Below are 57,671 nucleotides of genomic sequence, written 5' to 3'. Positions count from 1 at the left end.
TGGCAGCGCATCGCTGGCTGCCATTTAGAAAGGCCCCTGAAGAAGGGGCCCCAATGCGTTTGCATTTGAGTTATGGGGCAAGCCCCGGATCGCGAAACGACTACTGAGTGATCAGCCAGCCGGTGCGGTCGCCATCGTTGACACGCATGAGCGTGAAGCTCTGACGCTTCGGAACGACGGTGTCGCCGTCTGCGTCCACCGTCGAATACGCGAACTCCGCCGGCGCCTCATGACGCCCAGCGCGGGTTGCTGCAGAGATGAGCCCGTCCAGCCGTGCGCCCTCCTCCAGGTACAGAGCGTGCGTGCGAATCGCCTTGCTGGGCCATCCGACATGACGCTCGTAGACCTGCGTTTCAATCGCAAACCGCGAGCCACCGAAGTGTTTTCCCGCGAAGGCTGTGACTTCGATAGCTGATCCGCCGCCGATTGCACCGGCCAGGCCGACGTTTCCCGCATGCGTTCGTACTGTGGGCTTCTGCGCCCGTTGAAGATCGCTGCGTGACATCACGTCATCCACCTCACCATGCCAGTGAACGACGTGGCCAAGAAGACGATTTGCATCATCAACAGGCCAAGTGCCCTGATCTGGACCGCGTACGCAATCAGGCAGATGTTGGACAACAGCAGGAAGTGCCAACCGTATGGCGACATGTCGATGTTCAGGCAGAGCAGGACCGCGCCGATCACACCGAATGCAGCTCCTGCCCATTCGGCCCTTTTTGACGAGCGTTTCGTTTGCACGGTGTACGCCGGCAGCGACGGAGCAATGAACCAGCGTTTCAGAGGAAGATACATTGCGCATTCCCTTCCTGAGTGTTCGCCGAGGCCTTCGGAGACTCCGCCGTTGGTTTGACCAGCCATGAATTCAGCTCGCTCAATTGCTGTTCATCCTTGGCGTCTTGGGCCGCCAGAACGGCTTTCGCCTGGTGCGCGACATGCTCACTTTTTTGCTTCTCGCTCTCGCGATGCCGCTTGAACCGATCCGCGACCTTCTTGACTTCCTTCGCCGCGTCATACCCCGGGATCGAGATGGTGATGCGCCGCTTGCGTTCGAGAATGGGGTCACGACTGTTTTGGATTCCAGCCATATAAAACTCCTAGTTTTGAGCCGCGTGGCTCGATTTGTTAGTTGCCCCAGGCCGATCCCCTCACGTGCGCGCGCGGACGCGTGCAAGTTGAGATTGACCGTTTTGGCCGGAATTGCTTGGGTGTGAAGTGACCGTGCCGCTGACAAGCACGCGCTGGGCGAGCTATCAGAGGTGCCCGGAGCCGGGCATTTGGTCATGCGGCGCCCCGAAGTTGGGCGCCTGCTACATGATGACCATGTAGCGAACGTCAGGCTGGTACTGGACCAGCAAAGGCGAGAATCGCCAATTGGTTGGAATATTAGCTTGCTGCAACTGTTGGGTCAATTGATCGCGACCACCCTACTCGAGCCATCCCGCCCACACAGGCTCAATAGCCCAATACTGCACCATTGCGCGGGATCTCACGCCGAGGCTGCGACCTACCATAGGCGGATGACGAATCCCCCGGACGACCTGCTCAAAGCCTCCTTCTTCGGTCCGTGGGTCCCCGCGCCGGGCCAGCCCGAGCGGGTGCGTCATCACTACATGTCACTGGCCCACTGGTACGAAAGCGTCAAGTTCATGCCGGCAAAGGCCGAGCTCAGGGATAGCGTCCTCTTTTGCCCCTCGGTGAAGGAAGCCCGCAAGTTTGCCAAGGCGCGTCAATCCGACTGGCGAAGTGATTGGAACCTGGTCCGTCATTCGGTCCTGATTGCCGGTCTCGGATTCCTCGCGATTGACCGGCCTGATCTAGGGTTAGAAATGATGGCCAAGGAGAAGCTCCTCGAGCAGCTCAGGGCCATGAAGCTGCCCGATCGCTTTGTAGGCGCCTGCGTCGACCGCTTCATGGAGTGGGCAGCCGGTCCCACGATCGCGTCCTTTGGTGCCAATACGGCCCCTGACAGCGTTGTCGGCCGCAAAATCAGCAAAACGGTGGCCAACAAGCCCAGTTGGACGCTTTTGTCTCTCTGCAATGGCAAAGCGGCATGGCGCCTACATGACTGGGCTTTGGCGCATTACGTGCCTGTGCGCTACCTGGGCCAGCCGCTCAGCCGTTTCAGCGCGGAGATGGTTGCGGAGCTGGTCCATGCTTGCGACCAGCTGGTGGTGTTCGAGGTGAAGGGGGGAAGACGAGCAGATGCCGTAATCAAGTTGGCGCGCGCCCAGAAGAAGCCCCTCACTTTGGAACTCTATGACGCCGAAGATCTCGCCGCAAGAAGCCTAACTCAGGATTAACTCCCGATCGGGAGACAATTCTTCGGAATCGAGTAGGGTGAGGGGTTACCCCCTCAGCCCTCTCACACCACCGTACGTGCGGTTCCGCATACGGCGGTTCCTGACTACTGGGTTTCCCCAGCGAGCTTCGTTTCGTTCATCGTGTCGCCTGTTGGCCAATAGACACCTGCCGCCACTTTCGGGACTTCCGGCCCCTCCAGTCTTGCCGCAGGCCCTACGTTGCCATAGGCTTATGTCCTGTTCGTACAGAGATCACGCGTGACTATCCACTCATGTCAAGTTCAGGCCTTCGCCATGGGCTCTTTCTGGTTTACCTCCTGTCCCACAACTACTATGCCCTCTGCTGACTTCTGCATGCGCTTCCCGACACCTCACGATCTCGGTAGCACAAGGCACGCATGCAGATCTCCCCAGGTATGACGCACTTACCTTCACGCTTATGCCTGTCGGATCTACGCCGTTGTGTTCCGTGCAAGTATTGGGCTTTGCAGATTACGGACTGCTTACCCCACAACGTCGCCTCATATCCGCTTCCTGTTCGTCAGGCCAGCGCTTTGCCATCCGGCTTCCTTCAGACTCGCAGTCGCCCGCGAAACCCTTGCCTTCGGCTAACTCTTCCCCTTACCGGGTGAGTAGAGGACTTTCACCTCCGAGTAAGTGCGCCCTGCTGGGCGCACCATAAAAAAAGCCCGCACGGATGTGCGGGCTTTTTCTTGACTTAGACAACTCAGCGGTAGCTGACCGTCTGTGCGTCCATGCTGATTTTGATCACCCGGAACACCCCGTTGGTGTTCGAGATGAGCACCTGCTGATTCGGCGACATTGCCTCGAAAGGCTCAGGCTGAATCACAGTCACAGTGCTGCTGAGGGCACCGGTGGTCGGGTTATACAACCCGATCACCAGTTCCTGGGCACGCGATGAAAACGCGGCGTTTGCCGCGCGTTCACCCACAAACCCGCCGATAGTCGCTCCCAGGACGCTGGCAAATGCCTTGCCCTGCCCGCTGAGTTGATTTCCCATCAGGCCGCCAAGGACACCACCAATCGCCGCACCACCAGTTCGCGTGATGCCTGAGGGCTGCACGAGCTTCATGCTGACCTGCAGGATCACACCCTTCATGGTCGGCGACATCACCTGCGCTTGCGAGCTGGCGTAGACGTTGCCGGACTGTGCTTTTGCCCCTGGCGCGAAACCGAGGACCACAGCAATAGCCGCAACGTAGAGAACAGCCAGAACACGATTGACCAGGCTCATATTTTTGAGGACTTGCATTTTCTTCTCCAGATCACTACTGTCCGGTCAAAACCCCAACAAAATCAACTGGTTAGCGTCGGGTGGTGGTTGTGTTTTGTAGTCATCGGTCTGCAAGGCGCATGAAATCAAGGTTTTCTCGAAAACCGACACCGACAAAATCTGTAGACAAGTGTAGAGAGAGGATTTGAGTTGCAGCTCCTTTTTGACAATGGCGATGAGCACGTAGGTGGCGATGGCGCACCAGACCTGAGTCTTCACGGCGTTCTCGCTGTTGCCCAGGAATCGCTTGATGCGCAGATGCTGCTTGATCCATTTGAAGAACAACTCCACCTGCCAACGGTTCTTGTACAACTGGGCGATAACAGGCGCTGGCAACGTCGTGTTGTTGGTCAGAAAGATCAACGACTTTCCCGTCGATGGTTCTTTGAATCGCACCCGGCGCAGTTGCTCGGGGTAGTCGCGGGCAACGTAGTGACCATTGAGTGCCACCAACTGATCGCACACCACGCCTGTAGTCTTGTCCACCGTGGACGAATACACGCGCCTGGCGTTGAAATTGGATTTGGCGCGGGTGACGAAGAAGGCTCCGCCCTGGTGCATCGTGTACAGACGGGCAAAGTCCAGATAGCCCCGATCCATGATGTAGAAAGCACCCGCTTCCAGCGGCAAGATATCCAGCACATTGACATCGGCCACCTTGCCGTCGCTGATGTGAATGAAGCTGGGGATGGAGCCACGCAAGTCCAGCAGCGTGTGCAACTTGATCGCCGCTTTGGTCGAACGAAACGGCGCCCAGTCAAACAGGCTCAGGCACAAGTCGACGGTGCTCGAATCCAGCGCATAGACATTGCCCGCGATGTTCACATCCAGTCCCAGAGGCTCGTCGGCATAGAGCTTGTTGGCCCGGCGAATCAGGACTGCAGCGAAATCAGCCCAGATACGCCAGTCGCGTCTTTCGTTGGCATCGGCCAGCGTGGAGCGACGCACCGCTTGGCGCAGGCCCATCGCGTACAGCTTGGCGGGGTTGGCACCCAACGTCGCCTCGATGTCGCGCAAGGACTCGCGCCAGGTCAGCTGCGCATAGGCCATGATGCGAAAGTGCTCGGTGCTGGGCAGCGCGGAGACTCGCGCATCGCCGGAGTAACGTGCAACGATGCGAGCGAAGCTGGTCCAGGGCACAAACTCCATCAACTGGGCGAAAAGCGTCTTGCCAAGATTCATGAGGAATCCCCAAAAAAGTCAATCTGGGGAAACTACTCACAAAAGTGGCTTCGAAATTCAAATCGGCACCAAATAAAACGGGCCGCTAACCCGCGTGGTTATTGGCTTCCTGCCGAAACCGAGCGGCGTTCACCGGACACTACTGTCTCCAGATAAAAATGCAGAAGCCCTCCCGTCAGGGCGGGCCCTGCGGGTTGAAATACCGAGCGAAGCTCGATACGCGGCGTCAAGTGACGCCAATGATTGGCAGCGAAAAGCTGCCCAAAATCTCCAGCCGTACGGCACGGAAGTGCCGAAGAGTTGGAAAAATCAATTCCCAAGTCAGGGAAAGGCCCTGCCTTACGGCAAGATCCCCCGAGTTGAGCTAACGACTAGTCGTTTTCTTGATCTCCAGCGCTCGAGTTCTGATCGAACATGAAGTCATCCTGATAGGCGAGCGAAACGTCCTGTCCAGGTGTTTCGGAATCACCGTCAAGGACGTCGACCGGGCCACCAGCATCTGGCGATCCGTTCGAGGGCCTCAAGAAGAAGCCAAGTCCCATCACGATGAGAAATGCCAGGACGTACATCATGGTGCCCTCCCAGCATGTGCCACATTCGCCTCAGACGAGCTGATCGAAGCCTCCAAGAGGGAGGTAGGTGATATCGAAACGTAAATGCCCATACAACCCCTTGCGGTTTCGTCGGGCACACCCGGAAGGGCTGACCCATCCGGTTTGTTGAAGGCGTGCACAAGGCACGCGAGATGCAAAAATTGCAAAGCAGCTACATTTCACCGCAAATTGCCTTTGGAATCAACAGTTGGTGGTCAGTCGACGTTCTCGAAGGAAATTGCGCGCCATAGGAGCCTCGCACGGGTCTTGGGTAGCGTCCCTAGTCCTCACTCAAGAGGCGAACTCGGGCAGATCCAACGAACATCATGTAAAGGCTTGAGGTGCTGCAGGAGCTTGCATCGCTTCCCGAGACGAGTATTTGGTATGTGCCAGCATCGAGATGTTCCAGGCAGAACCCTGACGGCGTCATATATCCCCCGCCGCCTCCCGCTTGCATGTTATCGGATGCACCACATACGCCCGCGCCCCCGGGGGAAATTAGGGTCACATTAAGTGAGACATATGAACCTGAATATCGGTACGCGTTTGCATCAACGTTAATGCCGTAATACCCGGGTGTGGTTACCGTCAAATATCCAGGTGCTGCATAACAGCCGGAAATTGATTGGTTGGCTGGCGTATATCCAGCAATTGCGTTGGAGCTGAAATTGCTCCCTGCTCTGGTCCAAACATTATTCTTACAAGAATAGACCTCTCCATTGGCAACTTTGGAAACCTGGCCGACTACCGGGCAAAACGTCCCCTTTACGATCGAGTCACTGAGTAGCAGCTTGCCGGCGCTCACGGTCCCGAGCGCTGAAAGGTTTCCACTGTCATCGACCGCCAAGGCGACCCATGAAGTGCCATTGCACGTGTAGACACGCGGTCCCGGGCCCACAGTAGAAGTCATGGCGACACGCGTCTGCCCCACAGAAGCGGCAGCGCAGCTGGGCAAGTCTGCGAAAGTCGCAACCGGATCATCCCAAAATGACGAGCCTTGCGCCTTCCACTGCCCGCTCTGGCAAGAAAGGACCCCGCCGGCAGCGCTCCTGGCCACGGCGCCCAAGCGGGTGCAGGCATCGCCGACAACTTGAATCGAGTTCAACACGAGGGGCGTGTTCATCTCATTGAGCTCTGGACGGCCAGGCACTGCATCGCGGGACAAAAACGCCGTTGAAGTAGCCCCATTTTCAAACCACAGTGCCATCACTGGAGTTCCCGCGGCTAGCCTGACGTTGCCGACAGTCCCGTCACAACGACGGCCAATATTATTGGTCCGGTCGTCAAAGGCTGCAGCTGGGACTTGCCATCCGCCGGAGGCGCCACGAATCACGGCTGGATCTGCATCGTAGACTGCCCCGCCGCTACCCCCGATCATCGAAGCAATTCCACCGAGGCTCAGATCATCTATCGATCGGCCGCCTTCGGAGACCACCAGAGCCTGCAGCCGGCCGGCTGTTGGCTCAAGGACGAGCACGCACATAGTCTGGCCGAAACTGTTCTGCGTGGCGAAATCGGAAGGGAGCGCGCCGGCCGCTACAAGGGTGGCTGCGTCAATCATGGCAGGTGCAGTGTCCGTGGCAACTGCCTGGACCGCTGCATAGTTGTCTTTGATGTATGACTGAGCCGCGTTGCCAAAGCTGCGAACCTGTCCAGCGGCAATTGATGCCTTTGCGTCCTCCGCATACAGATCAGACATCGCCACCAGCCCCGCCGTTGCGGCGGCGATGATCGCCAAGCTCGCGACGACCTCTACAAGGGCAATTCCTGCTTGACGAACCAGCCCGGACCTATTCCTTCCAGTTCGACTCGAAATACGGAAGGCAAACTTCGCAACAGTCACTACTGACATAAATACGCATTCGAATCTGACCCAGCGTAAACGGAAAACTGCCCACTTGGATATGCGCCAGTTCCGCTCGGACAACCACATGCCCCACCAGCTCGTGGGTTGCCAATGTAGCAGCCGACGTAAATGTTCGTGGAGAAGGCGCCGCCGAAAATTACACTCGCATGGCGTCCAATGCTGCGAATGTACACATCGGCAACGTTTGGGGTGCCTGGCTGCCATGAGTTACCGGCTTCATCGACGTACCAACGCCAATTGGTGTCATCGGCCCTAAAGAATCCCCCGTATGATGAGTGCATCATCAACGTCCCCGCGGCATCACCGCCCGCATTCCTGAAATTGACGCCCGCGTAGCTGTTCTTGTCCCCCTGCACCGTTATCGATCCGTAGGTCCCTTGACCTCCGGATCCAATAATCTTCGATGGGACCACGAGATTGCCTGAGTCATTAAAGGAAAGCGCTGCCCAGGATCCACCGATGCAAGAATAGGCACGGGGACCGCCGCCAACTGAAGGGACTTCCACCACTCTGGTATGGCCAACACTTCCAGCGTCGCAGGGCGGGAGGGACGCAAATGTACTTACAGGGTCCTTCCAAAACTCCGACCCACCACCTGCAGCTTTCCATTGGCCGAGCCTGCAGTTCATCACAGCGCCGGTAGAGTCGCGGGCAATGCTTCCAGGACGCGTACACGCGTCGTCAAGGGTGACCACGGAATTTAGAACGAGCGGTGTGTTTAGCTCATTGAGCTCAGGGCGACCGGGAACCGCATCCCGAGCGAGAAAGGCAGACGACGTGTCTCCATTTTCGAACCAAAGGGCCATTGCAGGCGTTCCGGGCGCGATCCGTACATTGCCAGCTGTGCCATCGCACCTGCGACTCACATTGTTCGCCAGGTCGTCAAAAGCGCTGGTCGTTAGCTCCCATCCACCCATAGCGCCCCGGATTGCTGCTGGAGCCGTTGAATACACAGCGCCACCACTGCCGCCAACAATTGCTGAAATCACGCCGAGGGTGAGATCGTCAATCGGCGTTCCGCCCTCAGAAACTACTAGCGCCTGCAGCTTGTTCGCAGTGGGCTCGAGCACGAGGGTACACATGGTCTGCGCGTAGGCATTTCTGCTGGAGAATTCTGCTGTAAGGTGCCCTGATGCAATGAGCGTTGATGCGTCGATCATCGCCGGAATAGTTGGTCCGGCAACTAGCTGGACTGCGGAATAGTTGTCCTTCACATAGGCGCGGGAAGCCTCGCCGAAGGTGCGGAGTTGGGTGGCTGCAATTGTTGCTTTTGTGTCCTGGGAGTACGAGTCTGCAACCATCGCCAAGCCGGCAAAAACACCGGCGAGAATGCCAAGACTTGCCACTACCTCGACAAGGGTCAACCCTTGCTGCGTTCGTCGGGATCCGCACCGCGCCCAGGCACCCCGTTTGTACCCGTGATCCGCAACGCTAAAGTCGTAAGGCCCCCTGAGCATCGAAATTCGACTCAGGTCGGAGGCCAGTTCGCAAAGCACTGAGCGCCTGCTTGACCGTTGTACGCCATGACGAACGTATACCACCCAACATTGAAAGTGTCGGTACCACTAGTGTGCTGGACCCCGAAGCCTGGCACCCATCCAGAGTCATACCCGAGAGGGGGAATATACATACGCGTGAACGGATCACCATTTCCGTCAACGTAAGCCCAGGCCTGACTTTGCCCAAATTGGTCAACACAAGTGATCTGCTTACCCTTCAGGGGCCCCAGAATTCCACGCACCCCAGTGTTTCCAGTGAGTATCTCGCTCGCCCACTTCCCAACTGAACGAACAAAAATGTCGTTCACGTAGGCCGATCCTGGAGCGGTCTTCGCCGCTGCGTTTGCACCGCCAGCTCCATCGAGCATAAACATGCTCCAATCGTTCGTGCTGACATTGATGCGTCCACTCGAATTCATGCCGGCATTGGTAGCAACTCCAGCCTGGTACGAGTTCCCCTGGTCGTCCACCGACAGTGCGGCCCAGGCTGCACCCGTGCAGGTGTAGGGCCTTGGACCAGATCCGACGCTTGGGTTACTAACAACTCGCGTGTGGCCAGCAGACAAGGCATTACAAGCTGGTAGCGCAGCGTAACTAGGAACTGGATCCTGCCAGTAGGTAGACTGGCTTTTCCAACGACCACCCTGGCATGAAAGGACCAGTCCGGACGTGTCTCTAGCAATAGCCCCGACCACGGTGCAAGCAGCATCCACCACCTGCACAGCATTCATGACCAGCGGGGTATTCATGTGATTGAGTTCCGGACGCCCAGGGACTGCGTCACGCGACAGAAACGCTGAAGAGGTATCGCCGTTCTCGAACCAAAGTGCCATAGCTGGCGTTCCAGGCGCCACACGAACATTGCCAATAGTCGAGTCGCATTTCCGACCGACGTTGTTGGCCAAATTGTCGAACGTGCTGGCGCTTATCTGCCAGCCCCCCACAGCGCCCCGAATCACTGATGGGTCGGAAGAGTAGACCCCTCCGCCGCTTCCTCCAATGACCGCAGCGATAGTTCCCAATGAAAGATCGTCAATCGGCAATCCACCCTCGCTAACGACCATTGCCTGAAGGCGATCAGGGACCGGCTGGAGGATCAACGCACACAGACTCTGGCCAAACCCATTAGTTGCCCCAAATCCGGCCGTCAGATTGCCGGCAGCAACTAAGGTTGGCACATCCAGCATGGCCGGCGTTGTCGGGGTCGCAACTCCCCGAACGGCAGAATAGTTGGCCTTAATGTAAGCGTTTGCGGCCTCACCAAAGGTGCGTGTTTGGCTGGCTGCAAGCGCAGACCGGGTTTCATCGCTGAACTGGTCGGTCATCATTGCCAGTCCGGCCAACGTAGCCGCAAGAACTGCAAGCCCGGCCATGACCTCAACAAGCGTTATGCCAGATTGCCTCCTGCTCATCGCACACCCTGCAGGTCAAACATCTTTATGAGCTTTGCTTGGGCAGAGCCCTGGCTTGCGACTGTCTTGAGCGCATCTGCCTTTGCGATTTTCCCTTCCTTGACCAAGCTATGCAGAGACATCGCAAGTGACTGCGACATTCCGCCAACCCTTTCGTCGAGGGCCGCGTTGATTTTTATCGGGCTGTTCAAGAACTCCGAGAAGCTCTGCTTGTGATTGAAAAGTAACTCCGTGGCCACTACTCCCTCACCTTGAGTGGTACCGGGCACCATGCACTGATGAATTACCCCAACCAGCGACGAAGCGAGTGATGCATATTTCGCAGATTCTTCACCCGGAAAGAACGAGACGAGCTTCTGAATCGCACCACTGACGCTACTCGCGTGCAGCGTTGCGATCACAAGATGGCCGGATTCGCCAGCCAGGATGGCGTTCTCGGCCGTATCCCTGTCGCGAATCTCCCCGATGATGATCACGTCAGGACGCTGCCTCATTGCGCCTCGAACACCTTCGTTGTAAGTTGGAATGTCGTGGCCGACCTCTCGCTGGGAGAAAACGGACTTCTTCCGCTTAAACACAAATTCAATGGGATCTTCAATCGTCTCGATGTGATAGTTCCGTGTCTCATTCAGCTGATCGACCAGCGCGGCCATGGTGGTGGTCTTTCCTGCCCCAGTCGCGCCGGAAAGGAGCACCAGCCCTTGTGGATTCTCGATCATCAGCTTTACCGAGTCCGGCAGCCCGGTATCTTTGAAGTGCATGGGGTCGACGGGGGTCCGACGAATCGCAAGCATCTTCTTCGCCCCTCTGAATGCGAGATACGCCGTAACCCGAAGCCGGAAATTCCCTACGACGTACGGCCGACTGAAACCTCCACGGTGAAGCAACTCAGCCCACTGCGCGTCCATTTGCCACAAAATGAACTCGATGTCTGCCTCCGAATAAGGCGCCCTGTCAAATTTCAACCATCCGTTTGCATTGCGAATCATCACGTCCTCGTCGGCCGTAACGAGCATGTCACTGAATGGCAAAGGACTTGAAACAACGTCGAGGATCTTCGGGAGCGTTTCTTCAGCCTGGCCTGCACGTGGCGCGTCATTCTTCAGCAGCGCAGCAGAAGTTGGCAGGCCGGCGTTGAATACGTCGTTTTCGGAGGGCGTGAAAGTCGAATCCATTATTTTCCCACTATCAAAATTGCACCGTCAGGGACCATTGCCGGGACTGGGATACCAGTTGCGAAGCCTTTAGCACTCACAACGAATCCGGAAGCGTTCCGCCCCACTGTGTACGATGAGAGAGTCTTTCGATACAACTCGTGTAGCAGTTTGGGTGTGTTTGAAGGACTCGATTCATAGACAAACAGCGTCCCGGATGAAACCGTGTTCGTCCAGCGCGGGTTTCGCTGATGCCCCCACAGCGGCGTGAGGGAAGCGTCAGGAACCGTGCCGGTGGCCGTCGGATTCGCATTGAGATAGTTGATCAGCGATTCACGATATGCCAGCGCAGATGTCGCGCCCACATCTGCGGACGCAAGCGACATCCGTGCTTCCTGCGCAGGTACATAGAGAGCGCTAAGAAGTGCAACCATGGCAACAAAGAACATGCTGACCACTAATGGCATGGCTAAGCAGTCGCTTTTCGCACGCCAAAGAACATTCTGTTCTTCTGCAGCGCCACAGTATTCTTCAGTGCTTCAAAATTGCGTTGGCGGATCGTCGCGCGAATACTTGTCTCGTCTTCGCCAATACAAAATAGGCTTTCAACAACGAGCTGCTTGCGCCTGTCGGTCCGCTCAAGGCGCTGATGTAACACACCGGCCAATCCTGACGCAAGCATGCCCAGAACGTCATCCGCTGAGTTGTTGTCCCCGGTTGCAAGTGCGAACACACGTTGAAGCGCCATGGCACAGTTGTCAGCGTGGGCAGTGCAGATCACAAGCCGGCCATTGATGGATGCCCGCAACGCTTCAATTGCAGTTTCCGAATCGCGTATCTCCCCGAGAAAGATGATGGACGGTGCCCAGCGAACCGCCTGGCGACAGGCATGCCCGAACTCGCCCGGCTGAACCCAGGTCTGGTAGCAAACGCCCAGGCCATGTTGGCCATGAAGCGGCATTTCTGGAGGTTCCTCAACTGTCACAGCCACACCGCCGAACTTACTGATGCGCGAATAGACAGTTGAAGACGCTGTCGTGGTCTTGCCCTGACCGAATGTCCCGCAGAACAGAATAAGCCCCGTCATTCCCGGCCGCATGAGGCTCTCTACAATTGGAACAGGCAAGCCGAGTTCCTCAAGAGGCGTTATCGTCTCGCTCAGTCGGCGCAGGACATACACGCGCTCGCTGATGGTATTCATCAGAGATGCCCGATAGCTGATGCCGGCGTGTCGGATCGGCCAGCCTTCCCTGTCAGGGTTGGCAACGAAATACTTTTCGCAGTCAGTTCTCAGGGCAGCAAGTTCCGGCAAGTCAGCCTCAGGAGGTGGCTCAGGATCTGTCGTCCCAGGCATTCCCGACATCCAGGAACTTGTTTCACCCAGGTACAGGTCAGTAAATGGAATTGAAAGGAGTGCCATAGGTCCCTTTTTCGGTCAGGTGGACTGGAAGATGATCGTGTTGTCGTCAGATGTAGAACACTGAGCTGACGCCGTGTCTGGCGAAATGGGAAACGTCGTTACCGGCGTAGCGGCACCGACCTGCACAGAGTTCCAGCCCTTGGTGCCTGCAAGGACATTCAGGCAAACATCAGTAGGAATTTTGGTAACTGAGATGGTGAACGCCGACACCGCTCCAGTCACTGAAACGGTTCCGCTAAGACCGTGGGTAATTACAGGCGGGGTGCCAGCTGTAACCAGCATCGTCGTCGGCACCTTCTTCGCGTGAACCAGCACCTGGTTCAAATTGGCGCTTCCGTATCCGCCCTGCCCGTAGTAGACAGACTTGGTCGCAGAACGAAGCGCGCTCAAATCAGACATCATCTGAGTTGAAGCCTGCTGCGACGTTGCAGAGTTGTATAGGGACAAAGCAACGCTAACGACGACGGCAAGAATGGAGAGCGAGACGATAGTCTCAATCAACGTCATACCGCCCTGTTTTGCTGATTTGCGATTCCGAATGAATGTCATAAAAATTCCTCTGGTTGGTTTAAAAAATCGAAATCAAATCGCACTGCGCTGCATGATTTGTGCAAGTTGCAGCATCATTCCCATGAGTCCGGCCACTAGGAAGAGAATGAAGCCGCCAACAACGAGCATGGTCACGATGAACACCACGCCCATGAGGCCCTGTATCCGTTCAACGGACTCGGTGATCCACTCGTTCCCTATAAGCCGAAGGGCTTCCTCGAATCCTGATTTAGTGGAATACACACGTATGTCAGCGTTGATCTCTCTGTCTGGGAATTCATAACCTGTTCGCTCAAGAGAATCTCCGAGGTTGCGACCAGATCTGAGGCCGGCAAGGGCGCCGTCCATCCGCACCCTTGCCCATGCGGAGGCGCCGTCCCCCAGTTGTTGAATAGCCACCTCAAGGCGCACGCCCGCTTGCACTAGCGCGGCGAGAGCGATCAGCCAGGCCGAACCCTGCATGACGCGATAGATGCTGTAAGGTGCAAAACGGTCGAGAGCGACCCGCACGGGAGAATTCCAATTGGGCAGCGAGTAGAAGAATGCGACAACTCCGGCGCAAAAGGAAAAAATGAGCGCTGGGAGCCATGCCCTCACGAAAACTGACAGGTCGATCATTACCCGCGCGACACCAGTCCAGGAGTCGCCCCGCGCGACCTTGGTGAAGGCTGGAATAATCTTGAAGCCGAAGTAATACAACATCACAAATGCGAGGATCAGGATGAAGGCCGGATATGCGATGCCTCCTATTACCGCTCCTTGAATTTGGGCCTTTGCTTTCGCAACGGTCACCACGGACGTCAGCGTTTCAGCCAGTGTTCCCGACTGCTCGCCCGCCATGATCAGCATGTATTCCTCCGTGCTCACCCAAGTGCGCACAGCATCCGAGAGTTTTGCACCGTTCTCAAGGGAGCGAATCCATTCACCTATCGCAATTGATTCCGCCGCTTTCGGCCGTCGCAACCCCCTGATTTCCTCAAGGCCGGCGATCATCGGGATTCCGTCCTTCAGAAGCTTTGCGAGCTTCCGCCAAACACGCTGACGAACCTTAGTTCTGAGCTTGAAGCGGAGTCGGACGTAGCCTGCATCAAAGTCCTCGAAGTTCATGCTTGCTCCAACAAGGCAGGATCCAGCTCAAGCCCCGCGTCGAGGAGTCCGACCACCAACTCCGCTTGGAACGGATCAATCAGGCCCGCGACAATCTTCTCCTTCGCTACATCGAGCATTGTTTTGCCTCCGGTCTCCTTCCAGTAGGTGTAGGCGCGGTCGCGGTCGCCCCGACGGATGTGCATCATCAGCTTCTGGTCGGGCACGATGATTTCAGGCACCACTGTCCGTCCGATCACGCCTGTGTTTTCGCAATGCTTGCAGCCCGGTCCTGCCACGTGAACGTCCTCACACGAACCGAGTCCCATTACCCTCCGCTGCTGAGCGTCGGAGTAGCGGTCCCAAACGTCCTGGATCGAAACCCGGCAATGGGGACAGATGACTTTCACAAGCCTCTGGCAAATTAGGCCTTTAACGATCGAAGGATCAGCCATCAAATTGGGTGGAATCCCGAGGCCTATCAAACGGTCAAAGATGGCGAACACGTTGTTCGCATGAACAGTTGTCCAGACCTGGTGCCCGGTCATCGCGGCCTCAAAGGCAAGCTTGGCCGATGGGGGGTCACGCACCTCTCCGATCATGATGACGTCAGGGTCAAGACGCATCGTCGATTTAATCGCGTTCTGGAAAGCTTCTGACCTCTCGTCGGACGAGGATACATTGGCCACCGGCGTTTGAACGATCCCCGGCATTGGATACTCGGGTGGATCTTCAACCGTGATGATGTGCTTTGCCCCCCTGCTTTCCTGTTGAATTGACAGGAGCACGCGTTGCAGGGTCGTCGACTTCCCCGAGCCGGTGGGGCCAGCGATGATGTTGATCCCCTCCGGCCGCGATTTCATGAATGCGATCAGCTCGCGCTGGTTCTCTGGGTATCCAAGCGCCGCGAGGTCCGTGGCTACGGTTTCGTCCTGGTACAACAAGCGGAGCACCATAAGCATGCCATCGACTTGCGGAGTTGTCGCGATACGTATTCCGTCGAGGCCCGCCGGCAGATTGTCACGCTCGGATATCCGTCCATCCTGCCGCTTGAGGACTTCGAATGTCGCCGCAGAAATGCCCGCCATCGACGTGTATATCGAGGAGCAGAGCAGCTGACCCATGGCCCCTGGGTGCTGTTCTAGCAACTCAAGATCATTGTTGACTCGTATGAAGATCTTTGTCGTTCCCTTGTTTTGCACACGAATGTGAATGTCGGAGGCTTTCCGTTCGGTGGCCCGGCGAAACAAGCTGACCGCGATAGCCTGCATCTCGCTGAGTCCCAAGTCGCGATTTGACTCGTCGTCCTTCTTGTCGAGCTTTCGCTGAATGTCATCCATCGAAACGTCGACCACCTCGAACTTCGCTACCTTAGCTCGCAAGAGCCTCACGTAGCTACAAACCGAGGCATGAAAGGTGTGTTGCTTCGAGACGTACAGGACCGCCGCGCGCTCGTCGAAGAACACTAGCTTTTCAAGGTCGGTTCCACTTGCTGGTGCGTTCATGGTTGACTCTCAGTTGTTTTCAAGCGCAGCGATTTAGCGAATACCGGGGATGTTTCCGCCGGCGTTGAACGGCATCGGGATGGAGCCTCCCCCTGGCATCCCAATGCTCCCCTCGCGAGTTGCCAACGGCGAGTTGCCAAATGCGAGGCGTTGGGGATTTGCGCCCTTCAGATCGGTAAGAACGACCTCGTTAAGAGCAATGGTTTGCACTCGGCGATCACCGATCACGTCTCCCGCGCGCACACGTTGCTCCAGGCCGCCTGGAAAGGCCAGCAAGGCTTCAAGCTTGCCTTTCAGCCCAGCGACTGAAATCACCGATGGCGTTCCAGTTGCGGTACCCAGAGGACTGAAATTGCCACCTTTGTTGCCTGCAATCTCCTTCTGCTTCGCTGCGATCTTCGCTTGCATCTCGAGCTCACTCAGCTGCGCCGCGAGAAGCGTCATGTTCTCGTTGATGGTCTGAATCTGTGCCGCCTTCGCGGCGCTCAGTGGCGAGAAGGGTATAGCTGAAGCCGCCGGTTGGGCTCTGCTCACTGCTTGTTCCGGGGCGCCTGGCTGCGCTTGTGCCGGCGACGGAGCTTGAGGCTGCGGTTGGGGTTGCGGTTGGGGTTGTGCAAATGCGAGCGCTGATGCAAACATGAGCGCGGCAAATGAAACCCGAGTCTTAGGACCTGACATATTGAACTCCTGAAAATTGAAACTGCATCACGCCTGCTTTGTAGGTAAAGCTCAGTTTTTGAAATCTGAGCCCCGGATAAGCCAGCACGGCCGCGGCCTGCACTGGATCCATATTGGTGGTCACCGTTACAGGCATCGCAGCCCAGGACGGAAGCGTTACCATCGCGGCAGGCGGAACCGCTTGCCCGGGAAGCGCCTGCGGCTGGACCGCCTCTTTTGGCGGATCAATTCGAACGGACATTCCGTAGCGGCTTGCTAAGTCGTAGTAGCGCAGCCTCACACCCTCTTGCGCAGGCAGTCTTTCCGCGAAGTCGTTTGAAGACGCGGCGGGTGCAGGTACGGTGATGCTTGCCGCCATTCCGTCAGCCAGAAACCTGGCATCTGGTCGAACTGCCAGAAGGTGACTTATCCAAGCGCGCTCATCCGCTTTGACCCACCGGACGACCAAGCTTCCGCTTTCACAGTCGATCGAAGACAACTGCCAGTTACCGGCGCTAACGCCGGTCTCCCTAAGCGCCTTCGAGCACGCATATGCAAAATCGACCCCATAGGGCATCGCGGGCCATGGTTTGGGAGGCTCTTTTGGGGCCATCCTCTGCCCACGCGCAACTTCTTCTTCCTGGATTCGGAGAGCCTCTGCAGCGGCAGCCTTCTTCTTTGAATACTCTTTCCATGCGTACGTCCCGCCTGCGGCCAAGGCAAGGACAAGTGCTGCTGGGATCAGGGCTTTCTTCCAGGCGATGGAAACCTCGGCCAACGCCCATTTTTTCCTTTGTGCCCAAAGGGCCTGCGGGTTGAAAAAGTACTCGAATTCATGTTCTTTTGAATTCGGGATGCTCCATTCGCCCGGACAGACAATCGTGTCCCAACCACCAAAAGAGACGTGTTGACCAAGAAGGACTCGAATAGCGTCCCGTTCGCCTACCCGGTCACCCTCCGCGAGAATCACCCCGTCCCGGACCTGCACGTACAGGAACGCGTCACCGGCGTCCCCTGGTACCCTGACAGCCGCAAGCAAACTGCGCCCAGCGCCTTTCGCCACAAGGACGTCAGCAATCACGGCCGCCGCAGCGAGCTGTCCGGCCTTAGCGCCATCTGATCGATTGGCGAAGCCAACGTGCACACTTTGGGTGCCACGGATCACTTTGAAATCTGCTTGCGCGGCCAGCGCCAGTGCAGTCAGCTCCTTGACACGCGCGGACCCTGTTTTCATCAACGGGTGCCACTGGAGGCCCGAGACTAGCTCCAGCCGCTTCTTACCCGAGCCAACCTGAATAATTCTCATATCGAAGTTCTGCTTGATTCGAGTTACTGCGAAATAATCGGCTGGATCAGCACGACAAGCAATGTCCGCTTGGTCGCGCCCTCACGGGAGCCGCCCAGCGCCACGTTATCGGGCGTGCCTACTCCACCGGAAACCGCCGAGAGGTTATCCTGGTCGTAACCCGCAACGACGAGAGTTTCTCCAGTCTGGATGCGCACGCGTTGAATGAAGTTGCTCGTGGAGATATCCGGCGCCTGAATGGAGCTGTTCCCCGAGGTGATCGTTGACAGCTTGAGGAGAGACGAAAGATCCAGCGAATACTGGAGCAAGAGTTCCTTGCTGTCGATGATGTGCGGCACGAGGGTCATCGAAAAGCCGGTCTGGATGCTTCCTGGCGTCAGCGCTGTCGTGGCACCAACATTCGCTGTCTGCGTGGTCGAGCTCGAAGCAAGATAGGAGACGCGGCGGCCAACATTTACAGGAGCGGCCTGATTGTTCAGCGTGATTAGCGTCGCCGAGGTCAACTCGCGTACTCGGCCTTGCGTCGACAAAGCTGAGAACATTGCGCTTGACCCGGCCCACCGGCTTGTCGAAGATGCCGGTGCCGAGAGAATCATGTTCCCGGCCCCAGCGGCAAATGGGAACGCAGTTTTCATCGCGAGGGAATACGGGTTCGAAGCAGAAGCAAGATTCGAATACACCGCGTCCCAGTTGACGCCGTAGTTGTCCCCTTCATTGAGCTCCACTGACAGGACGCGCACTTTGACCGTAACCTGACGGTTCAGAGCCTGGTTCTGGCCATTGATGAACTCGCTGACCCGGGCGAGCACTGTCGGTGTGTCGGTGACGGTAATTGTTCCGGTGGCTGGCGATGCGATCACGCGGCCGCCGGTGCCGAGCATCTGTTTGATGCCAGTTTCCAGTGCTGACCACACCGAGAGTCCGGCGAATGCCACTCCGGTGGAATTTGCAGACGCGCCGTTTTGGGTTGCGCCTGTTCCGGTGCTTGCCCCCGCGGAACCAGACGAGCCATTCGAGTTCGAAGAAGATTCCACCGTGCTGGACAGGCGGGTGTCTCCAGGGAGCGCTGCAATGCGAAACGTCTTCGAATCCATCAAGAACAGACGCAGGCTTGAAGAGTCAGCCTTCCAGAAGATGCCGTAATAGGCGGTCACCTTGTTCATGAACCCGGTAAGACTCCCGGAGTAGTTTGCAGAAAACGGAGAATTCACACCGATCTGGCCATTGTTCGCGGGCGACGACATGCTGCCAGCCCCACCGGATGGGTAGATCGCGGGAACAATACTTCCTCCAGGCATCCCCGTTGGCATGCCGCCCGGACCTTGGGGAGCACCCGGCATTCCAGGCATACCAACCGTGGCGGATGCGACTGGAACGTCTGGGGCGATTGAAACAGGGAAGCCAGTGAGTGAGGAGATGACGCTTGCGACCTCGTTCAGATTTTGAAAACGCTGGTTGATCTCGATCAGTGCGGCATCGGTCTGCTCGTTGGCGGCCCCTCTGTCTGCCTGCTCAATCTTCCGGAGGGCAACCCAGCTTTGCTCGGAGAACGTAATGTTTGAGAACTCCGGTGCCGGCGCTGGCCTTGTGATCAGCTGCAGCGCCTCCGCCTTGGATGCCTCGACGGCAGGCTTCACAGCTGCAATTTGGGGATTCAAGCTTGTCGCGCAGCCGGATACAGCCATCGCGATAGCGAGGAAAAGAGGAGTAAATTTCATTTTTGGGTCTCCGTAACGCGCACGATGTTGTTGCCGCGATAGAACGTCGCCTTCAGGTTCGCCCGATCGAGATTGGCGGAATCGATGACAATTCCGACCGCTTTGATGAAATCCGAGCTGATCAACACCTTGTTTACGGGGGTGAAGTCAGACGCCTCCCACACCAGTGACCAACCAGCAAGGGCGGCCATTTCATGCAGTTGTGCCGCAACTGATTTGGTCGGCAGGAGGTACATGGTGGGATTTGCGTCGACCGGCAGCGCTGCTGCGGACGCGAAAGGAAGGTCCGGTGTGGATTTGGCCGGTGCAGCACCCTTCGGGACATAGGGGGCATCAACAGTTTTGACTGGCTGGGCCATCGCCACCAGGCCGACCGTCAATAAAATTGCCGCCAACGCGGACTTGCTTTGAAAACTCATTTGCTGACTCCCGTAAAACGGATTACTCGGTTGCTGTAGACGGTGGCCTGTATGTCGTAGCCCTTGCCCTGCAGGCCTGAAACAACTTTTTCGAGGGCCTCCTTCATGGACGCCGACTGCATGAGAGCGTCACCATTGATCGCCGCATCCGAATGCGCCGGTGCGTCCCACACGACCTGATAGTTCGTAGACGCGGCCCAGCGCCGAATCGTGCCGGCCACGGTGAGATCGGACGCCCTGAAGTTGAATCCGTCTGCAGGAACGTCGACCTGCACGGGGACCTGCTGCGCCTGCGGTGCCGCCGCGACCGGGCCAGGCGCCTGTTGCGAGGACCGCTGGAGGATGGCCTGGGCCTGGTCGCGTGTAATGGCACCTGACCTGAACAGTTCGTCCACATTGGCCTTGACATAGGCATGCTTGTTGTCAGCAGCGGCCTCCGCCTTGGGCGTAGGTTGGGCAATGAGAGTTGGGCGCATCGTCTCAATCCGTACATCCGACGGCCAGAGGCGATTCTTTGCCCCGCCCTGGACGCCCGTTTTCAGGACGATCCGATCGGCAGGTACGCCCGCCTTCAACATCGCATCGCGCAGCGCCTGGGCTCTCGCCATGTCAAGGCCTTCTTTGTAGGATTCATCATCGCGGCCAACAATGGTGATCCGTGTCGCAAGCTTTAGCGACTTAGCCAATTGGCTGATCTCTCGCAGCGCTGCGGGACCAACTTTGGGTGAACCGACCGTGAACCAGAGCTGGTGTTCTGAGACTTGACTCTCCCCGCCCTTCCAGGTCACCGCATCGCCCTTCAACGGGGTGGCGTAGCTGTTCGCTTCAAGTGCGTTTGAGCCGAGAAACGCCTGCGCCTTGCCAAGGGATGCGACGAGCTGGACACTTCGGTCTTTGGGATAGCCCCCACCCGTATATTCAGCTTTCATCCCGTTCGGCGCGACGGCGCTAATCTGCGGTACGTCTGCGCGCCCGGCACCCGCATAGACGACTGTCGCTTGTGAGCGTCCAAGCTGCAGGGTGAACCGCCCGCCAATCTCCGCGACCCGAATATATGGCCCTTCCTGTGTCGGCACGAGCAGCCCGATCTGGCCATCCTTGTTCTGGAAGATCGCGGGAACCGCCTCGCCAGCGCGAAACTGGAAGTAGGTAGTTTTGCCATCGTCAAAAACCTGAACCGGAGTTGCCCTCATGGCCCCACTGGTCAGGTAGCTAAAGTCAAACTGCCCCACCCGCTCCGGAGCCGAGCCGATTGCCTGCGGCACTACGGCCAGGAGCGCGGATACCGCCGCGTTGAGCACAAAGAACTGATACCTCATTGCGTCCTACTCCTCATATACGGGCCACTGAATTCCATGTCCTGCTTCACTTCAATGTTGATTCGGGTCCCCTGATCCACTGTGATGGTCGGAGGGATGTTCTTTTGGCGCTCGAGGACTGTCTTGGCCACGTCCACCAGTACCTCCCCTGCAGGAGACTGAGGGGCCTGTCCGCCGTAGATGTTTACGTTGGAGGGCTGCGCTACTTTGTCTGCCGTCCAAGCGATGAATAGGCTGCTTGCGAACATTTGGAAGAAGTGGTTGTCAACGTCACCGGTGATCCCGGATGCGCCGGCGAGGTCTGAGCCCTGAGCTGCGGGAAGGTCAAATCCTTCGCCGTTCGGCATGATCAGTCGCTGAAATGCAAAGAGGACTCGCTCCTGCCCCATCTTGATTCCAGAGCTGTACCGCCCTACAACACCAGTTCCCTTCGGAATTAGCAGGTGCCCGTTTCCGAGGCTGTCATAGATGTCGACAGTGGTGTAGGCAGTGATCTCCCCGGGCAGATCGGAGTTGAGCTTCCGACCAAGCACCGCAGGGATAACCTTGCCCTGATGGAGAGTGAAACGTGAGGCCGTACGGTAGCTCTTGATCGCCTTGTTGGTCTTCTTCTCTTCATCGGCATACTCACTCAGCCACGCCTTATCGGAGGTCCCTGCCCCGGCTGTAGGCGAGCGGGTTTGGGCAGCCTTGAGCGCGGCAAGCTGGCCGGAGCTCATAGTCATCGCGGAACTCGGCGCACGAACCTGCGAGAGAGCCTCAAGGCCAGGCAATGCAATAGAAGTTGGCGCGCGGGGTTTCTCCTGCGGAGCGGGTGCACCTGTGGACGCGGTACTGAACAACCCATAACCTGAGGCACCGCCGCCAGCACTTTGCCCCTCGTTGTCAAAAACCATTGACTTTGAAGACCGCGAGCCGACCTCGGTCTCTACATCACGGTCCACAGCCGCGCTGCCGGCAACAGACGCACCCACACGGGGTTTTACGCCAGTCGCTGCAAATGCTCCTTCGGCGAGCGCTGCATCCGGGTTGTCTCTTCGCAAGTTTGGAGGAACAGGGCTGTTCGTTGGGTTTACCGGCACAGCGGTCCCGGCCGGCCCGTTCCTGCGGGCCTCTATCTCGGTGGCCTGCCGGGCCTTCCGTTCTTCCTCGTCGATTGCAGCCCGGCTACCGGAGTCAGAAGGTTGCGAGTCCGCTTTCTTCTCAGCCGTAGGCTGTTGCGATTGTTGTTTGGTCCCGCCACTGAGAAACAGCGCGCTCACGAAAGTGCCAATCAGCAGAAAAAGGACAATCGCGCCGAGGGTTCCCTTTCGGATGGGGATCCCAGGTTTTGGATCATTGGGATCAATGATCGACTTTGTGCTGCTTGACATCAGCCGCCCTCGCTCGAGCCGATGGAGGTGCCAAAGAATCCGGTCCTGGGCTTATATCTGGTAACACGGACTTCGGCTTTGCCCAACTTCAGGACAGCCACGTCGAGCAAACGCTGGGCAACCATGTAGTCGCCCTTGATGTGATAGTTCACAAGCGCATAGTCTTGCCCCTCGATTACCGCAAAGAGTGCAGGAAGCTCTTGCAGGTCAGCTGGCATCTTGAAATAGGTGAATCGCCCATCATCGAAAACCATCACAGGCCTGAACGCCGCACTTCCACTGGTCGAATAGCTGAAGCTGAGATTCTCGGGCTTGAGCCCGTCGAGTTTGATGGGATCAATGCCGGCGCTGATGCCGAGGGACGCTTCGCCGATGGATGAGGGCTGTGACGCTTGCCTCGCACCCTTCCCAGATGGCAATGGGGTCGCCTCGAGCTGAGCATCCGACTCCAACAGCATGGTGCCAGAGTAGAGCCACGACACACGCTGGTACCACTTCTTCCCATCGCCCGTGGACTTCAGAACGAATTGATACGTGCGTTTGTCAGTAATCACCGACATCGACGTCTCAAGATCTTCGTATTTCGGCTTGATGAACAGGTTCTTGCGATTCTTTGTCGGGGTCAGCTCCCATTGCGCCGTGTCGCCGGCTGCAACAGATTGGAGGGTTTCGTCGGGCGCAAACTGAATGTGCGTCACAGCCTTTGGCTTGGTCAGAACAAGGAATGTGTTGTCCTCGTCATATCCAAACTGGACAAGTCGCGAGTCTCCCGTGAGCGGCGTTGCAATAAGCTCAGCATGCGCCGAGGCGACTCCGAGGCACAAGATAGCTGTGGCCAACGCCACGAGTTGCCTGAATTTCATCGCGCAGCCCTTTCTTCGGCTTCATTGAAGAAAACCACATACATGCCGAGTGGATTGGCCAGTAAATCGGTTTGGTTCTTGGGGGGATCAAGCTGGTAATGCATCGTGAGGCGGAGACGCTTTTCTTTTGGCTCCGAGTCACGTCCGACCCGCTCAGTAGTGGTCAGGAATGCAAAGGCGATTCCCGTCTGGGAGGCATCAACAGAGGAGACCTTTACTTCGCGAATCAGCCCAGGCTCCCGCTGCAGGCGCTCAAAGACGCGCTCGCGTACCCGAAATTCAGTGAACTGGCCAATGGCCTTCTCGCGCGAGCGAACGTTCGCATATTTGAATAGCTCATTGGTTCGTAGTGGGTCCAGTGTGTAGACCGCCTCGATCCAGCGGGAGAGCTCAGCCTGCACAACAGCTATGTTCGGAGTTACCTTCTGCACCTCAATGGGCTTGTTCACCACCCCAGTTCGTGCGTCTACCTCAACCAGCCACGGCCTCACCTCCTTCAAGGGAAGCAGCACGGTCACTGCACCGACCGCCGTCACGGCGAGCAATAATGCGACGAGAGAGAGAATGAACATTCGGTTCGAGGACACCATGCTGCTGCCGTAGATCTCGGCGAACTTGTTCGCGCCGTCCTCAAATGCTGCCACTGGAGTGTTCGGGTGCGACTGGAGCGTTTTCGGTGTGCCGATGGCTATCACGTCGCGGTCCGGGGACGGCTTTCTCTGTAGCGCGGAAAAAATGCCCATTGAATTTGCCCTAAAGTACTGAGCAATGCTAAGGACTCAGGGACATTTCCTTTCCCGCTCAACGCTGCAGAAACGGTGCATTGAGCCAAAATCTCAAGTAGATTTGCCGGCCAGTCGCGCAGGGTAGTAGTTTCTACTTCCAGGGGTGACGCCACGACCGTGCCGGTCTACCGCTCGGGCGATTCGCTGATCCGCGGAGTGCAAAAAAAAGCCTGCAGCGAAGCAGGCAATTGATGGAGAGAGGGAGAGAGTGACCTAAAAAACTATTCGCCAGGCACCCTTAACTGTGGCCCAGGTTAGGAGAATCAATCCAAATGCACCCAGACAGATCAGCACTGGGTGCTCATAAGCATATTTAGTCACTGACACTTCTATTGCAAATAAGGGGTCCGAGTTCGTGAGATTCGACATCGCGACATGGATGGCCTCCCGCTCACCGAGGGACGTTTCACGTCCAAGCGCGTCCTCCATCAGCGCGTACCGCTGGCGTTTGGGCAAGTCCCCAATAGCCTCAAGCCAATTTGCCAAGGTATCCGCACCAGGCTCTTCGACTATGACCTCCTCTGCCGGCATGGCCCGGCCAGCAAAGGCGACGGCAGGATCAATTGCCGACCACGCGCTCATCAACGCGATTCTTTGCTCGTTCGGGAGCACCATGATCTGCTGCAGCTGATCGAGCATCGCTGCAGATCCATGGGTTGGGTTCGTTGGGTTATTGAGCATTGGCACTTTCAAGCATGTTGATCCGTTCAAGTGGGTAGGTTATTCGCCGTCGAGAGCCAAAACCGATGTCCCGGCCGTAGAAGTCCGCTGCTTGCCCGAGCTGGCAACTTGGGTTGACCCACAAGAATCAAGGGACCCTGGCGACTCCTTCTTTCCCTGAACCACTCCCCATGTTCGAAGCACATTCCAGACGAGTCCCGTATACCGCTTGTTAAAGCATGGAGTTGCAGAGTGATACGCCCCGATCGCGAACCAGGTGTTCCCATACGCAGTTATCTGCTTCTTCAAATGCCATGCCGCGACGTAACTTGCAATGCATCCGTCGAGCAAGTCGTCGGGGGCGATACCGTGTGACTTCAGCTCCTTAAAGTGCATCGAGTTGATCTGCGCCATGCCTACGTCGGTTGTCCCGTTTCGATTCTTGTTCATCGCTTTAGGGTTGAAGTTAGATTCAACCTTAAGAATCGCCCGCACGATCCACGAGTTCACACCATGGAAATCACCGGCCTGTGACACGCAATCATTCGGCTGAGCTGGTTGACTGATCGGAAAGGTCGCCGCCCGAGCCAGCTGAGCACCCGTCGGTGCGGTGCTAGCTAGGTCCATCGCCGAAGCGAGCGGCGCGCAGAAAATGACCTGCATCGCTGCAGCGCACGTAGTGAATAACTTTCCCAATTTCATCCTCGATCGCCTAAAACAGTTGTAATTGCGACTTCCACGTCGCTCCGACTAATAACGATCTGGTCCCCGTCAGTTTGGCTAATGGCGCTGTTGACGGCGTGCTGGCAGATTGCCTCAGCATTGGCAATACTCTGATCGCCCATAAGTTGAACCAGTTCTTCTACGCTGAGATCCGGAGTCATACCTACCTTGCGAAAGGCAAGCCATTGCGTGAGGTGTGCCGCCAGTTGCGCACCGCTGGGCCTGACAAATTCAACCTTCTCGGTGAACCGTCCACCGCGCAAGAGGGCAGGGTCAATCTGATCGGGGTTGTTAGTTGCCGCAACCCAGAGCACGTCACGTACCCGGTCGTTCACGCCCTCCATGAGGGTAAGCAGCTTGTTCGTTGCTTCCGTGTTCTGTGAGTATTCCCGCGACCGCAGAAGCTCATCGGCTTCGTCGATAAAGATGAGTGTCGGCCGCAGTTCCTTGGCCTTTGTGTAGAGCTTCTCCAGCGCCTTAGGGTCGCGGGCCAGGTCCGCGCCAGTAGCAATCAGGAAAGTCCAGCCAACCTCCTTCGCAAGAGCCTTGCACGCGGCCGTCTTTCCGGTGCCCGGGGGGCCAAAGAAGAGCACTCCAGTCGGAAGGGACCCGCCCAGCCGCTCCACGCGAACTGGATCAGCCAAGCGACTGGCGATCATTGCCAGGGCGTTCCTTGTGAAATCTGGGAACACCATCTCGCTCAAGCTTTTCACATTCTCAGGTTTCGCACCACGCTGCCCCTGAATCCGGCGCAGGGCATTCATGAAGTCATCAAAGGACAACTGCTCCGTGCGCCCACCGGCACCGGCCTTGTCCGCGAGGTACGAGGGCATTTCCTCCGTAACGGCGAGGATGCGTTTCACAGAAAAGCCATTCCAACGCAGCGCCACGCTGCGCAGCACCTCCGGTGAAACTTGCGCCGTTGGAGTATGAGCCTTGATTCCGCCCTTCAGCAGGCCCACCCGGGCGTCCTGATCCGGCGGTGAAACCTCAATTTTGAAGTCGAATCGGCCTTCCCGAATAGCGGCGCCGTCGAGCCGGTCCATGTAGTTCGTAGCGGCCACGATCACCACCCGGTGCCGGCGCACGTCAACCAGCAGCGTAAGAAGCGAGTTAACGACATCACTATCTTCCTTATTGTGGCCGGCCGAGTCGCCGCGGCTGGGGAGGAAGCTGTCGATTTCGTCGATGAACAACATGCATGGCTGATTTCGAATCGCCTGGTCGAATGCCGCCTTGATCCGCACGGTACGCTCCCCGACCCACTGGCTTGCCACATCAGAATGCGTGAGCGTAAGGAATGGCAGCTTCAGTTCACCCGCCAACGCCTCTGCGAGCACAGTCTTCCCATTGCCCGGGTCGCCACCGAGCAATATGCCGTTTCGAGGCTTCGCCCCTTCTGCCCGCGGAGCAGTGATTGCGTGCCCGGCTGCGAGGAGGCGCTTTTTGAGGTCTGTGTTCCCGTGGATATCCTTGAACGTGATTTTCGGCACGATCACACGCGCTACATCTGGCACGGCGACCTCACCTGCAGTATTTTGGGCACGAACCCTAGCTTGAGAAGGCTTGGCCTTGAATCCATAGAGAAATTCGCTCTTTACAAGCAACCACGAGGCTAGGCCCAGACCAATGACCGACGCAAAAGGCCAGTACCGTTCCTGCGGGCCGTGGTCGGCCAGGGCAAGCCAGATGGCAAACGTTGCTCCATAGAACTTGACGACCCAGGCGCTTGCTGCCGAAAGCCCGATGGAGGCGGTCAATGGAATTGCTACACCGGCTTCTCCACCAGACCCCATCAGGGCCGTGACGAAGCGGAGTAGATGGAAGGCCAGGAGAAATGCCACTGGGCCGGCGAGGAAAAGAAGTCCTTTCGTGGGAAGGACTTGGCCCTTGTCACCGAGACTCCAATCAAATGTCGTCAGGGTGCCTTGAAAGGCGTTAATGACCCAAGTAAGCCAAATTCCAACGAGGGGAAAGACGACAAGCAGCACCATCAAAGCGAAGGTGGCAAACATGCCAACCCGACCAGCCGACTCCTGAAGTGCGCCCATGAAGGAAAATTTGCTGTTTCTCATGATATTCCGTTTCTGTTCTACCAAAAGTATCACAGAAGGCTCGGCTGTCAATTGCCTCGACAGACGCGCTCACGGGCATCGCCGAAAGTCATCGCTGCGGGGGGGCCGGTTGCTCCTTGGATGGTGCGTTCGCCCTGTAAGACTTTTGATACGCCCGATTCTGGGAGTTGCTGTTGAAACGAGTAGCACCGGATGGCATTCCGCTTCTCGCGTCACTTGCCCCAAGTGACGATGCCCGCTGCGCACCGACGGTGCTGTTGTAGGCAGATGAGACACCAGATTTTGCAGCTTGCCCACCGGCGCCTCCAGCATAGTTCGCACCGCGGGCGCCGGCACTCTGCGTGAGGCCCTTGATCCCACTAAAACCGGCACCGCCAGCACTGCCCTGCAGGAGTCCAGTTGCGATAGAGGGCACCTGGGCCATGAACAGCGCAGCCATCACTGCCAGCAGCACCATGAATCCATAGAGCGTTACGTCGGCTGTCAGCGTGTCCATGGAAGCCGTTCCTGCAGAGTCTTTCGCGATCTTTGCCGCGACCTTGGCCAGCGCTTCAAACAGTTTCCCGGTAATCAGGAACATGAACGCTGCAACCAGCTTCATCATGCACGCGCCCAGTAGGAATCGCAGCCATGAATCGAAGACCCATGACATTGGCTTGAATATCAGAAAGGGGACCATGACCGGAGCGAGGCATACAACAAGTTCCACGCTGACCATTGCCATCGCTGCGGTCGCTAGAAAGACGCACCCGGCAAGCAGCACCAGGAAGATCGTCACCATTTTCATGATGTTGACAAAAATGAACGATCCGACCATGTACATGATCTTCCCGGAGAGCAGGTCAGCGGCTGACCCATCCGTGGCCGAACTCGTGTCAGCTATCAAATAGATGCTGTTGAAGATGAGCTTCGTAGAGTCGCCAAGAAGCGCGGTCAGGGTACTCACATCGGCCCCCGTGACTGACGAGGCAAGCGAGTCCATCTGGCTCACGATCTGTCGAGCGCCCCCATAGGCAGGGTCAATAATCGCGACGACAACGCCGGCGCCTACGAAAATTGGAACCCATTCGCCTATCAACTCTCCAATCCCCTTCCCCCCCGCCATAGTCTTGAACGCACCCCACAGCATGCCGATAAATACGCCCAGCCCGAGAAGTTTGTCACCGAAGGACTTCATCGAAGAATTCGATTTGAGCTTCTGCAACGCCTGATCTAGCGCAGTCGTTATCTCCTGAGCCATTTGTTGCCCAGAAATGCCTGCGGTTGGGACCGTCTGCGCCACAGCCTGAGCGGCTTCCAACTCCGCGCCCTCAGCGGGTGGGTTCTGTGCAGCCGTCAGGGTAGCGCCAACGGCCAACGTCACACAGAACAGAGCGAGCAAAAGGCGTTTCCTCTTGCAGGCCGCTCCGACGTTCCTGGCAAACTCAGCAGCTCGGAATGCCGCCCTGCCGACCAGCGAGGCAAACCAGAATCGGGCTGGGCTTTCGTAGATGGTATTCACCGCTGCATCATTTCAAGTTGCTGCGCCCGAATCGCCTTCTGTCGCTTCTGGACGAGGTCGAATTCATTCGTCGTCTTCAGCTTGTCGTTGGCAGCATCTACCTTGGCGTCCACGTCACTCTCGGCCCTGGCCATTATGGCGACCATACGGGCATTCTGTTGAACCAGCCGGTTCATCTGGTTGTTCAGGATCTTGATCGACTCGTGTTGCCCTGTTGCCGCCGAAATCGCGCTCCCCTGCTCCTGTACGAACTTGTAGTCCTCGTCGACTTGCTCCATCGTGGAACGAGCGGTCTGGATCCTCAGCTTTGCACGCTCGTTGCCAAGCCGCGCGTCATTTGCCGTCTTCAGTACGTAGTCCTTCCAGGACATGTTCATGAGTTTCGCAGCCATCTGGTTCGAGTCAAGGTTCTGCATCTGGCTCGAAAGACTTCCGGTCAGTCCATTGATGGACTGCTGGTAGCTGCGCAAGGAGTTGTATGCCTTGTTGGCGTCAGCGATGTTCCCCGCAAGGACCACCGGGTCAACTCCCATGGTATTGAGCAGCTGGTTTCGATACTGCTCAATTTGAACCATGTGGGACTGAACTGTAGTCATTGCGGTCTCGGCCGAGTCAACTGCTACTTTCACGAGTTCGCCGTTGTTCAGGAGCTGCGTGATCTCCGTGCCGCCGCCGAAGCCAGCAACGGTGCCGGTGTGAGCCGGCAGTGAAATGGACGCAATGCCCGCGAGAACCAGCAGATGGACGAGGGGGGTTTTCAATTTATGCAGCAACATGTAGTACCTCTTTCACAAATTTCAGTTCCCAATCAGGTGCGCCCCGAATGGATGCCTCGAGGACGGCCTGCCGCATAGCAGGCTGGGTCGTTGCCTCGTTGATAGCAATGAGCAGCGCAGGCATTTGTGTGCTGACCAGCCGGGTGACAGATGGCTTCACCAGCAAGTAGTCACGCTTCGGAATCGCATGCGCGAGAAGATTGAGCTGACTCTCATTGATGTCGAATACCTGGCTGTACAGAGCCGCCTGCTGGTGAACAGACGACTTGACTGCCGGCAGCAGGATCTGGCAAGGGATGTTGGTAACGAAACTTCCGATGTTCGGGAGCCGAGCAAGTTCGTCCAGCGCTTGAGTCGCGAACATCACAAATGCGCGCTTTTTGCGGAAGGTTCTCAACCAGTCTTCCATCTTGGCTGCAAACATCGGGTTCGCCAGCATGTACCAGGCTTCCTCGATATAAATGAGCGTAGGTGTGGTCCCGTCTAACCGGCTTTCGATGTTGTAGAACGCGTAGTCCATAAATGGACTCGCGAGCTGCGGAGTCTGCAAAATTCCGCCACACTCCATCCCCACCATGTTGGAGAGCTGGAAGTTGTCTTCGTCGTTGTCGAAGTACGGAGCGTAGGCCCCAGCGCCCGCATCATCGTCGTCGGTTCTGTCCACATAAGGCGCAAGCTTCGCGGCAAGTGTTTGATCCGCGCCGGCGATTAGCGCATACAAGGCTGAGAGACGCCAGCCGGACCGATGGGAGCGGCGCAGGCCTTGAATCGCCGTAAAAATCGCCTGTCCTTCAGTTGCCGAGACCTCACTTCCGCCGGCTGCAATGAGCACTTCGACCCACTGCCGCAATCTCATGTCGTCGTTCGCATCGAGCATCACTCGGACGGGGTTCATCCCGATCTTCCGGCCGCCCTTGCCTCCCAGATCAATATGCTTCCCGCCCAGAAGCACAGTGGCAATCATGAGCGAGTGGTCCTTGTCGAAGATGAACGTTTGCGATGGGGTGTACTTCTGAAACTGCGCAATCAGCAGGGTTAGAAGTGACGTTTTCCCCGAGCCAGCGCCGCCTACGATTGCTGTGTGGCCAAGGTCGGTCTCGTGCGGATTGAAGTCATAGGAGATTCCGTAGGGAGTGACGAACCGGCAGAGTGGAGGAACGTCATAGCCAAGCAGGCGCGAGAAGAATGGGTGCGTCTTTTCCCCTGTGGAAATTGTTCGAATTGGGGTCAGATCGGCCAGATTCGCCGTCGAGGCGAGTTTCCACCGCATGATGGCGTTGGCATTACCAGGCATCGATGTAAGGAGTGCGGAAATAAGCCCTTGGCGCTCCCGTATGATCGTGTACCCACTTGCGCGCAGATTGCTTGCCATCAGGTCGGCCGCATTCTCAGCCTCCTTCTGGCTGTTTCCCAGAGCCAGCACCGTCATGTTGTAGTAGCCGTAACTCACATTGGAGGCGGTTAGCTCGACCAGTGCCTCCTGTGCATCGTCAGCGAGCTGCAAATTTCCGGTGTTTACCTTGTCGGAAACGGTATCAAGAAGGCGCTCAGCTGCCCTTGTGAGAACAGACTTAACTTCGCTGCGGTAGAATATCTCCGCGTCCTGAATGGCCTTCTCCGCAATCGTCCGATCCATGAAGCGATAGCACTGTATGAGCACATACTCGCAGTCCACCCCCATGAGGCGGTCGACGTCCCCGCTGAACGCTTCCTGCGGCGTACCGGTGGTCGAAAGTGCTGCAACAAACGTGCTTTTGGTCGGCCCCTGGAACTCGACTTGATCTTGCCTTCTGATCAAGGTGTCTGTTGCAAGCGCTGTATTGAGGTAGGTCATGCCCTTGCTGACGCTCACCGGTCCCCGTGGCGAAGCAAGATTTGCCCGCGCGTAGAGCTCGCCAAGCATTTCGTCATCGCGCAAGCGCGAAAAGCCCAAGTTCAGCTCAACGATCCCCGAGAATGTATCAAGGATCTTCTCGAACTCTACAGTCATGTCGCTCAACTGGCCGCGAACCCGTGCGACCGCGCCCTTGTCGGTCAGCCGGCGCCGAATGAGGCCGGCAACCGCAGCGAGAAAATTCCCGTCATTCTCACTTACTTCACTCCGAATCGCCTCGAAAAAGGCCTCGGAGCGATTTGGGAAATTGAAGGAAAGGAACATGCATTGGGTCACAGCTGCATTCCGTTGCTTCGTGCATGCCTTCTCCCACTGCCGATCAATGGCCTGTGCAATCGGGTTCGTGAATTCACCGGAGGGATAGCCAGTGACAAAGCGGCGCTCCTGGATTGTCCAGAGCGTAATTCGGTCGTTTAGCGCCCGCAGTGCCGTTTGGAGCTGGGAGATTCTTTGGTCAACTTCGAAATCCTGCTTGCCCTCGACGTCCGCGCCCTCGTATGTGTATCCAGCGAGCAGAGACCCGTCCTGGCAAAGCACGAGCCCGGGAGCAACCTGCGTGAACCAGGGCAGGAGCTCTGCAAACGAGCGCGCCGCTTTACGCGGCTTTGTGAATAGATCTTCGAAGGAAACCATGTACGCCTTTTGACAAATTAGAGGGGAAGTCCCCTACCCCAACCCTTCGGCCGGGACTTAGCGTCTTCGAGCCGGGGTGTTGCGTCATAAACGTGCCCCTCGCGCAGGTAGCACATCAAGATCCCGATGAATTGATCATCACGCTTCGAGAGCCACCTTGCGATCAGATAGCCCAGGAAGACGATGGGAATGCCCCAGTAGCTTTTGGCTACGATGAGGAAAGTGCCGACGAGCGCGAGACCTGCAAAGCTGCTCTTCTCGACGCCCATGATCAAACGGGGACGGTGTAGAGACTGATGAAATGGTGACGAGCGGGATGCCATAGGACGTAGCCAGGCGCAACTTAGGACAAGCAGCTTGGAAGTTGAATAGTCCCGGTACTCAACAAGATCGAAACCAGGCCCTGGATGATGCCGAACACAATCGCCACGCTGATCATGCGGCCCCAGTCCATCTTGGTGATCAAGCCGATAACCAATGTGGCGATGCAGACGACGATAAATATCAGGATCGCAAGCGGTCCTTTCATCCACATGGCAACCTGACAGCCGACACCTTCAATAAACGGCATGCTCATTGACTGAGCCATCGCTTCAATGGGAACCGCGGACAAGAGGAAGGCTGCAGCCAGGGCAAATGCGAGAGCGACGGGCCGGTTTTGCTGCCCCATCGGCGCGTATGCCTTGAACATGCTGGCGAGGCGGCTGATTGATGCTTTCATTGGGATATCTCCAGGGTTTTCAAAAAGGGAAACTGTTAAAGGTGCTCAAGGGAGTAGTCGCCACTCGCACGGTCGAAACCGTGTAGGCGGCAAACCTCGGAGACGGCGCGCTTACTGCCCTCTCGTTTGATGTAGAACATCCACTGCAACGTGTCGGCGATTGCGACACGGATCGCCTCGTGTGGAATGCCCATGTCTGCCATCAGCACGAGGTTCTCCAGTCGGCCGAGCGCGCGACTGGCGCTGTTCGCATGGATGGTTGCCGCGGAGCCTGGATGGCCAGTGTTAGCGGCGTCCATCCAGTCATAAGCTTCGGGTCCGCGAAGTTCACCCACAATCACGCGCTTGGGGGCGTATCGCATTGCTGTTCGAACGGCGCGGCGGGCAGTCATGCCCTGCTCATCGTCACATTCGACCAGGACAGCGTTCGGGGAAGTAATCTTGAGTTCGTGTACTGTCTCAATGACGAAGAGCCGCTCCTCCTTTGGAACCATGCTCAATGCTGTGTTCATCAACGTCGTCTTCCCCGACCCGGTGCCGCCAACGATAAGAAAGTTCTCTTTTGCAGCAATGGCTTGCGCCATAAGGTCGGCGTACTTTTCGGAAATCACGCCTGACGCGACATATTCCTCAATCGAGAACACCCGTGCGGCATGCCGTCGAATGCACATTGACGGGCCGTTTACGGCGACAGGAGGGAGCAGCGCCTCAATTCGAAACCCGGGGAGCCTGGCCGACAAAACGCGTTGTTTCGACTTTTCCCCAACCTCTTTTTCCATCAACCCGGCGATCAGAGTAATTGCGGCCCGAATGTTTGGCGCGCTCAGCTTTACCCGGACCTTTGTGTCCTCCCCATGCTTGGAGATGAAGACGTCGTCGGGCCCGTTGATCATGATTTCATTGATCTCGCCATCGGCGAAGTACGGCCGTAGGACGTCCAATGTGTCCATCAACTGAGCGAGAACCCGCTGAGTATTCCCAACGCGAGCAACCTCGTTCAAGGATCTGTCGCCGGTGGGGTTCGCATTTTGCATGCACCCTATTCTGTTGATAGACAGGGAATTTCCGTCCCGCTCAACGCATGGAAACTGGCTTGTTGAGCGACCGCGTTATGAGAGCGCCCGGGCTACTTACAGGAAGGACGGCGAATAGGCGCCATGGTTATGAGCGCTCGCCATGCAGCAAGTAGTTATCGCCCTGACTCAATACGCCCGGCCGCCGGCCCGTCAGGTTTGCCCGAGATAGGCGATGACACTTGCCGTTGGAGCGGCAAGGCCAGTTGTCCGAGCCATTTGCCTCAGCGCCCGAAGAGCGGCTGCGTGTTTGATATCAGTACCGAAAGCGGGATGGCAACAATTAAGGCCCAAGCGGGGGCCAGGAGGGGGGAGATGCTGAACGGAACGACTAGGTATACCAGAGGTAAGACGAGCAAGGGGATGACCAGAAGGCTCGCGAGAGCAAAGGTCGCAGGCCTAAGTGCCCCGAACTCAGCACGCTTGATTTTTCTCTGCATAAATCCGTCGTAGACCGCAGCAAATAGAAGAGGAGCAAGGATCACAAACCAGACCATCACTATCGCAAACCGCATCGCCATGACATACGCCTGCAACATCAGTCCCTGCAGATAGCTGTTGTACATGGATGACATGGCTATGCCGACAGGTCCTGCCACCCGTCCCCCAAGGTCGCGGTCTTCCTTTGAATGCTTCAGTCCGTTTGCAGTCTGGGAGATCATCCCGAGGGGAGTTCCAGTGAAGATTCCGGAAGCAAACCCAACAACCCTGACTGCGACAGTTTCCCCCAATGCCTCCCTCGTCTGCTGTATCTCGGATTTTACGAACTGCTCCATACTGGAGCCGGAACGCATCACCGGCCCGAGAAGGAACCCCACGGCGATCACACCGAGCCAAAAGCCAATATGCTGGCTACTTTTGACGGCCATGGTTATCCTCGCGGCGCCAGGAGTTCAAGGTAACCAGCATCGACGGGATCATCGGTAAGCCGCGCGATTAGGTGGATTCTCAGACCGGCTACTTCTTCCACAGTCGGCTGTTCCGCAACCAGAACGGTCTCCAGCTCCTTCATGCCGTGGGCTAGAGCCCACGAGTGCAGCGGCTCAGAGAAGTACCGCCACCGAAGCAGCTGCCCATCCGTGTTCTCGCCATAGACCGCCAACCGGGCAACCTCTGCAACGCAATTGGCAAGCCAATAGAGATAAATTGCAACAACGCGGCCCTCATACGATTCGCCGCGGCGCACAGCAGCGTCGACCTTCGTAACTGCATTTTCAATCGCACATGCGAGCAGCGAGTCGCCTGCCAATGTTGGCCACATTGGGGTCAGCAGCACACCGAGGCGCTCTGTCGCCGCCCTGAGCTGCGGGTGGTGAGTCCAGAGCGAAAGCGCAACCGCTGCGTATGCTTTTCCGTCAATGGTTGCATCGAGCCACGCCCCCGGCGAGGTTTGCGAGAGGCCGCTGAGCGGCCAAATGCCCAAACTACCTTTACGCACCCCTCCACCAGGGCTAGCTTTCGAACGATCGAAATTGATCACCTGGCTCATTATCTTTTTACCTTCGCATCTTCTAGGATTACCGGTATCCGGCCTTTGATCAGTTCGCCACGGTTGAATATGCCGATGTAGTGCAAATCTGGTAGTGAGGGTAAAAGGCTCTTCGGAAAAATCTCCATGACAACGTCTTCAGCCTTGTCACTCTGGTTAGAAGAAAATTCGAGGCCCGCATCCTCAGTTTTGGACCCAATGCCGGAAGATGAACTGCGCACGGTAATCGCGGTTTCACCCAATTTGTCAATGATCAGCTTCATGGTGTCCGGATCCTGGGTTGCACCAACGATCATGTTGTTCATGTTGCCGATGAATCGCCTTGCACGGGCTTCGTTCCCACCGAATTTGTCAACGAGGTCTGAGAATGTTTGCCCGAGAGCCCAGATGAAGAAGCCAGCTCCCCGGCCTTTGTTCGCCTGCTGAATCAGCGGCGCGCATGCGGCATCGCCCCACTCGTCGACCACAACATGCACGCGCCGCGGTTCCTCTCCACGATCTGAGTCGAGCCCGTGGTTGTAGATCTCTGCAGCCACCGAGGACATCTCGGCAAGGAGCATTGTCGACATTGCCTTTCCGACCGATTCATCTGCTAGGGTATCGGTGCCCATATACAGAATGTGGTTCCCTTCAACGAGACGCTTGCCGTCCATGATTGGCCTTGTGTCGGCAACATCCTCATAGTCAGGGGATAGGAGACCCTTCAAGTCATCCGTCGTGAGCTTGGTCAGCAGGGGGGTGATACTGACGATCATTTTCCCGAACCATTCCTTATTGGCCTCAAGGATGGACACCAGCCCGCGGACTTCTTCGGGTTTGACGGGAATTCCGAGCTTCTGCGCGTCCTCTGCGGTTTCAGGAACGTCGGATTGGAAAACCTTGATCATCGCGCTCAAGGTCGGCGAGCTTGTTTCAACCGCATTTTTGCTTTGAGGCCGCTTTCCTGCCGCATTCGAGGCATTGATTTCCTTCTCGATTGCTTCAAGGAGCTGGGGGCATTCTTCATTGAAGAACTTCACAAGCACGGCTTCCGCCATCTTCTCGACCGATACCCGCGACTCCATTGCAATTTTGAGTGAGTAGAGGCTGACACGGCGTCCGACATACTTCATGCCGTTGGTGATCCGGTGCACGGCCATCCAGCAGAATTCCTTAAAATTGTCGGCCTCCTGGGCGTCCAAAACCATCGTTATGCGGGACGCAACTTGTGATACCTGATCCCAGTTCTTGATGAGGTCCAGGCGCACGGATTCTGAGGCGAACGCGGGATGAATCATCAGGAACCGCTCAGGGTGCCCAGCAAGCCGCGCGGCCTCGCGGCAGATTTCGCGAAGGTCTCGATCCCCTTTTGGATCAATCACGATGACAGTGTCACCTCGCATCGCAAGCTGGAATATCACCAGCGCAGCAAGGCGCGTCTTGATAGCACCGGTTGTCGCGATAATCGCGCAATGCCCTTTGAGCGATTCGAACGGAAGGAAGATGTCAACCTCCTTCATATCGAGCCCATGGATCCACGGCAATCCCTTTGCCTTATATGGGTTTTGCTTCAGCTTCGTCCACTTGATCCACCAAAGGGGCGGGTACACATCGACAAGATCCCTCTTCATGATTTCGTACGCGCGCTGGGTATGGCGCGGCTCCCATCGATATCCCCAGCCGAGCCAAAGGTTGTTGCCCATGTCCTTCATCGCCTTTTGAAGGGTGCTTGTTGGAATCACACGCACGTCCTTGCCGGCAAGGGCAAGCTTGTAGTTCAGCAGCCGTCTCGCGCCAACCATCCTCAACATCGCCATCACTGCGGCCAGCGCCGCAGAAGAGATTAACGTGACGGTGGTTGCGTTGATGATGAGGGCACATAGGGCCATCCAAACCGCGGCTACGAGCCACGCAATAGTGGAACGCGCCTCATAGATCGGCCGCAATAGTTGCTCGAATCTTTGTCCATTTGCCATCTAGAGTCCCAGCTTCTTGCACCCATAGCGCGAAATAACAATTGCCTCGCGCGGTTTCGACGAACCCTCGGGTATCGCGACCTTCATGATTTTGAGACCAGGCGTCGCTGGTGCGGTGTAGACCAGCCCGGCGACGGCGATCTCGTTTACCCAGTCCGGTATGTTGCGAATCATTGAGGACAAGAGTTCAAAGCTGATGGCGGCCCCGTTGTCCGTCATCCGCATCGTCGTACTGTCTTCGCCTCGCTCGCGCCAGGTCTTAATTACCTTTCCAAGAAGCTCGACCGAAAGCGGGGTCTTCATTTCCCTGCGGATCTCTTCTGGAACCAGGTCGCTGAACTTAATTTCCGGCGCCTCTTTTACCCTCAGCTGGTCGTCAGGCGCGCTGTCGGGCACCGACATTGCGTTAGCTGATGGACCTCGGCTTGCATCGCGGTTACCAGTTTTGGAGTCACTGGGCTCCGCCGTTACCGTTGGCGCAACCGCATCCTGGTGGCTCGTGCCATGGACCGAATTGCGCGCTTCGTCCTCCACACGCTTCGCTAGATGTGGTGCCGGGGCGCTTGATACGGCAGGCCCATGGTTAAAGATCTCCCCGGACTCCTGATCTACGAACTTGCCCTTCCCCGAGGGTGGTGGGGCAGCTTCGGCGCTAGCTGCAGGTGGCATTAGCGGCGGTGCTGCCTGCGCGACTCGGCGTTCCACCGCCGCAATTGGATCTGCCGCGAGTACCGCGACAAGAGTCTTTGGCGGCGACTTCTTGTAGTCGGCCGGGTCGTATGATTCCATCACCGCGAACGGGTTCTTCAGCTTAAACGCCGGGTGCAGATTGCCTTCTACGTCGACAACCTCGACCTGTCCGCTGTCATCGCCACGTGCGGTGTCAAATATGCCCGCCGCTTTGAGCAGCTCGGCCAGGACGGACGGGGAGGATGGCCAGCCCTCGTGACCATCAATTTTCCCCTGCTTGACAATTTCGTGGCCTGCTTGTGGCCACACCAGGTAGAGCCCGGTAGCGTCCACGATGAATGGAAGGCCGTTGGGCACCCATGTGCCGGCGTCTACCATTGCTCGCATCGCACCGACAAGATAGGGCGTGAGGTGGGTTCCGATGGTCAGGCGACCGTAGTTCTCTGGCATGCGGGCCTCTTCTCGAGTCCTCACCTTTTGCCACATCGTTGCAATGACATCGCGCGCAATCCTTGCAGACGTATCGGCTCCGCTGACAACTTCAAATAGGTCGCGGGTCAGGTGCGTCGAGCCATCCTCCAACCACGCGAGGTTGTCCGGACCGAGGATCTTGTGGAGAATTGATGCCGTGTACGGCGAAGGGCCGATTTGGATTTGGCCTTGCTCAGCCTTGTCCTCTGGCCAAGAGACATATATCCGGTCGGTGTCACTCGCGAGAGTCCACTTCACAAGGCTCTGATGATGCTTCTGCCATGCTTCGCCGCGTGCGTTGGTCACGATCATTCGACCTAAGGGCTTGCCAAGCGGATAGAGAAGCGCCGCGGCAAAGCAGAAGTATCGCCATCGTGGTTCCAGCTTGTGGCGCCGCTCGACACTTTCGGCACCCGTAAAGATTCGCCCATCGGAAGCCTGAAAGCTGAGAAAGGCCAGCTCGATTGAAGCGCAAAACAGCCCCCCTTCTCCGGAGAACAAGCCCGACGAAGTGGCAGGAAGCGCACTGATGTGTTCTGCGAGTCGCTCTAGGGGTTTGATAAACCTGTGGTCAAAGTGGGCTTCACTTGTGGCGGCGTGAAGTTTAAGGCGTCCCAGAATTTGCGAGTTTCCGTTGAGGAGGTATTCGGCATCACGGATTGGCAGTCCCGGATCGTCAGGGGGGTAGATATTTTTCACCCGCGACACAGGCAAGGTGGCCCGAGCAGGCTGACGGGCAGCGGCGGGAGCGGGTGATGGGCGTCTTAGGAAGGTCTTCTGAAACCAGCTCGAAATCATCTATTGATTGTGCTGGGAGCGCGATTTATAGTTCGCCGCTCTACGAGTCGCTTTTAGGCCATTGAGCCTAATGGGTGTTCAATCACTGCCTCACGTAGCACCTTCCCAATGCGGTCCGTCTCACTTACGATGCTGCACGCAGCGAATAACAGTTGTCAGCAGGCTTGCGGCCGAGGAGCTCCGCGAGTTTCCGCCGTGACGATTCGATGCTTTGCTGATGAATAGCGCAGACGGGGCAAGTCGGCCGCACGTTGGATGCCAATGTCCAGACGAACCGCGAAGAGCATTCTTGACATGTGTGCACGTCGACAACTCGATTTCTTACCCCGTCAATTAGCACTACGTAGGTTTCAAAGCTCACCCGAGCGTCATCGGGATTCTCGTACAAGGCCGATCTGTACTGAAGGTAGACCTCAATTCGTTTGTCGAGCGCTGCGCCCAAATTGGTCTCGGCCTGGGATGCTGCCCCGGGGCCATTGGCGCCATAGTGCAGATTGACCAAGTAGGCCGCGTCGTACTTGTCCACCAATTTGCTCAGGAAACCCTTGGCTGTGTAGGACTGCCCAATCCCCCTTGGCCTTGCTATGTCGCGCCCCATTGCAGCAACGCGCCTATCCACCGCATCCTTGAGCCGTTGCGGGCGCACGTCAGTGCCGGTAAGTGATTGAATCAGCTGCGTACGCTGTGTGAGTCGGATAAGGACTTCGAAACGCTCTTCCCATCGTGGATCGTCAAAAAGATTCAACCGGTTTCTTGCGGCCAGCGCGCGGCCCATTGCGATATCTTTGCTCATAGTTTGCTTATTGTTCGGCTCGTGACCGATCAGTGGGAAAGCGGGTGATTGCGGCGGGTAGTTGCCGCAAGCACAGTCCGTTCGCGCGAAGTCAGTTTCGACATCGCAGCGATGGTGAAAAATTCATCGGTAGAGGCTGGGATCAAGCCCACGGCCGGATCAGTAGCGACAGCGTAAAGCTCTCTTGGGCTGTGCCGTGAGAAAAAATTGGCCTGGGCCGAATTCAGGTCGTACAAAATGCGCCCCTGCGTATGCGAGGTTCGCAATGCGTCAAGCCGGGTGACAAGCGCCAAAGCGGCCTCTTCCAGGCACTCTGCCTCAAAGTTACTCGACGGGAGAGCCTTACGGAAAACACCATCAGACGACACGACTGGGAGTCGCAAGCTGAACAGTGGCATGCGGCAATCCGCCAGGTCGACCACTTGCTCTTTCGTAAGAACCGAGAGAATTCTGAAAAGCTCGCGCTGCCCTGGGAACCACCGATTCATTATTCGCGGATCGTCGATGGGATCGACGGTGGCAGCTTTCCAGCGCCGCATGAGCGCGAAGGTGTTTTCATCAAGAATGCTTCGCTCAACCGTAGGAAGATGCATCGTCTGCGGGTGAAGCGATGCTCCTGCGAAAGTTGAGTTACTTTTGGTCATAGTTGAAACTGGAACACACAAGCCGCGTGTATTCATTACGGCATCTTCACCCATATTTTTAACCCCTTCGCGTTGAAAAGAAACGAAAATTGCCAACAAATCTCCTTTTGAGCACCGCTTTGGGCTCCTTTTATGGGTAAATCGGCTGTAATCCGTTATAGAGTCAACCTTTTGTACGATGGCGGCGTTGGTTCGGAGTTGTAACGATCTATTCAATGAATTCTTCTTCTGAAACCTCCCCAGACGCTCTCGGGCGCCGGTTTGCCAGCAGACTGCAGGCAATCCTTGACCAAATGCGCTATCCGGCCACTCCCCTTGATCGAGCGCGAATGCTTTCGCAAAATCTCGCCATTGACGAGGGCCTGGCTTCAACCCTCCTCAACGGCCTGATGCTTCCCGACTGGGACCTGTTTCTGGGAATTTGCTCACTTACCAAATGTCAACCTGGATACTTCCTGGATGACTCTCTAAATCAATATCCGCCTGAAACACGCCTTGTCAAGCCACTTACCTCTGGGGAAAACATTGTTGTGCGCATGCCCCCAAGAAAGGGCAGGTCGTGGGGCCCTTCGTCAGCCGAATGGACATACCTCAGATCAAAAGATGCAATGGGTTTTGGAATTCAGACGGACGACTTCGTGGTTAATTTCAGTGGACCAGCCGACGCACAGCATGTGGCTGTCGACAATCTCTACCTGCTAGGGGTCCGGAACCGATATGAAGTTCGGACCTGCATCGAAGTCGCAAATGGGCGTGCCGTGATGGCAGGGCCGCGGGCCAGCACGGACTCGGCTGAATTCCTGATCCTGCCAATAACCAGCGCGTTAACCGTCGACAGCGATCGGATGAATTCTTCCGGAATTCACCATTTCGGGGAGATTGCCTCCCTCCTTCGCAGCCCGGACGGGATGTTGGCCACGCCTCACTGACCAGACCCGCCTCACTGCCGCAACTTGCCGTGCGCGCTGTGGTGGCCAGAGCAATCGGGATAGGGGGTGAGTCATTGTGACTCACTCCCCTCCCACACCACCCGGCATGCGGGTCCGCACCGGGCGGTTGGAATAGTTGAGGTCATGCAGACGGTTGCCCTACTGCACACCTGGTTTCACCGATTCGGGTTCGGCGAGATCGGTTCCCTCGCTGCCACGCCCTTGCAAGCTTCACCTGCTCCGGCATTGTGACGAGCTTCACTTTCGTGAACATCTGAGGCACTCCTATCTCGATAACCCAAGGGCTATACCTTCCATTCCTTCGGCCCTTCGCTTTCGGTCTACAGCCTCTGCGGCCTTGCCTACGGCTACTACGGCCTCTGCTGACTTCTCGCTCCGGTTTGCACCGTCGCCCTTTCAGGCATGAGGCGAGATCTCCCCAGGTAAGGGGCGCATTCCTTCATCACACAACCGCCACATTTACGCCGCCTGACCTTTGACCAAAAGAGCTTTGCGGTTTCTTGCCCGCTCGCCCTGGTCGGCAACCCCTTCTATGTGGTTCTTGTCCATCGGCTCGTGATTTATGTTCCACGCTTCCTTCCCACACTCGGTCGCCCTTGTGCAGTTGCGCTTCGCTTCGCTCGTCTTGGTCAACTTGCGGCGGGACTTGCACCCGCAGGAGTGCGCCCATGCTGGGCGCACAAAAAAAAACGCCCTGCAAATGAATGCAGGGCGCCATGAACGTAAAAACTCGGTTTGACAACGTGGGGCGCAAAGGCCCCACGTTTTCAGCTGCAGCTAAGCAGCAATTCGAGCACTCCAGAAATTGGCCATGTCATGGCCAACCTTCGCAGGTCGAACAATCATCGTCCTCAGATTCCGCGCGCGGCACCTTTCGGCCAGCTTGTCGGCATATTCGCTGCCCGCCCTCTTCCATTTCGTCCCACCGTTCTGCGTGGTACCTGACGGCTTCAACTCGTCCGAGTCCGCGAAGATGATCAAAGTGCGGACCTGCGCGCTCAGATCGCCTGGCACTTCAAACGCGGCTAAGGCTGGTCCATTGAGACACGGCCAGATGGGAATGTTCTTCAGCATCGCCGAAGCCCAGCCCGTTTCAATGCCCTCGCAGACGCCAAGCGTGTCCCCGCGCATCTCCATCATCCGAACGGCAAAGGAATTTACGCCTACGCCAAGATCGGTCTTCTTGGCCACTGGCACATCCGCCTTTTGACCATCTGCAGTCAGATAAGTCTTGTGCAGTTGAACGAGCTCACCACTCGGCCCTTGAGCGTAGGCCAGCATCGCTGGATACTCGCCCAACAACACCGGTCGATCATCGACTGCCTTCCCGGGCATCCAATACTGCAGCGCTGGATGGAATCGCAGGCACTTTGGCATGAAATCCATGCCTCGCACGCGGTTCTGCATGTACTTGGCCACAGGATCGCCCTGGGTGACCTCGCGCGCCTCGTTCCAGAACTTGAGCATCCTGGCGCGATTACGCTGGATCCGCTCAGGGGTCATTGCATTTGACATTGCGAGCCGCTGAAGCCTTGGAATCGGCGCAACCGAGGGATTGCACCCAAAGTAGTCCCGAACGTCGTCAGCCGCTTCACGAAAGGTTGTAAAGCCCATGTGTCGCATCAACATCGCGAAACCTGACGCGTACTTCCGGCCAGTACATCCTGCGCTGCAGACCCACACACCACCGTATTTCTTTTGAGTCCAACGGTACCGATCCTTGCCCCCGCAAAAGGGGCATGGTCCATTCCGTCCTGAGAAGAAGGCGCTGTCCATGCCTCTCGCGGTAAGAATGTCCGGCCATCGGCCGAACGCGAGATCTTCTGCCTTATCGCTCATGATCCCTCCGATAAAAAAGAGGACCGAGCTTCCCTGTTGGGACGCATGGCCCTACAGGGTTAAAGATAAATGCAGCCTCGAGAGACTGCGATGTTCGCGAAATAGCGAAAACAGTGCGATTGTCCATCAATTCCCATCCTCAGTCCAACGATCACGACCCCCCAAAAAACTACCCCCTTCCCTGCTGGACGCTGGCTTTTTACAGGGGCCTTGTTGGGCCCCTGTAAAAAACCCCCACCTTTGCGCGGCAAAGGTAGGGACTTCAGTTTCAAGCTGTCAGTCTTTCGGCCATTCGGCCGCTGAACAACTTTTCCAGTCCATCGGGCAACTCGGAAGTTGACCCGATGTGGATCGAGTACGGCAGTAGCCGCTCGATCTGGCAATGTGCTCCCATGCCGATTCCCATGAATTCGACACCCTGAGCCTGCGCCTGCGCAATCAACACCTGGACCTCCTCGAAGCTGCTGGGGTTTCCGTCGGTCACGAGAATCACCAGGTGCTTTTCGGTCCGCTGCTTGAGCAAACGTGGAAGTACCTCGCGAAGCGCAGCCGCGAGCGGCGTGCCGCCAGCGGCATTGATCTGCCCCAACCGCTTTACAGCTTGTCTGGTTGACTCACCAAATGACTGCAGTGTCATCGTCGCGTCAACAAACGCGTCGTAGCCGGGGAACATCTCAATTGACGTTCTCACCTTTGAGATTCGTTCCAATGCCTGTGCGCACGCCACGCTCACCTCTGCGGCAGCCACGATCTCATGCTCCATCGAGGCCGATCGGTCTAGCAGAACCGTCACGGCCGCATCGATCCCTGATGCAGGCCTGCGGATGCGGAACACGTTGGTATCGCCCAATCGCTTGAGACGCCACACACGGTCCCCTGCCACCTGCCCACCGGTTTGCCCGTATTTCGACGGGCGCCGGCGCTTGTCCTGCAGCTCTTTTGTGAAGACGCGAACCAGCTTACTCAGGACACCTGATAAGCGAACACCCAGATCCAGGTGGACCTCTGCGCCGCTGCCGTTCCCAGTTCCCGCAGCCGAACCCGCCAGCCCCAAAGATTCTTCCGCCTCCTGTGCAGCAACTGCCAGTTCAATGGCTGCGAGCACCGCTTCCAGTGGTTCGCCGCTGGCTTCCGCGTCACCCATCAGGATTCTGAGGTGCGCTGTAAGCTCTTCGTCCGCCTCCGTTGGCTCTGCCGCAACTTCAAGCTGCCCATCAACGTCCGGTTGCCCAAACTGGTCAATGTATGCCTGCTTGAGCAGCGTCCCCAGGTCAAGGCCGTTGATAGACGCGAGATCCAACGGCTTGGTGGAATCCTCCAGCGCATGCGCAGAATTTCCCGCCTCACCGTCCTCAATCGGCACTGGCAAGTCATTCCCACCAGGTACACCGGACCCGAAAGGGTCCTGGCCTCCGCCCTCCTTTGCCGGCTGTGGTTGGTCTGCTTGTCCCTGGTCTCGTGGTTGCCCGGTGGACGCCCCTGTAGCCGGCCCATCGCCGCCACCATCAGTTTTTTGACCGTCTGGAGCGGCATTGCCGGGAGACGACTCCGCATCCCCGTGCTTCGCGTTCGCCTCTTGGGTCTCTTCCGCTGTTGGTTCTCCTGCCCCCTCACCCGATGCTTTATCGGTCGTTTGGGAGCCAGCTTGCCCATCCTGCGGACCCTCGGCCGATTCTGGTTCCGCGCCCTCGGACGATTGAGCTCCTTCACCGCTGGCAGCGTCATCGCCCTCCGCGCCGTCAAGCTCACCGCCGTCGTTTTCATCCGGACCATCAGGGCTGCCTTGTGCCGCGCCATCATTTGGCTCAGCGGACTCCTTTCCGTCGCTCCCCTGCGCCGCGGCATTGTCAGGGACATCGGCCTCCGGCTTCTGTGCCTCGCCGGCCTTACTCTGCTGCTCTTCCTCGGACGCTTCGCCATCGGGTGGCGGGGTAGCCGAATCCTTCTCGCCATCGTTAGGCACCTCCGGAACCGCTGGTTCTTCGGGCGCCTCGCTTTGCGCGGGTTCGTTCAATGCACTCAATAGCGCATGCGAGAGCGCGACAACATCGGCACTGTTCTCGCAGCTGGAAAGCTTTGATACAGCCGCCTGCACTGCGTCGCGCATTTTCGACGTGAGAGCGGGCTCAAACTTCGCTAGGAATTGGGGACCCAACTCCCGAATTGAGTCATGGGCGGCCATCGCAAGATAGCCCCTGGTAAGCGTCGTCACCGCAAGAATCATCGACAGGTGCTCTTCTTTCGAAGCGTCGAGCTTTGCGAAAATGGATTGATACGTCGCATCAAGTCCTCGGTTCAGGATCAGAGATGCGCCCCTGAACTCCTTCATTTGCTCCGCCTCAATTCGCGGATCTTCAAGCGTGTTGAAAATCGTCTTTATTTCCGCGCTGACACCATCCAATGCGGAGAAATCCGTATGGCTATCATGCCCTGCTTCGTGCACGGCCTGCCGTGTTAGCAGTGCAATTTCATCAGCCTCGCCCGTTTTTGGACGCGGGAGGCTAATGACTCCGTTCTCACCGCAAGAAGCCGGCTGGCCCCATACGATGACGGCCTTTCGACCGACGATCAACGAGAGGAAACCGGCTATGGTCTTCATCGCCGTTGCAATCTTCATTTGTACCAAGTTGGTCATTGTGTATTCCAAGCTCCCCTGACGCCAGAGCGCCAGGGGGTGGTTTATCGGATCAGAACAAGCCGATGAACATCGGCTGCTCTGCTTCAGCGCCCGTACGTTCCAGCTGGTTCCCGTGGGACGCCGGCTGGGCAGGTTCGCTGTGCGGTTGATCCAGGAACCCGGCGTCAACGCCGGTCCCTGAATTTGAAGTCTCCACCGCGATAGCTGCCGGAGATTCAAAGGTTGCGGCAGGAGCGCCGCCGAAAGTGAGCAATTGCTCGAACGCCTCGGCCGGTGATTCAGACTCGAACGCGAGCCTGGCGATGCGCATTGCCTTCCCAGGGTTGGCAAGGGTTTGACTGATTGTCCAAACATGCATCAAGTTCACCCCGTCAATCGGCCCGTCGGTCGGCAAGAGCTTCAAGACGTGGTCGATCATCCTTGCCAGCGGTTCGCAGGTCGGATCCAGGAAAGAGAAGTTCTGGAACTTCTCACCGATGCGCTTGAGCGGCCGCAAAGTCTTCCAGGTCACTTTCTCGCGCTTCGTGACTGCCCCTGACCCGTTGTCACCGGTCAGGTACTTGGTGATCAGGATCTCCGCCTCTTTTGCAGCATCCGCAAACAGCTCGCCCTTGAGGCCAGTCATCTGTTCTGCGTACATCGCGTTGGCATCGCTGAACTCTTCGCTACTCGGTGCGCTCACGCGGCAGAGGTAGAAGCCGAAGGACAGCCGGCCGGCAACATGTTCCGGTGTCGGGATGTCGCTGATCAGACCTGCCCATTCCTTGTTGTCGGGATGGTCGCGCCAGAGCTCGATGGCCGTTTCGAAACGGCGTTTGAAACTGGTCGCGGTCTGATCAAACTCGGCCTTGATGCGGACCAAGGATTTGTAGACATCGTCAAGTTTGCCCTGCGGGATGCCGATCGTCCCCAGAAGGGGCAGACCGTTGTAGGCAAGGAGCTTTTCCGCTTCACGCTTCAAGCTCAGAAACGGCGCAAGATCGTCGGTGTCGCAGATCTTGATCGAGCCCAAGGTCGCCAACGTTTCGGGGGGAAGGTTCGCGAACTCCGGGTTCTTGGCAATCAACGCTTCTTTTTTGAGGCGTTTACGTCCAGACCAGAGATGCACATCAAGACTCACACAAACCAGTCCATCTACGGACTTTTTCGTGATTGCTTCGTCGACGGATTTATTCGTCATTGGGTTCTCCAAAAAGGAAAGCGGGAACCCAATAACCCCGTGCGGGATGGATTCCCGCTGGGGTTGATATGAATGCAGAAACGAGTTCTGCGGACGGCATGGCCGAACGGTGCCAATATAGGCCAAAGAAACGAGGGGTGCAAACGATGGCGACCAGCCACGTTTGGAAAGCAAACTACGGTTTGCTGGGAGGAGGAATCCTGCCACAAGACTCGGAATGTCTTGTGGCAGGACTCTCTTTCGAGAGCCTGCACGGGTCCGCATGTGCGAACCTCTTCTTCTATCCCCCAGGCGCTTTGAACGCCGCCCAGGGCCTGCTCTAACCGCAGCTGCCAGTGTGGCCGCAATTCTCGCAGATATCACAGCCGTCACGCTTGTGCAACGACATGCTCATGCAGCTCGGGCACTGGCGCCCACCCGCTGTTGCGGCTGCTGTCTTGGCACACTCTCGTTCGGTGGACGGCGTTGGGCTGCTGGTTGCCCGTTTCCGGCTCCACGCTGCTCGCCATTACCCTGCGCATGTTGGTTGCCTCCCGAGGAACGCTCACCCATGGGTTTGCGCCCTCGCTGAAACCAGCTCATTCGATATTTCACGAATGTCTTCGTCTCACCAGCTGGTGATGTGTATTGCTGGGTTTCCTGATGGCCAGTCGCAAAGATCTCTTGACCCTTGACGGTGGTTGAGCAGAATTCCTCAGCCATATCCCCGTAGCAGAAGAACGTTGCCGCCTCTGTTACTTCGCCGCCCTTGGCAAACCTCGAAGCCAGCAGCCGAAACTCACAGACCACCCCCCCTGTGGGGAGCAGCTTGAGCTCAGGCTGGTGACCGAGGCGTCCGTGTGCAGTCATCATCAACATCAGTGTGCTTCTCCAGTTCGTACAACACGATACATGTTTTTGAAGCCTTCCTCACCACCTGCGAGCGAAACTGGCACTTTCCCCAGCGGGGTAATCGCCACATTCTCGCCAATCTTCACACCCATCGCCTGCAGCTCCCGATCAAGCTCCAGCCCGCGAAGGGGTAGATCCACGCCATTGGCCAGCCGGAGCTTCGCCTCGAAGGTCTCGTACGGGGCGCGGCCTTGCGGCGACATCACCCGCGTTCCCGCGGCAATCAAGAGGCCCTCAAAGGTGACGCCTGTCTCGACCCGAGGGGCAAAGGTCTTTGCCGGCGGCAAAGGTTTGGGTTCGCGCTTCGCCGATGTAGCCATCTGTGGAGCTGGCGCAAGCGCCACCTTCACTTCGGCCTTTGGTGCCGGTTTTGCCGGCGCGTTGGGCATTGGCTTCGGCTCAGGTACAGGTTTGAAAGCCTTGACTTTCGTGTTGCCCTTCAAGTTGATCAAATCCTGCACCAGGTTCACTGTCTCATCCTTGATGTCATCGAGTCCCATCGCTGGGTCGTATTTGGCATCCGTCAACGTGTGCCGCCTGCCTTGGAGCAAGCCCCGCAGCCGTGGCTCCGTCACAATCATTTCGCGTTTCACCAGGCCTTGCGACTTGTAAACACGAAGATGCACCACCGCAACTGATGGGTCCAGGCGGATCGTAACGATACGGTCCGCTGCGATGAACTCCTCCTGCTGATTCGGTTTTGCGCCGACAGCAGCTGCCGGCGCGAACTCGCGCTCAACTGGAACAGTCAGGTTCGCACCGGACCGCTGAGCTTGCGCTGCGAGTGCATCTGAATTGCTTTTGCGCAAGGCTTTGGCTTTGGCTTTGGCTTTGGCTAGTTTCGATGCCGTCCAAATTGCCACCTTGAGCGCGTTCCGGGCTAGCCAGACCACACCCAATGCAAACATCGAGACGATCATGATGCCGGCAGAAAGCCAGCTCATTTTTCCACTATTCATTTTTTGTTCCTCTTAAAAGGCTACTGATGCGGCGTCGGCTAGCCAGCCGCCATCGTCACCACTGTTTGGAGAAGTGATCGCCTGGTTTGCAAACATTGCATCCCTGACTGACCACCCGAGATGCACTAAGGCATCACGTGTTTCGTTTGGCTTCGTGAAGAAGTGGGCAAGCCACTCCTCCCATTCCAGCGGGACTTCCTTCGGAACCCTTTGGGGTACACCAGGGCGATCACTGATCAACATCCGACGGCCGCCAACAACCCAATCCGCAACCACCAAGGCAATTGCAGGATGGGAAACCGGGGCTGCGATGTACTGGCATGCCCGGCGAACCCGGATCAACCATTCTTCGAGTACTTCAGGCCTTGCATCGGTCGCTTCAAGGACCACCTCCCACTGCTGGGCAAGAGCGGCCATGTCGTCCCCAATGCTGACGGTTGTAAAGAAGATCAACTCCCCACCAATCGCAAGCTCGGGATGGTCCTCAGTGAAGCGTCCCTTCAGAAGCCCGTTCTCCTCGCCATCGAGTTGAAGATACTTTCGTCGGGTAATTTTCCTGAAACCAGCCCTCACCCGCTTGCTGACCTCCGGTGCCAGGTTGTGGGGCAGCAAATTTGCCTGCCTGACGAGCCCGCCGGCAACTTCAGCCGTCAGAACCCTCATGCTTTGGACCGACACCCCCCAAGCGCCCTTGGTCGGGTGTTCATAGACGTCATAGACGCCGCTCATGGTCCGACCCTGCTGCGACAGTTCTCGTCGTAGCCAGCAACAAGGGTGATCATCTCGTTCACCGCGGACGCCATCGTCACAGGCATCTTCAGTGCACGGCGAAGCGCGTAATGAATTCCGCTTCGCGTCTGTTTGCTGAGCACCGGCTGGTACATCGCAGTGAGCTTCGCCCACCGCAAGACCGCACGAGTCGATATTGGTTTCTCGATCCCATCGGCCCCCTCGCGGAAGGCTCGGCGCACCTTGTTGGCCACGCCGACTGTCATCATTGCAATGGACTCGGCCAGTGCTGTGCTCACGCCACCAGCTACGAGATTGCGGATGACCAGCTCGGTTTCCAGGTCTGGCCGCAGATAGTCGACTTCCATGTAGAAGCAACGGTCCTCGTTGGCCACGTCCATCACATTGCGACCGGCAACCGCTGCGAGCGAGTCAACCGAATTCTGCGTTGCGAAGATCCTGGTTGTCGGCGCAGGCTGGATGATCTCCCCAGTTTGCGGGATCATGAATGAATACCCTTCCAGCACCAGGTTCAGCGCAGTGGCTTCAGCAGGATCTAGATTGTTGTATTCATCGAGCAGTACCGATGAACCCTCACGACAGGCCCTTGTCACAGGTCCGTCATGCCACTTCAAGCTCCCTTCGCTTGTCGGCATGTACTGGCCAATCAAGTGATAGTTCTCGGTCGTAGGACCGCAGGAGATCTTGTACAAAGGCACGTTCAGCCGCGCATGCCATTGCTCAAAGAGAGACGATTTGCCGGCCGATGGGTCGCCTTCGATCACGCAGAACGTGAAGCCCCCCACCCAGAACATCGTGAGATCACGCAGGCGTTCTGTTTCGAAGACGTAGAACGGGTCGATTCGGGGTACTCCGTAGAGGCCCGGCGCCATCCCCTGGATTTCTGCCTTTTCCGGCGCCTCGGGAATGTTGAATGTCGAGCGGATTGCGTACCGCTGGAACAGCGACTTCGGCTGGGCTTGTGGGCTCTCCGCTTTCGCTGTTTCGTTTGTTGTCGTAGGCGCTACTTGCGCGCCGTTGTTTGCATTGTTGTGCATCGTCAATCTCCTTAAAGAGTTCAAATAGGCCAATGTCTTTGAGGATGGGTACTAAGCCCTCTCTCAAGCGCTCAGGGCTCTTGCCAGTAAGTCGGCAGGACAGCTCAAAGCTAAATGGCACTTCAGATGGTTGGATAACCTTCCAGACCTTGTTGCCTGACTCGCTAACCGTGGCGTAGGCCACAGCAGGAGGGGCAAAGATCCAGCGAAGGATTTCTTTCTTTTCTTTCCCGTTCCCTCTGGCCCGTAGGAGCCGGAGGGAATAGAACACGAGGCCTTCGTGCAGCTGCGCGATAGCGTCCTCGGTCCACACAACCTTCTCGTCGCTTTCAGAACCTGGGCAGTCCGCGTCACCGATGTCGGTAAACGGATCGCCAAGATCAACAAGCTCCTTGTCGGGAGTGAGACCGAGCGGCTGATCGAGCAGAGAGTCGGCAAGCAAATCAATGGCAACAGCCTTCTGCGGATCCCGAGGAATCCAGACCGTCGCCACCTTTTGCAGCCGCTTCTCTTTGCGCTCAAGGCGTTTCAGTTCGTGTTCTGTCCAAACCGCAATTTCGTGCGAGGTGAACATAGGGAAGAAAAGCTGTACGTGTGGGACGCGGCTAAGCGTTTTCGCGTACATGACAGGCCTTGAAGGGACTGGTCACAAGAAGAGATTTCATTTCGTCTTCCTTTGGCTCGAACCGGCAAAGGAGACTCCCAACAGGGAGTGCTCCCTGCTGGGTTAATGAAAGGGCAGCGAGTGCTGCCCAGGTGAATGCGAACCCAGGGTTCGCGCTAATCGACTTGCATCGAGAAGTGCTCACGCTGTGAAAATGTGTGAAGAGGAACGGAAGGGATGGATAAACGAGCAGAGACCCGAGGGCCTCTACTGTTTACTTGGCTTCGTCCAAGATTTTTTCAATCTTGGAATGGTTTGCCGAGATGGTGTTGGTGCCGTTTTTGACGGTACCAATGGCGAAGGTAGCTACGAGAGCAAGACCGGCCAATACGATGATAACTTTCATGAGAGTCTCCTAAAGAATTAAGAAAAACCCAAGAAAGCACCACACCCAAGGGGGTAAGTGCCCCGAGGGAATGAGAAAAACCATGATGAACAAGCGATAGCAAGTTCACCTCAATAAGGCGTGTACACGACACGCAACCATGCATTGCTGCACGATCTTTTACGACAAACGTCGAGAAAGACCTCACAAGTCGCCGAAAACTTGTCAGGTATTGCCCGAGTGGCCACGTTTAGCGGATGAGGTGCCGAAGCACCTCGCCCCAGAAAACCGAATCTCGGCCTTCACAATAATTCTTTACCCTTGCGGGCTGTCGGCCGCCGTCGCGGCTGACTATGACGGATCGAAAAGTTTAAGTGTCCCATCTGCACTGCAGGCCGATTTTCGACCTACGCGGCAATTATTGAAGCGGTCAATCCATCCGTCAATTGATCGCGACCAGTTGCACGAGGTTGGCTTCAACCACAAGGGACTTTGACGGCTGGCACGGGTGGCTTAGGCGTTCAACGAGCTACTTTTGCTACGTTGGCCGGGCTCGCGCAGCACGGGGGTGCTCTAAATTCAAAGTTGTCTTTGTACAACTATTTTTGGAGAGTTCCACCATGGCAAACGATTCCTCTGCCAACAACGCCCAGCCCGTTGCCGATCAACTATCGCCACAGCGCCGCCAGGCGATGGTTGATGTTTTTGGCGAGGCGTTCGCCAATTCCTACCGCGGCCCGATTCACTTCATGGACGGCGAGTTGCTGAGCTCCCCGACCGCCATGACGTTCTACCGGCGGGACTTCGGCTACATCTCGAAGGTTTTGGCCTACGAATACCAATATCGTTCGTGGCATGGCTACAACCAGGAGCTGCTGGACCGTTACGCGGAGATTGTGACCAAAAAACTCACAAGCATGGCTACCCTCCTCGAGAACTGGTCAAACCGGTTTGAAAAGGTCATGCAGCAAAACGGGACCAAGATGGAAAGCACGGTCTATCCCAACGGCATTGTGGCGACTGTTCCAGTGATCAGCGGCTTCGCCCGTCGTTACTTCGCAACACTCAAGGAGCTCGACCGCTTCAACCTGCTGGCTGGCACCGCCAACCTTATGGGCGTGATTGACTCGACACAGCGTGCCCAGGCCGAATACATGTGCAAAAACGCCGTGCGCGCCTTTGCAGCGGCGTTGCGCAACGAAGTCGTTCGGCTCTACCGCGAGGCCGACCGAATGATGCAGGAACAGCGGCACAAAGGGTCGTCAAGCCCGGAACAGTCCGCCCAGGTCGAGGCGCAAGGCCAGGAGCTGCAGGCTTTTGCGAATTCGATGGAAGCCGATGGGAAGACCGACAGCGCTCTCAACATGGGCGACGTAGACCCGAGCAAAGTCCTGGACGATGCAGTAGCCGCAAGTTCTGCTGCAACTAAGTCAGCCTCGAAGGCGCGCAAGCCCAAAACGGACTCAGCGCCGGCCACACCCGCAGGCTCTCCTGCTGTAGAAGAGCAGCCCGTCGCAGCGGCCTGAATGCCCTGTACCCCATAGGCCGCCCCGAGCGGCCTTTTTTTTAGGCCTGCAATGGGATTCACACCCGCCCAACAAGATGCCATCGAGCATGATGGCCACCTACTGATCGTTGCCGGCCCCGGGAGCGGGAAGACCACAACCTCTGTTGCGAAAGCTCGCAGAATCCTCGCCGACCCCGCCCGCCGGCTGCTCATGGTGACGTTCACCAAAGAAGGCGCGGAAGAAATGCGCCGCCGCCTCGACAAGGCCCAAGAAGAAGCCGGAGGACGCCCGTTCAACCGGGAAAAGCTACGCGTCGGGACGTTCCACAGTATTGCGCTGCAGCACCTACACACCCATCGCCCCGCCCAGAAGCTCCTAAGCCCCGTACAACAAGGCATCCTTCTAAATGAGGCGCTCAACCCTTACGCCTCCGACAACGACCACGTGAAGGCCATCAGGGTTGAATTTGAGTCGTTCATGTATGCGATTGACCGAGATCGAGTGGAACTGACCCCGCCCGCATCGGAAGTAATCAAGCGGTACATGGAGCGCGTGAATGCAAGCCGCGCGACGGATCTCTACACCGTCATGAGAGACTGCGCCCTGCTTGTCCATCAGGAATCTATCCCTCCGATGAACTTCACCGACATGATCGTGGATGAGGGACAGGATACCGATGAGCTGCAGAGGGTGTGGATATTTGCCCATGCGAGGGCGGGACTCAACGTGACGATCGTGGGAGACGACGACCAGTCGATCTACGAGTGGCGCAATGCCCTTGGCTACGCCGGCATGAAGGACTTCATGGACACCTTCGGGGCGAGGCGGATCGAGTTGGGTGACAACTTCAGATGCAAGGAAGAAATTCTTTCGCATGCCATCACGTTGGTCGCCCGCAACGGTAGCCGGCTGAAGAAGGACCTGGTGGCGACTCGCGGCCCCGGCGGAAAGATCGCCGCCTACCATACCGGTAGCATCGAGACGCAGTGTGAGGAACTTGCGGAGTTAATCAGCAAAACACCCGAGCGCCACACCAACACTGTTGTGCTTTCGCGCATGAACCACTCGCTCAACGAGCTGGAACTGGCCTTGACGGCATGCGAGGTGCCCTACATCCGGATCGGGAAGTCAATCTGGGACAACGCCTGGGTTGCGACATACCTTAGCCTGCTTCAATCCTTGCTCGACAACTCCCCAGTAGGTGTGCTCGGCAGCCTTCGGTGCATGGAACTCGACGATGCAGTCAAAACGGAGTTGCTTCATGTGATGAAAGGGGATGCTGCTGCCTTTTTAACCGGTGAGGTTCCCAGTCTCGATTCCGCAACGCCGCAAGACGCAAAGATTCTCAAGGAGTTTGCCGAGTCCTGCAGGTATTGGCGCAACCAGATGCCCGCTGGGAGCCACACAGAGGTGGTCCTGGATGTGGGAGCATGGCTCGCGTCGAAGCAGCGCTCCCGGCGAACACGGGAGATCCTGACCAGGGCATCAGGCATCCTCGGGAAGCTCTCCGGAACCATCTCGAATCGCCTCTACTTCATCAACCAAAACAAGAAGGCCTCCGGTACCGCCCCGGTAACGCTCATGACGATGCACGGCTCCAAAGGGCTGGAGTTTGAGACCGTACACGTCATTGATGCCACGAAGCCAGAGGATGGCTCCGACCTGATCCATGTTGAGGCTGAGCGCCGGCTGATGTATGTGGCCATCACGCGTGCGAAGGACCGATGCTTCGTCTGGTACAGCGGGCCGCCCCACCCTACCATTAGCGATGCGGAGTTGCCAGTTCTGCACCAATTCGAGAAGCTTAAGGTATTGGTTGCTTCATAGGCAGTGCAAATGCGGGCGCAGCCCGTGGGCTGGGCACCTCATGGCGTCAAGGGAGTGGCGTGCATAAAATAGAAAGTAGTGAATTGCGGGCCCACGCCCCCACGACTCCCAACTTCCCTTCATGATTCTTGACTTCTGGCCAGATGGCCTGACAGAGCGCATAGAAATCGCTAGAATCCTACCACTTCAGCGCAAAGCTGACTTGCTTGCCCAAGTGCAAGCCTTTCAACAACGGCTCCATCGCGGAGCCGCATTCAAATACTGCCTTGGGCGATGACATCGACTTTTGGCGAGCCTACCGCACAAGATCCAGGCCTAGGTTGAAAGTCTTCGGAATAGACGTAGTTACTTCTTCCCTCGCGGCGGTGTAATTGCGCTGCCCCGCGAGTCGGTAGGGACCGTGTCTTGAAGGCATACGGTTAATTTCAGAACAACCCGGATGGGCACCAGTTGCCCTCCCGGGCCGGTGCTTGTTCACAACATGGAGCGGGCACTAGCCCGATAGGAAAATGGTAGAAATAATGAACCCCGGCGAATGGGGAACACGAGATGGTAAGCCCGCAATTGTTTGGCATCGACCTGGGGTTGCGGCTAGTGGCGAATCATCGGTCGTTCAGGAAGTCCGAACCTACGCCAATGAAGAGGAACGATTTGAAGCCCACCAACGTGGGCTGGACCGTTCGTCCAAAGACTCTGGTAGCTCAAGGAAAAGGGGAAACCAACAACAGGGGAAAAATCCGCGACGGGTATATCTGTCGGATGCCGCGCAGGACGATTCTGTTCTTCGCTCTTTTGCAGATGTGGTCGCCCCCGATTCGGATGTTGAGGTCTATGCGAAAAACAGTGTCTTGCGGCTGAAGGATGGGGTAACTCCTCCTGTGCAGCCAGAGCGCCATACCCTCGCCGACGGACGTGAAGCGTGGGTAAGCAGGTTCCCTGCTCTGCAGGCAACTAAACGACCATTTACCATGATCGTGGCTGAGGCAGATTCCGCAGTCGAGCGATCTGTTGAAGAAATCCGCCCGCGCGGCTAAGGGCGGGAAATGAGATTCCGCACAGCGTCACGGGATGGTCCATCAGGACAATCCAATCTGAGGTTGATTGCGGATGTCAACAATTCGACAGTTGGTTGGATCGACTATGTTCTGTTCCAGGGAAAGCCGTCAATCAACATGGTTGAGGTGCAGCCAAGCCTGCGTCGTAACGGTTACGGGTCCGCGCTGGTTTACCAGTTGCAGCGCGAATTCCCTAGCCAAGAGATTGACTGGGGAATGTTGACTGGTGATGGTGCCAAACTGTTTGCATCCATTCCGAAGCGATTTTTGCCTGACTCCGAATACGCTGTGAAGCGTGATCAACTCAACGCGAACAAGGAGAAGCTGGCTAGATACTCCCAGCTCGCTGATAGCTTTCATGCAATCGAAAGTCCGTCAGATGCTCAGCGCAATGTTTACCAATCTGCCACTGGTGACTGGAATGACTTGCACGACATGCAATGGGAGTTGGAGCAATACTTGGCATCAACGCCACCTGGCATAACGCTGCTGGTTGTATCAGATTGTTCTCAGCACGAGAAAAAGACATCGCGCCCACGCATACGAGCGTAATTTCAAAACCCCATAAGGCCTATGCATCTTCAGATGGATGGGCCTTTTTTTTGTCCGTTTAATGCCTGGTCTGGAAATCCATTATTCCTTCATGTCGAGGTTTCAAGCGAGTTGGCGCGTAAAACACGCACTACCCTGGCTCACCTTCTAGGAGCCTGTCGGGCTTTCCCGTCTTTCGCGAAGCGGGGTATGGCGCAACAATTGCTGGAGTAGACCAAAGGAGTCCTGCCCGATGAGCCGGTTCATATCTGTTGACCGAGACACTGCTTACCTTCTGCCGCCCTCGGTGGACGAAT

General features: G+C 57.0%; 53 protein-coding genes. 7 read left to right on the top strand and 46 right to left on the bottom strand.

All coding sequences use genetic code 11. The annotated features are described in order from the left end of the window. Window positions 1-100: 100 nt before the first annotated feature. From B7G52_RS12225 to B7G52_RS12215, 3 genes are read right to left on the bottom strand one after another with little or no spacing between them, the layout of a single operon-like run. On the bottom strand, window positions 101-517 hold the full coding sequence (locus tag B7G52_RS12225; RefSeq protein WP_141397445.1) for a hypothetical protein: 417 nt from the start codon (window positions 515-517) through the stop codon (window positions 101-103). Then, on the bottom strand, window positions 505-795 hold the full coding sequence (locus B7G52_RS23335) for a nicotinamide mononucleotide transporter (RefSeq protein WP_170954757.1): 291 nt from the start codon (window positions 793-795) through the stop codon (window positions 505-507). Before B7G52_RS23335 ends, B7G52_RS12225 begins: the two co-directional genes overlap by 13 nt. Further along, entirely contained in the window at window positions 780-1,088 is a 309-nt protein-coding gene (locus B7G52_RS12215) for a hypothetical protein (RefSeq protein ID WP_096697850.1), read from the bottom strand. The genes B7G52_RS23335 and B7G52_RS12215 overlap by 16 nt, the downstream gene beginning before the upstream one ends. Before the next feature lie 432 nt (window positions 1,089-1,520). On the opposite strand from B7G52_RS12215, the gene B7G52_RS12210 reads away from it, so the two are divergent. Continuing rightward, window positions 1,521-2,303 (top strand): hypothetical protein, encoded by a 783-nt coding sequence (locus B7G52_RS12210; RefSeq protein WP_096697849.1) that lies wholly within the window; start codon window positions 1,521-1,523, stop codon window positions 2,301-2,303. Between the two features lie 727 nt (window positions 2,304-3,030). Here the strand turns inward: B7G52_RS12210 and B7G52_RS12200 are convergent. The 35 genes from B7G52_RS12200 to B7G52_RS12030 all read right to left on the bottom strand — a co-directional run bounded on the left by B7G52_RS12200 (window position 3,031) and on the right by B7G52_RS12030 (window position 41,296). Next, the gene (locus B7G52_RS12200; protein ID WP_096697848.1) at window positions 3,031-3,576 is read right to left on the bottom strand and encodes a hypothetical protein; all 546 of its coding nucleotides are present in this window, start codon (window positions 3,574-3,576) and stop codon (window positions 3,031-3,033) included. 27 nt (window positions 3,577-3,603) lie between these two features. Further along, window positions 3,604-4,779: an IS4 family transposase gene (locus tag B7G52_RS12195; RefSeq protein ID WP_096697847.1), complete on the bottom strand. Its 1,176-nt coding sequence runs from the start codon at window positions 4,777-4,779 to the stop codon at window positions 3,604-3,606. A 371-nt stretch (window positions 4,780-5,150) separates the two neighbouring features. Beyond that, window positions 5,151-5,351 (bottom strand): hypothetical protein, encoded by a 201-nt coding sequence (locus tag B7G52_RS12190; RefSeq protein ID WP_096670366.1) that lies wholly within the window; start codon window positions 5,349-5,351, stop codon window positions 5,151-5,153. Between the two features lie 301 nt (window positions 5,352-5,652). Continuing rightward, entirely contained in the window at window positions 5,653-7,110 is a 1,458-nt protein-coding gene (gene pilV, locus B7G52_RS12185; protein WP_096670364.1) for a shufflon system plasmid conjugative transfer pilus tip adhesin PilV, read from the bottom strand. Window positions 7,111-7,214: 104 nt separating this feature from the next. Continuing rightward, window positions 7,215-8,603, bottom strand: a complete 1,389-nt coding sequence (gene pilV / locus B7G52_RS12180) for a shufflon system plasmid conjugative transfer pilus tip adhesin PilV (protein ID WP_240523431.1) — start codon at window positions 8,601-8,603, stop codon at window positions 7,215-7,217. 104 nt (window positions 8,604-8,707) lie between these two features. Then, window positions 8,708-10,150 (bottom strand): shufflon system plasmid conjugative transfer pilus tip adhesin PilV, encoded by a 1,443-nt coding sequence (gene pilV, locus B7G52_RS12175; protein ID WP_096697846.1) that lies wholly within the window; start codon window positions 10,148-10,150, stop codon window positions 8,708-8,710. Beyond that, entirely contained in the window at window positions 10,147-11,325 is a 1,179-nt protein-coding gene (locus B7G52_RS12170; protein ID WP_096670358.1) for a type IV pilus twitching motility protein PilT, read from the bottom strand. Before B7G52_RS12170 ends, pilV (B7G52_RS12175) begins: the two co-directional genes overlap by 4 nt. Beyond that, the gene (pilM, locus tag B7G52_RS12165; RefSeq protein WP_096697845.1) at window positions 11,325-11,771 is read right to left on the bottom strand and encodes a type IV pilus biogenesis protein PilM; all 447 of its coding nucleotides are present in this window, start codon (window positions 11,769-11,771) and stop codon (window positions 11,325-11,327) included. Before pilM ends, B7G52_RS12170 begins: the two co-directional genes overlap by 1 nt. Before the next feature lie 2 nt (window positions 11,772-11,773). After that, window positions 11,774-12,724 (bottom strand): ATPase, T2SS/T4P/T4SS family, encoded by a 951-nt coding sequence (locus tag B7G52_RS12160; RefSeq protein ID WP_096670354.1) that lies wholly within the window; start codon window positions 12,722-12,724, stop codon window positions 11,774-11,776. Window positions 12,725-12,739: 15 nt separating this feature from the next. After that, window positions 12,740-13,273: a type 4 pilus major pilin gene (locus tag B7G52_RS12155; protein WP_096670353.1), complete on the bottom strand. Its 534-nt coding sequence runs from the start codon at window positions 13,271-13,273 to the stop codon at window positions 12,740-12,742. Window positions 13,274-13,306: 33 nt separating this feature from the next. Continuing rightward, entirely contained in the window at window positions 13,307-14,380 is a 1,074-nt protein-coding gene (locus B7G52_RS12150; protein ID WP_096670350.1) for a type II secretion system F family protein, read from the bottom strand. Further along, entirely contained in the window at window positions 14,377-15,864 is a 1,488-nt protein-coding gene (locus tag B7G52_RS12145; protein WP_096697844.1) for a GspE/PulE family protein, read from the bottom strand. The genes B7G52_RS12150 and B7G52_RS12145 overlap by 4 nt, the downstream gene beginning before the upstream one ends. A 33-nt stretch (window positions 15,865-15,897) precedes the next feature. Further along, window positions 15,898-16,398: a hypothetical protein gene (locus B7G52_RS12140; protein ID WP_096670346.1), complete on the bottom strand. Its 501-nt coding sequence runs from the start codon at window positions 16,396-16,398 to the stop codon at window positions 15,898-15,900. A 130-nt stretch (window positions 16,399-16,528) separates the two neighbouring features. After that, window positions 16,529-17,827, bottom strand: coding sequence for a type 4b pilus protein PilO2 (gene pilO2 / locus B7G52_RS12135; RefSeq protein ID WP_096697843.1), 1,299 nt, complete (start codon window positions 17,825-17,827; stop codon window positions 16,529-16,531). Window positions 17,828-17,850: 23 nt separating this feature from the next. Next, window positions 17,851-19,545 carry a PilN family type IVB pilus formation outer membrane protein gene (locus B7G52_RS12130; protein WP_096697842.1) on the bottom strand — a complete coding sequence of 565 codons (1,695 nt, stop codon included), beginning with the start codon at window positions 19,543-19,545 and terminating at the stop codon, window positions 17,851-17,853. Beyond that, window positions 19,542-19,964: a TcpQ domain-containing protein gene (locus B7G52_RS12125; protein ID WP_096697841.1), complete on the bottom strand. Its 423-nt coding sequence runs from the start codon at window positions 19,962-19,964 to the stop codon at window positions 19,542-19,544. The genes B7G52_RS12130 and B7G52_RS12125 overlap by 4 nt, the downstream gene beginning before the upstream one ends. Then, window positions 19,961-21,283 (bottom strand): TcpQ domain-containing protein, encoded by a 1,323-nt coding sequence (locus B7G52_RS12120; protein WP_096697840.1) that lies wholly within the window; start codon window positions 21,281-21,283, stop codon window positions 19,961-19,963. The genes B7G52_RS12125 and B7G52_RS12120 overlap by 4 nt, the downstream gene beginning before the upstream one ends. Continuing rightward, window positions 21,280-22,656, bottom strand: a complete 1,377-nt coding sequence (locus B7G52_RS12115) for a TrbI/VirB10 family protein (protein WP_096670336.1) — start codon at window positions 22,654-22,656, stop codon at window positions 21,280-21,282. The genes B7G52_RS12120 and B7G52_RS12115 overlap by 4 nt, the downstream gene beginning before the upstream one ends. After that, window positions 22,656-23,519, bottom strand: a complete 864-nt coding sequence (locus B7G52_RS12110; protein ID WP_096670334.1) for a TrbG/VirB9 family P-type conjugative transfer protein — start codon at window positions 23,517-23,519, stop codon at window positions 22,656-22,658. Before B7G52_RS12110 ends, B7G52_RS12115 begins: the two co-directional genes overlap by 1 nt. Continuing rightward, a complete protein-coding gene (locus B7G52_RS12105) occupies window positions 23,516-24,262 on the bottom strand; it encodes a type IV secretion system protein (protein ID WP_096670332.1) in 747 nt (248 codons plus the stop codon). Before B7G52_RS12105 ends, B7G52_RS12110 begins: the two co-directional genes overlap by 4 nt. 255 nt (window positions 24,263-24,517) lie before the next feature. Next, window positions 24,518-24,985 carry a hypothetical protein gene (locus tag B7G52_RS12100; protein WP_096670330.1) on the bottom strand — a complete coding sequence of 156 codons (468 nt, stop codon included), beginning with the start codon at window positions 24,983-24,985 and terminating at the stop codon, window positions 24,518-24,520. A 39-nt stretch (window positions 24,986-25,024) separates the two neighbouring features. Then, the gene (locus B7G52_RS12095; protein ID WP_240523429.1) at window positions 25,025-25,666 is read right to left on the bottom strand and encodes a lytic transglycosylase domain-containing protein; all 642 of its coding nucleotides are present in this window, start codon (window positions 25,664-25,666) and stop codon (window positions 25,025-25,027) included. Then, complete coding sequence (locus B7G52_RS12090; RefSeq protein ID WP_240523428.1) at window positions 25,663-27,762, bottom strand: AAA family ATPase; 2,100 nt, start codon at window positions 27,760-27,762, stop codon at window positions 25,663-25,665. Before B7G52_RS12090 ends, B7G52_RS12095 begins: the two co-directional genes overlap by 4 nt. Window positions 27,763-27,850: 88 nt before the next feature. Next, on the bottom strand, window positions 27,851-29,263 hold the full coding sequence (locus tag B7G52_RS12085; protein ID WP_096697837.1) for a type IV secretion system protein: 1,413 nt from the start codon (window positions 29,261-29,263) through the stop codon (window positions 27,851-27,853). Further along, complete coding sequence (locus B7G52_RS12080) at window positions 29,260-30,039, bottom strand: hypothetical protein (protein ID WP_096697836.1); 780 nt, start codon at window positions 30,037-30,039, stop codon at window positions 29,260-29,262. The genes B7G52_RS12085 and B7G52_RS12080 overlap by 4 nt, the downstream gene beginning before the upstream one ends. Continuing rightward, entirely contained in the window at window positions 30,026-32,566 is a 2,541-nt protein-coding gene (locus tag B7G52_RS12075) for a VirB4 family type IV secretion system protein (protein WP_096697835.1), read from the bottom strand. Before B7G52_RS12075 ends, B7G52_RS12080 begins: the two co-directional genes overlap by 14 nt. A gap of 17 nt (window positions 32,567-32,583) precedes the next feature. Continuing rightward, window positions 32,584-32,889: a VirB3 family type IV secretion system protein gene (locus B7G52_RS12070; protein WP_096697834.1), complete on the bottom strand. Its 306-nt coding sequence runs from the start codon at window positions 32,887-32,889 to the stop codon at window positions 32,584-32,586. 20 nt (window positions 32,890-32,909) lie between these two features. Next, window positions 32,910-33,287: a hypothetical protein gene (locus B7G52_RS12065; RefSeq protein ID WP_096697833.1), complete on the bottom strand. Its 378-nt coding sequence runs from the start codon at window positions 33,285-33,287 to the stop codon at window positions 32,910-32,912. 35 nt (window positions 33,288-33,322) lie between these two features. Beyond that, complete coding sequence (locus B7G52_RS12060) at window positions 33,323-34,321, bottom strand: CpaF family protein (RefSeq protein WP_096697832.1); 999 nt, start codon at window positions 34,319-34,321, stop codon at window positions 33,323-33,325. A gap of 263 nt (window positions 34,322-34,584) precedes the next feature. Continuing rightward, window positions 34,585-35,229: a DUF4400 domain-containing protein gene (locus B7G52_RS12055; protein WP_096697831.1), complete on the bottom strand. Its 645-nt coding sequence runs from the start codon at window positions 35,227-35,229 to the stop codon at window positions 34,585-34,587. Window positions 35,230-35,231: 2 nt separating this feature from the next. After that, a complete protein-coding gene (locus tag B7G52_RS12050) occupies window positions 35,232-35,849 on the bottom strand; it encodes a hypothetical protein (protein WP_096697830.1) in 618 nt (205 codons plus the stop codon). Then, window positions 35,849-37,804, bottom strand: coding sequence for a conjugative transfer system coupling protein TraD (gene traD, locus B7G52_RS12045; RefSeq protein WP_096697829.1), 1,956 nt, complete (start codon window positions 37,802-37,804; stop codon window positions 35,849-35,851). The genes B7G52_RS12050 and traD overlap by 1 nt, the downstream gene beginning before the upstream one ends. Beyond that, window positions 37,805-39,664, bottom strand: coding sequence for a TraI domain-containing protein (locus tag B7G52_RS12040; RefSeq protein WP_240523427.1), 1,860 nt, complete (start codon window positions 39,662-39,664; stop codon window positions 37,805-37,807). It lies immediately after the preceding gene. 223 nt (window positions 39,665-39,887) lie between these two features. Beyond that, complete coding sequence (locus B7G52_RS12035; protein ID WP_096697827.1) at window positions 39,888-40,556, bottom strand: FlhC family transcriptional regulator; 669 nt, start codon at window positions 40,554-40,556, stop codon at window positions 39,888-39,890. Between the two features lie 29 nt (window positions 40,557-40,585). After that, window positions 40,586-41,296, bottom strand: a complete 711-nt coding sequence (locus B7G52_RS12030; RefSeq protein WP_240523426.1) for a hypothetical protein — start codon at window positions 41,294-41,296, stop codon at window positions 40,586-40,588. A 119-nt stretch (window positions 41,297-41,415) separates the two neighbouring features. On the opposite strand from B7G52_RS12030, the gene B7G52_RS23330 reads away from it, so the two are divergent. Further along, window positions 41,416-42,129 (top strand): hypothetical protein, encoded by a 714-nt coding sequence (locus B7G52_RS23330; RefSeq protein WP_141396383.1) that lies wholly within the window; start codon window positions 41,416-41,418, stop codon window positions 42,127-42,129. A gap of 798 nt (window positions 42,130-42,927) precedes the next feature. Here the strand turns inward: B7G52_RS23330 and B7G52_RS12015 are convergent. The 7 genes from B7G52_RS12015 to B7G52_RS11985 form a co-directional block, all read right to left on the bottom strand. Then, window positions 42,928-43,989, bottom strand: a complete 1,062-nt coding sequence (locus B7G52_RS12015) for a toprim domain-containing protein (protein WP_096670184.1) — start codon at window positions 43,987-43,989, stop codon at window positions 42,928-42,930. A 268-nt stretch (window positions 43,990-44,257) separates the two neighbouring features. After that, the gene (locus B7G52_RS12010; protein ID WP_170954756.1) at window positions 44,258-46,624 is read right to left on the bottom strand and encodes a VWA domain-containing protein; all 2,367 of its coding nucleotides are present in this window, start codon (window positions 46,622-46,624) and stop codon (window positions 44,258-44,260) included. A 52-nt stretch (window positions 46,625-46,676) separates the two neighbouring features. Further along, window positions 46,677-47,807, bottom strand: a complete 1,131-nt coding sequence (locus B7G52_RS12005; RefSeq protein WP_096697824.1) for a DUF3150 domain-containing protein — start codon at window positions 47,805-47,807, stop codon at window positions 46,677-46,679. Between the two features lie 390 nt (window positions 47,808-48,197). Then, a complete protein-coding gene (locus B7G52_RS12000) occupies window positions 48,198-48,665 on the bottom strand; it encodes a single-stranded DNA-binding protein (protein ID WP_096670178.1) in 468 nt (155 codons plus the stop codon). Further along, entirely contained in the window at window positions 48,665-49,657 is a 993-nt protein-coding gene (locus B7G52_RS11995; protein ID WP_240523425.1) for a hypothetical protein, read from the bottom strand. Before B7G52_RS11995 ends, B7G52_RS12000 begins: the two co-directional genes overlap by 1 nt. Before the next feature lie 12 nt (window positions 49,658-49,669). Beyond that, on the bottom strand, window positions 49,670-50,386 hold the full coding sequence (locus B7G52_RS11990) for a hypothetical protein (protein WP_096697823.1): 717 nt from the start codon (window positions 50,384-50,386) through the stop codon (window positions 49,670-49,672). Then, a complete protein-coding gene (locus B7G52_RS11985; protein WP_096697859.1) occupies window positions 50,383-51,444 on the bottom strand; it encodes a MoxR family ATPase in 1,062 nt (353 codons plus the stop codon). Before B7G52_RS11985 ends, B7G52_RS11990 begins: the two co-directional genes overlap by 4 nt. Before the next feature lie 280 nt (window positions 51,445-51,724). Between B7G52_RS11985 and B7G52_RS11980 the strand changes: the two genes are divergently transcribed. Further along, on the top strand, window positions 51,725-52,081 hold the full coding sequence (locus B7G52_RS11980) for a hypothetical protein (protein ID WP_096697822.1): 357 nt from the start codon (window positions 51,725-51,727) through the stop codon (window positions 52,079-52,081). A gap of 241 nt (window positions 52,082-52,322) precedes the next feature. On the opposite strand, the gene B7G52_RS24340 is transcribed toward B7G52_RS11980, so the two are convergent. After that, window positions 52,323-52,454, bottom strand: coding sequence for a hypothetical protein (locus B7G52_RS24340; RefSeq protein WP_255250065.1), 132 nt, complete (start codon window positions 52,452-52,454; stop codon window positions 52,323-52,325). 599 nt (window positions 52,455-53,053) lie between these two features. Between B7G52_RS24340 and B7G52_RS11975 the strand changes: the two genes are divergently transcribed. The 4 genes from B7G52_RS11975 to B7G52_RS11960 all read left to right on the top strand — a co-directional run bounded on the left by B7G52_RS11975 (window position 53,054) and on the right by B7G52_RS11960 (window position 57,375). After that, a complete protein-coding gene (locus B7G52_RS11975; RefSeq protein ID WP_096697821.1) occupies window positions 53,054-53,959 on the top strand; it encodes a hypothetical protein in 906 nt (301 codons plus the stop codon). A 51-nt stretch (window positions 53,960-54,010) separates the two neighbouring features. After that, a complete protein-coding gene (locus tag B7G52_RS11970) occupies window positions 54,011-55,768 on the top strand; it encodes an ATP-dependent helicase (protein WP_096697820.1) in 1,758 nt (585 codons plus the stop codon). 521 nt (window positions 55,769-56,289) lie between these two features. Beyond that, window positions 56,290-56,802, top strand: a complete 513-nt coding sequence (locus tag B7G52_RS23325; RefSeq protein WP_141397443.1) for a hypothetical protein — start codon at window positions 56,290-56,292, stop codon at window positions 56,800-56,802. A 9-nt stretch (window positions 56,803-56,811) separates the two neighbouring features. Further along, window positions 56,812-57,375: a GNAT family N-acetyltransferase gene (locus B7G52_RS11960; protein ID WP_141397442.1), complete on the top strand. Its 564-nt coding sequence runs from the start codon at window positions 56,812-56,814 to the stop codon at window positions 57,373-57,375. Window positions 57,376-57,671 lie beyond the last annotated feature (296 nt).

Origin of the sequence: Polaromonas sp. AER18D-145 (assembly GCF_002379095.1) — a bacterium.
Taxonomy (GTDB): Bacteria; Pseudomonadota; Gammaproteobacteria; order Burkholderiales; family Burkholderiaceae_C; genus Polaromonas.
Note: the sequence above shows the minus strand (reverse complement) of the source record. Positions and strands in the feature narration are given on the sequence as shown.

Excerpts from the sequence above, each read along its gene's own strand:
- B7G52_RS24340 (WP_255250065.1), bottom strand. The coding sequence starts at position 52,454 with ATGAAAGTTATCATCGTATTGGCCGGTCTTGCTCTCGTAGCTACCTTC.
- B7G52_RS12060 (WP_096697832.1), bottom strand. The coding sequence starts at position 34,321 with ATGCAAAATGCGAACCCCACCGGCGACAGATCCTTGAACGAGGTTGCT.
- B7G52_RS11960 (WP_141397442.1), top strand. The coding sequence starts at position 56,812 with ATGAGATTCCGCACAGCGTCACGGGATGGTCCATCAGGACAATCCAAT.
- B7G52_RS12015 (WP_096670184.1), bottom strand. The coding sequence starts at position 43,989 with ATGAGCGATAAGGCAGAAGATCTCGCGTTCGGCCGATGGCCGGACATT.
- B7G52_RS12055 (WP_096697831.1), bottom strand. The coding sequence starts at position 35,229 with ATGGCCGTCAAAAGTAGCCAGCATATTGGCTTTTGGCTCGGTGTGATC.
- B7G52_RS12130 (WP_096697842.1), bottom strand. The coding sequence starts at position 19,545 with ATGAAATTTACTCCTCTTTTCCTCGCTATCGCGATGGCTGTATCCGGC.
- pilO2 (WP_096697843.1), bottom strand. The coding sequence starts at position 17,827 with ATGAGAATTATTCAGGTTGGCTCGGGTAAGAAGCGGCTGGAGCTAGTC.
- B7G52_RS11970 (WP_096697820.1), top strand. The coding sequence starts at position 54,011 with ATGGGATTCACACCCGCCCAACAAGATGCCATCGAGCATGATGGCCAC.
- B7G52_RS11985 (WP_096697859.1), bottom strand. The coding sequence starts at position 51,444 with ATGCACAACAATGCAAACAACGGCGCGCAAGTAGCGCCTACGACAACA.
- B7G52_RS12090 (WP_240523428.1), bottom strand. The coding sequence starts at position 27,762 with ATGAGAAACAGCAAATTTTCCTTCATGGGCGCACTTCAGGAGTCGGCT.
- pilV (WP_096697846.1), bottom strand. The coding sequence starts at position 10,150 with ATGAGCAGGAGGCAATCTGGCATAACGCTTGTTGAGGTCATGGCCGGG.
- B7G52_RS12160 (WP_096670354.1), bottom strand. The coding sequence starts at position 12,724 with ATGGCACTCCTTTCAATTCCATTTACTGACCTGTACCTGGGTGAAACA.
- B7G52_RS11975 (WP_096697821.1), top strand. The coding sequence starts at position 53,054 with ATGGCAAACGATTCCTCTGCCAACAACGCCCAGCCCGTTGCCGATCAA.
- B7G52_RS11995 (WP_240523425.1), bottom strand. The coding sequence starts at position 49,657 with ATGAATAGTGGAAAAATGAGCTGGCTTTCTGCCGGCATCATGATCGTC.
- B7G52_RS12105 (WP_096670332.1), bottom strand. The coding sequence starts at position 24,262 with ATGGGCATTTTTTCCGCGCTACAGAGAAAGCCGTCCCCGGACCGCGAC.
- traD (WP_096697829.1), bottom strand. The coding sequence starts at position 37,804 with ATGGCAAATGGACAAAGATTCGAGCAACTATTGCGGCCGATCTATGAG.
- B7G52_RS12005 (WP_096697824.1), bottom strand. The coding sequence starts at position 47,807 with ATGACGAATAAATCCGTCGACGAAGCAATCACGAAAAAGTCCGTAGAT.
- B7G52_RS12115 (WP_096670336.1), bottom strand. The coding sequence starts at position 22,656 with ATGTCAAGCAGCACAAAGTCGATCATTGATCCCAATGATCCAAAACCT.
- B7G52_RS23330 (WP_141396383.1), top strand. The coding sequence starts at position 41,416 with ATGAATTCTTCTTCTGAAACCTCCCCAGACGCTCTCGGGCGCCGGTTT.
- B7G52_RS12050 (WP_096697830.1), bottom strand. The coding sequence starts at position 35,849 with ATGAGCCAGGTGATCAATTTCGATCGTTCGAAAGCTAGCCCTGGTGGA.
- B7G52_RS11990 (WP_096697823.1), bottom strand. The coding sequence starts at position 50,386 with ATGAGCGGCGTCTATGACGTCTATGAACACCCGACCAAGGGCGCTTGG.
- B7G52_RS12195 (WP_096697847.1), bottom strand. The coding sequence starts at position 4,779 with ATGAATCTTGGCAAGACGCTTTTCGCCCAGTTGATGGAGTTTGTGCCC.
- B7G52_RS12100 (WP_096670330.1), bottom strand. The coding sequence starts at position 24,985 with ATGCTCAATAACCCAACGAACCCAACCCATGGATCTGCAGCGATGCTC.
- B7G52_RS12110 (WP_096670334.1), bottom strand. The coding sequence starts at position 23,519 with ATGAAATTCAGGCAACTCGTGGCGTTGGCCACAGCTATCTTGTGCCTC.
- B7G52_RS12070 (WP_096697834.1), bottom strand. The coding sequence starts at position 32,889 with ATGGCATCCCGCTCGTCACCATTTCATCAGTCTCTACACCGTCCCCGT.
- pilM (WP_096697845.1), bottom strand. The coding sequence starts at position 11,771 with ATGCCATTAGTGGTCAGCATGTTCTTTGTTGCCATGGTTGCACTTCTT.
- B7G52_RS12010 (WP_170954756.1), bottom strand. The coding sequence starts at position 46,624 with ATGACCAACTTGGTACAAATGAAGATTGCAACGGCGATGAAGACCATA.
- B7G52_RS23325 (WP_141397443.1), top strand. The coding sequence starts at position 56,290 with ATGAACCCCGGCGAATGGGGAACACGAGATGGTAAGCCCGCAATTGTT.
- B7G52_RS12190 (WP_096670366.1), bottom strand. The coding sequence starts at position 5,351 with ATGATGTACGTCCTGGCATTTCTCATCGTGATGGGACTTGGCTTCTTC.
- B7G52_RS12035 (WP_096697827.1), bottom strand. The coding sequence starts at position 40,556 with ATGAGCAAAGATATCGCAATGGGCCGCGCGCTGGCCGCAAGAAACCGG.
- B7G52_RS12145 (WP_096697844.1), bottom strand. The coding sequence starts at position 15,864 with ATGAACGCACCAGCAAGTGGAACCGACCTTGAAAAGCTAGTGTTCTTC.
- B7G52_RS23335 (WP_170954757.1), bottom strand. The coding sequence starts at position 795 with ATGTATCTTCCTCTGAAACGCTGGTTCATTGCTCCGTCGCTGCCGGCG.
- B7G52_RS12075 (WP_096697835.1), bottom strand. The coding sequence starts at position 32,566 with ATGGTTTCCTTCGAAGATCTATTCACAAAGCCGCGTAAAGCGGCGCGC.
- B7G52_RS12000 (WP_096670178.1), bottom strand. The coding sequence starts at position 48,665 with ATGTTGATGATGACTGCACACGGACGCCTCGGTCACCAGCCTGAGCTC.
- B7G52_RS12210 (WP_096697849.1), top strand. The coding sequence starts at position 1,521 with ATGACGAATCCCCCGGACGACCTGCTCAAAGCCTCCTTCTTCGGTCCG.
- B7G52_RS12170 (WP_096670358.1), bottom strand. The coding sequence starts at position 11,325 with ATGGATTCGACTTTCACGCCCTCCGAAAACGACGTATTCAACGCCGGC.
- B7G52_RS12120 (WP_096697840.1), bottom strand. The coding sequence starts at position 21,283 with ATGAGGTATCAGTTCTTTGTGCTCAACGCGGCGGTATCCGCGCTCCTG.
- B7G52_RS12200 (WP_096697848.1), bottom strand. The coding sequence starts at position 3,576 with ATGCAAGTCCTCAAAAATATGAGCCTGGTCAATCGTGTTCTGGCTGTT.
- B7G52_RS12065 (WP_096697833.1), bottom strand. The coding sequence starts at position 33,287 with ATGAAAGCATCAATCAGCCGCCTCGCCAGCATGTTCAAGGCATACGCG.
- B7G52_RS12150 (WP_096670350.1), bottom strand. The coding sequence starts at position 14,380 with ATGAACTTCGAGGACTTTGATGCAGGCTACGTCCGACTCCGCTTCAAG.
- B7G52_RS12155 (WP_096670353.1), bottom strand. The coding sequence starts at position 13,273 with ATGACATTCATTCGGAATCGCAAATCAGCAAAACAGGGCGGTATGACG.
- B7G52_RS12125 (WP_096697841.1), bottom strand. The coding sequence starts at position 19,964 with ATGAGTTTTCAAAGCAAGTCCGCGTTGGCGGCAATTTTATTGACGGTC.
- B7G52_RS12080 (WP_096697836.1), bottom strand. The coding sequence starts at position 30,039 with ATGTTGCTGCATAAATTGAAAACCCCCCTCGTCCATCTGCTGGTTCTC.
- B7G52_RS12095 (WP_240523429.1), bottom strand. The coding sequence starts at position 25,666 with ATGAAATTGGGAAAGTTATTCACTACGTGCGCTGCAGCGATGCAGGTC.
- B7G52_RS12215 (WP_096697850.1), bottom strand. The coding sequence starts at position 1,088 with ATGGCTGGAATCCAAAACAGTCGTGACCCCATTCTCGAACGCAAGCGG.